The 57,671-nt window shown below is 36.2% G+C and carries 45 protein-coding genes (1 of these 45 only partly in view); 28 read left to right on the top strand and 17 right to left on the bottom strand.

Annotated features, from left to right (window positions below):
* Nucleotides 1-1,226, top strand: partial view of a GAF domain-containing protein gene (locus tag ACFQO1_RS06970; protein WP_380217269.1) — the 3' portion only. The gene continues 1,144 nt to the left of window position 1, outside the view; only the last 1,226 of its 2,370 coding nucleotides appear in the window; the start codon falls outside the window, past its left edge; the stop codon is at nt 1,224-1,226.
* Here ACFQO1_RS06970 and ACFQO1_RS06965 read toward each other — a convergent pair.
* Entirely contained in the window at nt 1,216-2,454 is a 1,239-nt protein-coding gene (locus ACFQO1_RS06965) for a Pycsar system effector family protein (RefSeq protein ID WP_380217268.1), read from the bottom strand. The two genes, ACFQO1_RS06970 and ACFQO1_RS06965, sit on opposite strands and share 11 nt — an antisense overlap.
* A 152-nt stretch (nt 2,455-2,606) precedes the next feature.
* On the opposite strand from ACFQO1_RS06965, the gene ACFQO1_RS06960 reads away from it, so the two are divergent.
* Both ACFQO1_RS06960 and ACFQO1_RS06955 read left to right on the top strand, forming a co-directional pair.
* Nucleotides 2,607-6,317 (top strand): metallophosphoesterase, encoded by a 3,711-nt coding sequence (locus ACFQO1_RS06960; RefSeq protein WP_380217267.1) that lies wholly within the window; start codon nt 2,607-2,609, stop codon nt 6,315-6,317.
* Between the two features lie 28 nt (nt 6,318-6,345).
* Nucleotides 6,346-10,008 (top strand): ShlB/FhaC/HecB family hemolysin secretion/activation protein, encoded by a 3,663-nt coding sequence (locus tag ACFQO1_RS06955; RefSeq protein WP_380217266.1) that lies wholly within the window; start codon nt 6,346-6,348, stop codon nt 10,006-10,008.
* 63 nt (nt 10,009-10,071) lie between these two features.
* Here ACFQO1_RS06955 and ACFQO1_RS06950 read toward each other — a convergent pair whose 3' ends face one another.
* The 3 genes from ACFQO1_RS06950 to ACFQO1_RS06940 form a co-directional block, all read right to left on the bottom strand.
* Entirely contained in the window at nt 10,072-13,722 is a 3,651-nt protein-coding gene (locus ACFQO1_RS06950) for a hypothetical protein (RefSeq protein WP_380217265.1), read from the bottom strand.
* Nucleotides 13,723-13,820: 98 nt separating this feature from the next.
* Nucleotides 13,821-14,669 carry a hypothetical protein gene (locus ACFQO1_RS06945; RefSeq protein ID WP_380217264.1) on the bottom strand — a complete coding sequence of 283 codons (849 nt, stop codon included), beginning with the start codon at nt 14,667-14,669 and terminating at the stop codon, nt 13,821-13,823.
* A 9-nt stretch (nt 14,670-14,678) separates the two neighbouring features.
* On the bottom strand, nt 14,679-15,170 hold the full coding sequence (locus ACFQO1_RS06940; protein ID WP_380217584.1) for a Dps family protein: 492 nt from the start codon (nt 15,168-15,170) through the stop codon (nt 14,679-14,681).
* A 164-nt stretch (nt 15,171-15,334) separates the two neighbouring features.
* Here ACFQO1_RS06940 and cysQ point away from each other — a divergent pair, with 164 nt between their 5' ends.
* The 6 genes from cysQ (at nt 15,335) to ACFQO1_RS06910 (ending at nt 20,710) form a co-directional block, all read left to right on the top strand.
* The gene (gene cysQ, locus ACFQO1_RS06935; RefSeq protein WP_380217263.1) at nt 15,335-16,129 is read left to right on the top strand and encodes a 3'(2'),5'-bisphosphate nucleotidase CysQ; all 795 of its coding nucleotides are present in this window, start codon (nt 15,335-15,337) and stop codon (nt 16,127-16,129) included.
* On the top strand, nt 16,129-16,560 hold the full coding sequence (locus ACFQO1_RS06930; protein WP_380217262.1) for a DUF2061 domain-containing protein: 432 nt from the start codon (nt 16,129-16,131) through the stop codon (nt 16,558-16,560). The genes cysQ and ACFQO1_RS06930 overlap by 1 nt, the downstream gene beginning before the upstream one ends.
* Nucleotides 16,557-17,156, top strand: coding sequence for an adenylyl-sulfate kinase (gene cysC / locus ACFQO1_RS06925; RefSeq protein ID WP_380217261.1), 600 nt, complete (start codon nt 16,557-16,559; stop codon nt 17,154-17,156). Before ACFQO1_RS06930 ends, cysC begins: the two co-directional genes overlap by 4 nt.
* Nucleotides 17,149-18,054, top strand: coding sequence for a sulfate adenylyltransferase subunit CysD (gene cysD / locus ACFQO1_RS06920; RefSeq protein ID WP_380217260.1), 906 nt, complete (start codon nt 17,149-17,151; stop codon nt 18,052-18,054). Before cysC ends, cysD begins: the two co-directional genes overlap by 8 nt.
* A 90-nt stretch (nt 18,055-18,144) precedes the next feature.
* Nucleotides 18,145-19,401 (top strand): sulfate adenylyltransferase subunit 1, encoded by a 1,257-nt coding sequence (locus ACFQO1_RS06915; RefSeq protein WP_380217259.1) that lies wholly within the window; start codon nt 18,145-18,147, stop codon nt 19,399-19,401.
* Nucleotides 19,402-19,411: 10 nt separating this feature from the next.
* Nucleotides 19,412-20,710, top strand: coding sequence for an oligosaccharide flippase family protein (locus tag ACFQO1_RS06910; protein WP_380217258.1), 1,299 nt, complete (start codon nt 19,412-19,414; stop codon nt 20,708-20,710).
* Here the strand turns inward: ACFQO1_RS06910 and ACFQO1_RS06905 are convergent.
* A complete protein-coding gene (locus ACFQO1_RS06905; protein ID WP_380217257.1) occupies nt 20,707-21,555 on the bottom strand; it encodes an FkbM family methyltransferase in 849 nt (282 codons plus the stop codon). The two genes, ACFQO1_RS06910 and ACFQO1_RS06905, sit on opposite strands and share 4 nt — an antisense overlap.
* Nucleotides 21,556-21,623: 68 nt before the next feature.
* On the opposite strand from ACFQO1_RS06905, the gene ACFQO1_RS06900 reads away from it, so the two are divergent.
* From ACFQO1_RS06900 to ACFQO1_RS06845, 12 genes are all read left to right on the top strand, one after another.
* The gene (locus ACFQO1_RS06900; protein ID WP_380217256.1) at nt 21,624-22,559 is read left to right on the top strand and encodes a glycosyltransferase family 2 protein; all 936 of its coding nucleotides are present in this window, start codon (nt 21,624-21,626) and stop codon (nt 22,557-22,559) included.
* Entirely contained in the window at nt 22,541-23,422 is an 882-nt protein-coding gene (locus ACFQO1_RS06895; RefSeq protein WP_380217255.1) for a sulfotransferase family protein, read from the top strand. Before ACFQO1_RS06900 ends, ACFQO1_RS06895 begins: the two co-directional genes overlap by 19 nt.
* Before the next feature lie 203 nt (nt 23,423-23,625).
* Nucleotides 23,626-24,618, top strand: coding sequence for a hypothetical protein (locus ACFQO1_RS06890; RefSeq protein WP_380217254.1), 993 nt, complete (start codon nt 23,626-23,628; stop codon nt 24,616-24,618).
* Complete coding sequence (locus ACFQO1_RS06885; protein ID WP_380217253.1) at nt 24,593-25,669, top strand: glycosyltransferase; 1,077 nt, start codon at nt 24,593-24,595, stop codon at nt 25,667-25,669. Before ACFQO1_RS06890 ends, ACFQO1_RS06885 begins: the two co-directional genes overlap by 26 nt.
* Entirely contained in the window at nt 25,666-26,829 is a 1,164-nt protein-coding gene (locus tag ACFQO1_RS06880; RefSeq protein WP_380217252.1) for a glycosyltransferase family 4 protein, read from the top strand. Before ACFQO1_RS06885 ends, ACFQO1_RS06880 begins: the two co-directional genes overlap by 4 nt.
* A gap of 9 nt (nt 26,830-26,838) precedes the next feature.
* The gene (locus ACFQO1_RS06875) at nt 26,839-27,450 is read left to right on the top strand and encodes a sugar transferase (protein ID WP_380217251.1); all 612 of its coding nucleotides are present in this window, start codon (nt 26,839-26,841) and stop codon (nt 27,448-27,450) included.
* Nucleotides 27,447-28,052 (top strand): NeuD/PglB/VioB family sugar acetyltransferase, encoded by a 606-nt coding sequence (locus ACFQO1_RS06870; RefSeq protein WP_380217250.1) that lies wholly within the window; start codon nt 27,447-27,449, stop codon nt 28,050-28,052. Before ACFQO1_RS06875 ends, ACFQO1_RS06870 begins: the two co-directional genes overlap by 4 nt.
* Nucleotides 28,049-29,179 (top strand): DegT/DnrJ/EryC1/StrS family aminotransferase, encoded by a 1,131-nt coding sequence (locus ACFQO1_RS06865; protein ID WP_380217249.1) that lies wholly within the window; start codon nt 28,049-28,051, stop codon nt 29,177-29,179. The genes ACFQO1_RS06870 and ACFQO1_RS06865 overlap by 4 nt, the downstream gene beginning before the upstream one ends.
* A gap of 93 nt (nt 29,180-29,272) precedes the next feature.
* Complete coding sequence (locus ACFQO1_RS06860; RefSeq protein ID WP_380217248.1) at nt 29,273-31,174, top strand: polysaccharide biosynthesis protein; 1,902 nt, start codon at nt 29,273-29,275, stop codon at nt 31,172-31,174.
* Nucleotides 31,175-31,255: 81 nt separating this feature from the next.
* A complete protein-coding gene (locus ACFQO1_RS06855) occupies nt 31,256-32,008 on the top strand; it encodes a polysaccharide biosynthesis/export family protein (protein ID WP_380217247.1) in 753 nt (250 codons plus the stop codon).
* 9 nt (nt 32,009-32,017) lie between these two features.
* Entirely contained in the window at nt 32,018-34,384 is a 2,367-nt protein-coding gene (locus tag ACFQO1_RS06850) for a GumC family protein (protein WP_380217246.1), read from the top strand.
* A 26-nt stretch (nt 34,385-34,410) separates the two neighbouring features.
* Complete coding sequence (locus tag ACFQO1_RS06845; protein ID WP_380217245.1) at nt 34,411-35,763, top strand: capsule assembly Wzi family protein; 1,353 nt, start codon at nt 34,411-34,413, stop codon at nt 35,761-35,763.
* A 71-nt stretch (nt 35,764-35,834) separates the two neighbouring features.
* On the opposite strand, the gene ACFQO1_RS06840 is transcribed toward ACFQO1_RS06845, so the two are convergent.
* Both ACFQO1_RS06840 and ACFQO1_RS06835 read right to left on the bottom strand, forming a co-directional pair.
* The gene (locus ACFQO1_RS06840) at nt 35,835-36,263 is read right to left on the bottom strand and encodes an FKBP-type peptidyl-prolyl cis-trans isomerase (RefSeq protein ID WP_380217244.1); all 429 of its coding nucleotides are present in this window, start codon (nt 36,261-36,263) and stop codon (nt 35,835-35,837) included.
* A gap of 140 nt (nt 36,264-36,403) precedes the next feature.
* Nucleotides 36,404-36,925, bottom strand: a complete 522-nt coding sequence (locus ACFQO1_RS06835) for a DUF421 domain-containing protein (RefSeq protein WP_380217243.1) — start codon at nt 36,923-36,925, stop codon at nt 36,404-36,406.
* 89 nt (nt 36,926-37,014) lie between these two features.
* On the opposite strand from ACFQO1_RS06835, the gene ACFQO1_RS06830 reads away from it, so the two are divergent.
* Both ACFQO1_RS06830 and ACFQO1_RS06825 read left to right on the top strand, forming a co-directional pair.
* Nucleotides 37,015-38,577 (top strand): NAD(P)/FAD-dependent oxidoreductase, encoded by a 1,563-nt coding sequence (locus tag ACFQO1_RS06830; RefSeq protein ID WP_380217242.1) that lies wholly within the window; start codon nt 37,015-37,017, stop codon nt 38,575-38,577.
* Nucleotides 38,578-38,649: 72 nt separating this feature from the next.
* Nucleotides 38,650-39,849: a GAF domain-containing sensor histidine kinase gene (locus ACFQO1_RS06825; protein WP_380217241.1), complete on the top strand. Its 1,200-nt coding sequence runs from the start codon at nt 38,650-38,652 to the stop codon at nt 39,847-39,849.
* A 245-nt stretch (nt 39,850-40,094) separates the two neighbouring features.
* Here the strand turns inward: ACFQO1_RS06825 and ACFQO1_RS06820 are convergent, their stop codons facing one another.
* The 3 genes from ACFQO1_RS06820 to mnmE all read right to left on the bottom strand — a co-directional run bounded on the left by ACFQO1_RS06820 (nt 40,095) and on the right by mnmE (nt 42,168).
* Nucleotides 40,095-40,319 carry a hypothetical protein gene (locus ACFQO1_RS06820; protein ID WP_380217240.1) on the bottom strand — a complete coding sequence of 75 codons (225 nt, stop codon included), beginning with the start codon at nt 40,317-40,319 and terminating at the stop codon, nt 40,095-40,097.
* A gap of 184 nt (nt 40,320-40,503) precedes the next feature.
* Complete coding sequence (locus ACFQO1_RS06815) at nt 40,504-40,662, bottom strand: hypothetical protein (protein ID WP_380217239.1); 159 nt, start codon at nt 40,660-40,662, stop codon at nt 40,504-40,506.
* A gap of 108 nt (nt 40,663-40,770) precedes the next feature.
* A complete protein-coding gene (mnmE, locus tag ACFQO1_RS06810; RefSeq protein ID WP_380217583.1) occupies nt 40,771-42,168 on the bottom strand; it encodes a tRNA uridine-5-carboxymethylaminomethyl(34) synthesis GTPase MnmE in 1,398 nt (465 codons plus the stop codon).
* Between the two features lie 118 nt (nt 42,169-42,286).
* Here mnmE and ACFQO1_RS06805 point away from each other — a divergent pair, with 118 nt between their 5' ends.
* Both ACFQO1_RS06805 and ACFQO1_RS06800 read left to right on the top strand, forming a co-directional pair.
* Nucleotides 42,287-42,412 carry a hypothetical protein gene (locus ACFQO1_RS06805; protein ID WP_380217238.1) on the top strand — a complete coding sequence of 42 codons (126 nt, stop codon included), beginning with the start codon at nt 42,287-42,289 and terminating at the stop codon, nt 42,410-42,412.
* A 22-nt stretch (nt 42,413-42,434) separates the two neighbouring features.
* Entirely contained in the window at nt 42,435-42,797 is a 363-nt protein-coding gene (locus ACFQO1_RS06800) for a DUF4870 domain-containing protein (RefSeq protein WP_380217237.1), read from the top strand.
* 45 nt (nt 42,798-42,842) lie between these two features.
* On the opposite strand, the gene ACFQO1_RS06795 is transcribed toward ACFQO1_RS06800, so the two are convergent.
* From ACFQO1_RS06795 to ACFQO1_RS06765, 7 genes are all read right to left on the bottom strand, one after another.
* Nucleotides 42,843-45,128, bottom strand: coding sequence for a TonB-dependent receptor family protein (locus ACFQO1_RS06795; protein WP_380217236.1), 2,286 nt, complete (start codon nt 45,126-45,128; stop codon nt 42,843-42,845).
* Between the two features lie 6 nt (nt 45,129-45,134).
* Nucleotides 45,135-45,833 carry a class I SAM-dependent methyltransferase gene (locus ACFQO1_RS06790; RefSeq protein WP_380217235.1) on the bottom strand — a complete coding sequence of 233 codons (699 nt, stop codon included), beginning with the start codon at nt 45,831-45,833 and terminating at the stop codon, nt 45,135-45,137.
* 190 nt (nt 45,834-46,023) lie between these two features.
* Nucleotides 46,024-47,142: a DNA polymerase III subunit beta gene (gene dnaN, locus ACFQO1_RS06785; protein WP_380217234.1), complete on the bottom strand. Its 1,119-nt coding sequence runs from the start codon at nt 47,140-47,142 to the stop codon at nt 46,024-46,026.
* A 147-nt stretch (nt 47,143-47,289) separates the two neighbouring features.
* Nucleotides 47,290-49,092, bottom strand: coding sequence for a gliding motility-associated ABC transporter substrate-binding protein GldG (gene gldG, locus ACFQO1_RS06780; RefSeq protein WP_380217233.1), 1,803 nt, complete (start codon nt 49,090-49,092; stop codon nt 47,290-47,292).
* 2 nt (nt 49,093-49,094) lie between these two features.
* Nucleotides 49,095-49,808 (bottom strand): gliding motility-associated ABC transporter permease subunit GldF, encoded by a 714-nt coding sequence (gene gldF, locus ACFQO1_RS06775; protein ID WP_380217232.1) that lies wholly within the window; start codon nt 49,806-49,808, stop codon nt 49,095-49,097.
* A 23-nt stretch (nt 49,809-49,831) separates the two neighbouring features.
* Nucleotides 49,832-50,128 (bottom strand): putative quinol monooxygenase, encoded by a 297-nt coding sequence (locus ACFQO1_RS06770; protein WP_380217231.1) that lies wholly within the window; start codon nt 50,126-50,128, stop codon nt 49,832-49,834.
* A 1-nt stretch (nt 50,129) separates the two neighbouring features.
* Nucleotides 50,130-50,960 (bottom strand): SAM hydrolase/SAM-dependent halogenase family protein, encoded by an 831-nt coding sequence (locus ACFQO1_RS06765; protein WP_380217230.1) that lies wholly within the window; start codon nt 50,958-50,960, stop codon nt 50,130-50,132.
* 108 nt (nt 50,961-51,068) lie between these two features.
* Here ACFQO1_RS06765 and ACFQO1_RS06760 point away from each other — a divergent pair, with 108 nt between their 5' ends.
* The 3 genes from ACFQO1_RS06760 to ACFQO1_RS06750 all read left to right on the top strand — a co-directional run.
* A complete protein-coding gene (locus ACFQO1_RS06760; RefSeq protein ID WP_380217229.1) occupies nt 51,069-52,025 on the top strand; it encodes a PhoH family protein in 957 nt (318 codons plus the stop codon).
* A 29-nt stretch (nt 52,026-52,054) separates the two neighbouring features.
* Nucleotides 52,055-53,002 carry a phosphoribosylaminoimidazolesuccinocarboxamide synthase gene (locus tag ACFQO1_RS06755; RefSeq protein WP_380217228.1) on the top strand — a complete coding sequence of 316 codons (948 nt, stop codon included), beginning with the start codon at nt 52,055-52,057 and terminating at the stop codon, nt 53,000-53,002.
* A gap of 463 nt (nt 53,003-53,465) precedes the next feature.
* On the top strand, nt 53,466-57,671 hold a 4,206-nt coding region (locus tag ACFQO1_RS06750), incomplete at its 3' end, for a beta strand repeat-containing protein (RefSeq protein WP_380217227.1).

Genomic DNA, 57,671 nt, shown 5'->3' with positions numbered 1-57,671 from the left:
TCATGCCCTACTTAGCTGATTCGGTTCGAAGATCAAAGGACAATACAGAAAATGAACTAGAGCTTATTATTCAAGAAGAATGTACCTCGATTCATAAAAGTGTTCACTGGAAATTTAGGAAAGAGGCAAAGCGTGTTATGTTTGGGATTTCTAATCAGACTCCAACCTATTTCAGAGAAGTTGTTTTTGAAGATGTATATCCCCTGTATGGTCAAATCGATATTAAGGGATCTTCAGACGCAAGAAATGAAGCTACCCAGAAAGATCTTGAATTGCAAATGGAGATCATTCAGAAAATAATTAAAAGAATTCATGCCCTAGAAGATTTGCCTATCTACGAGCAAATGGAGTATCGAATTCAAGAGTTTCTGGATGACCTCAAGGGAGAATTGCAAGTTGATAGCGAGCGTCAAATATTAAATTTTCTTCGGAAAGAAATACTGCCTTTGTTTAATCACTTGAGTAAGAAAAGTCCGTCTTTAAAAGAGTTAATTGACGAATATAATAGTCAGGTTGAAGAAACCACAGGTTTGGTGTACAAGCATCGAAAAGACTATGATACTACTGTCATGGAAATTAATAAACGAATGGCGGCAATCATTGATCGGAAACAAAGAGATGCTCAGGCAATGTATCCTCATTACTATGAGCGTTTTAAAACAGATGGTGTAGAACACAATCTTTATATTGGCGAGTCTATAACCAAAGAAAACTCTTTCCATAAAGTTTACTTATACAACCTAAGGCTATGGCAGTTACAAGTGATGTGTGAAATGGAAAATCAATATTATAAAATTAAAAAATCGCTCCCAATACCTTTAGATGTTGCTTCAATGATTCTTTCTTTCAATTCTCCATTAGCATTGCGTTTTCGAATGGATGAAAAACGATTTGATGTAGATGGCACGTATAATGCTCGGTATGAGGTAGTAAAAAAGCGAGTTGATAAAGCAAATGTAAAAGGTACTGAAGAAAGAGTTACACAGCCTGGTAAAATAACTATTATATATTCTCAAAAAGAAGATGAAAAGGAATATACGAAGTACATATCTTTTTTACAGCGTAAAAAATATCTGGACAATGATATGGAAGTAGTTGATTTGGAGGATCTTCAAGGGGTAACTGGATTAAAGGCCCTGCGTGTAAGTGTATTATATTCTACCCATAAAGATAATTCTAAAGAGTATTACACGTACGAAGATTTAATGGAGCATATTACTTCTTGAAAAGCATTGCTGTTGGATCTGCAATTTGTTTAACTTCTTCAATGGTTATATCGGCCATTCCGAAGGAAACACCAAAGGCAATAATGGAAACGATAGTTCCAATAACAAATATTGTATAAGTAAGTCTTAAAATTCGGTACTTCCTGTCCAAAACCTTTCCTAAGAAATACAAATCTTTTGTCATAGAAGAATAGATATAATCTCGATCCTTTAACAGTTCATCTATTGCCCATTGGTATTGAGATAACTCCATTTTATGAAAATTTCCAAAGAAAGTTAGATTGACGCTTTTATTCATCACATCTTCTTTTGTAAACTCACCTCTAGTAACATTAGGTCGCGTAGCAATTACCGCTAAAATCATGGTAGTGGCACTAGACAAAACAAATACTGAAGTTGGTACAATTAGATAGGGGTTCGTATCAAACTTAGAAAATAGATTTGCCAAAGTAAGTGATATAATTATTGCGTTTACAGAAAGTAAAATGTTTGCTTTAGTGTCTGCAATATCACTTAGTTTGATATGATTTTTTAATGCCGTTCTATAAAATGTTTGGATTCCTCTATCTGGGCTCGCATCTTTATACTTCATCTTAAGCTGAGCTTTCATCTCCTCTTTTTTCAGCTTTTTCTTATCTTTTTTCCGTTTTTTTATAAGACTGGCCAGATTACTTTCCTTCTCTTTTTGCCAGTTCTTAAGGGCATAATCACTATAAAACTGATGTTTCTCAATAAGAACTTTAATATTTTCGTTGCGCCATTCTTTAGGAGAATAATCTTTTATTCCCTGCGACTTATATTCTTGTCTTAAAAACTCTGAAGCTTCGGTAAAATACTCTTTTCCAAAATGCGATGAGTCTGCATCTCTAATCATTTCTTCTAGAGGACCTTCTGGAGTACCCTTAAATTTGGTCGCCAAAATGCATCTTTCAACTCCAGCGATAATATCTTTTTCGACCCCTTGGGAAGTAAGAAACTCCGTAGCAATTTTTGCACTTACTTCTTCGTGACCTTCTCTAGTTTCTATGTAGCCTGTATCATGTAATAGTGCAGCTAATTTTAATATTGTTGCATCTTTAACACTAATTTCAGAATTTTCAATTATTTCATTGATACTTTTATACACCCGTTTTGAGTGCGTGTAATTATGATAGGTAAAAGTATTAGGAAGTTTTTCTTTGAAAAGGTTTAAAACAAAATCATCTGTTGCTTTAATAATGTCGCTCATAGAATTTATTTAGACATCTAAATTACTAAAAATATTACATTCGTAATTTGAGATTGTTAAAATTAACATCAAAATAACTAAACTTAAAGTACTGTTGTAATTTACATTCTATTATTTTAAAGATTAATACAAGCTGCTGCGTTTTATATTCTATGCTAAAAAAAATAATCTCCCTTTTATTACTTTCTATATTAGTTTTTTCATGTGCAAGTTATGAGGCTCAATATCGGGAACCTCGAACAACATCTCTTTATCCTTCTGAAAAAGAAATTGAAAAAACATTTTATCTAGTTGGAGATGCAGGCAAGTCCAAAATGGGAGGGATGAGTGACGGCTTAAAAGTTTTTAATAATCTATTAAAACAACAAGAAAGAAAAGGTGATTATACCATATTTCTGGGAGATAATATTTATCCCGTTGGCATGTATCCTGAAGGTCATCCTTTAAGGCCTTTGGCTCAGCATGCATTGGATGCTCAATATAATGCTGCCAAAGGAAATGGAGGTAAAATTTATTTTATTCCAGGGAATCATGATTGGTATAACGATGGTTTAGAAGGTCTCAAGCGAGAAGAGAACTATTTGTTAGAAACAACAAAAGATCCAGATATTTTTCAGCCAAAAAATGGATGCCCTTTAAGTAGTGTTACAGTTTCAGACCAAATTCAATTGATCATGATCGATTCGCAGTGGTATCTTGAAGACTGGAACTTTAGACCCAGTATTAACGAAAATTGTGAAATTAAATCTCGTGAAAAGTTTTTTATTGAAATTGAAAATGAACTAAAGAAACATCAAAATAAAACTATTGTTTTTGCAATGCACCATCCTATGTTTACTAATGGCACGCATGGTGGTTTTTTTGGTTCGAAAAAGCATTTGTACCCTACTCAAAAGAATATCCCCTTACCCATACTTTCATCGTTAGTGGTGCAAATTAGATCGCAAGGCGGCGTTTCAGTTCAAGATAGGTACAATGAATTGTATAATAATCTAATGAACAGGTTAGGTGCGATTGCTAAAAATAGCGATCGTATCGTATTTGCTTCAGGACACGAACACAACCTTCAGTATATAGAACAAAATGGCTTAAAACAGATTGTTACAGGTTCTGGTGCCAAGGATGGAGGGGTTGCATTAGGAAAGGATGGTCTTTTTGCTATTGGTAAACAAGGTTTTGCTGTCATGGATGTTTTTAAAGACGGCTCTTCTTGGGTTCGTTATTATGTTGGTGATGCGAATCATCAACCTAAACTTATGTACGAGAAGGAGTTGTTCCCGCCAAAAGACACCTATGATGTTTCAAAATTACCAGTTTCTTTTCAGCCTAAAAGACTGGCCCCAATCTATAAGAGCGACAGCCTTCGAGAATCTTTATTTCTGAAGTCGGTTTGGGGTGCAAAATACAAGGAGGCTTTTTCAACACCAGTAACAGCAGATATTGCAATTTTAGATACTCTATATGGCGGACTTTCGGTCATACGTGAAGGAGGAGAAAAGGAATACAGGTCGCTTCGGCTTAAAGATGAAAATGGGAATGTTTACAGAATGCGTGCCTTAGGTAAAAATTCATTAGATTTTTCTCAAAAAGTTCAACTTGAAAACCCTGTAATAGAAGAAGGAACTGAAGAAACTACAGAAGTCTTATCACCTACACTTTTTGATGAAGAATTCTACACAGCTTCTCATCCCTATGCTGTGTTGGCAGTACCCACGTTGGCAAAGGCAGTCAATATATTTTATACCAACGCACAACTCTACTACGTTCCAAAACAATTAGCATTAGGTAATTACAATGAAAATTTTGGAGATGAATTATATTTAATATCCAATGAACCTACAGAAGAAAGTGAAGGAGCGCGCACCTTTAAATATCCAGATGATGTTGAAACTACAGATGATATCTTAACAAAGATTAGAAAAAATGGAGACATTCAAGTGGATGAAGAAAATTACATTCGATCTCGCTTGTTCGATATGCTGATTGGCGACTGGGACCGTGAGAGTGATCATTGGCGATGGGCAGAGTACAATAACAGTAGTGGAAAAAATGTATATGTTCCCATCCCCAAAAATAGAGATGACGCTTTTGCCAGTTTTGATGGAGATGTCTTTGATATTGCACGTTCCATTTTTGCAGGGTCCAGAATAACACATGTTTATGATAATGATTTAAGAGATTTGGAATGGTTTAATAAAGAAGGAATCATTCTGGATAGAGCTCTAATAGAAAGATCTGGAAGATCGCAATGGAAGTATGTTGCAGAAAGCATTCAAAATGCGATTACTCCCGAAATTATAGAAGAAGCTTTTAATAAAATTCCTGAAGAAGTTCGTGATGAAGAACTTGCAATTATTAAAGAAAAACTAATTGCCAGAAAAGATAATCTAGTCGACATTGCAGATCGCTATTATAATTATTTTTCAAACCTACAAACTATTGCAGGGACAGATACTGATGATTATTTTGAGATCACACGGCTTCCAGATGGCGGAACAAAAGTTAAAACCTACTCATTTTCCGAAGGTAAAAAATCTGAAATCATTACAGATAGAACCTATTACCATAAAGACACCCGAGAATTGTGGATCTATGGTTTGGACGGTAAAGATGTCTTTGTCGTAGATGGGGAAGACTCAGATCTAATATATGTTCGTCTAATAGGGGGTAAGGGAGAAGATGTCTACAACATAAAAACAGGGCGCAGGGTTAAAGTCTATGACTACAGGACCTATCCAAGTAAAGTTGTGGAAAATGAGGATGCTCAATTGATTTTTACAGATTTATATAACTTAAATGTATACGACTATAGAAAACAGTTAGAAACCAATAAAAGGGTGGGACCTGCTTTTGGATATAATCCTGATGATGGATTTAGGGTGGGATTACAATTTGTATATACCAGAAACAGCTTTAAAAGAAATCCATTTTCTAAAAGACATACCATTACAGGTGGATATTATGTAGATACTTCAAGTTTTGATGTTGCTTATGAAGGTGAATTTGCAAACTCGATAGGCGACTCAAATCTAAATATAGGATTGCGTATTACAAGTCCTAATTATACCGAAAATTACTTTGGCTACGGAAATGAAACAAATAATCTTGAAGATTCCGAAAATTTAGAATTTAACCGATTAGAATTACAGACCATTACTGCAAAAGCGGGCTTGGTACGAAATTCCAGCTTTGGTATTATTTATAGATTTCAGACACGTTTTGACGCGGTTCGCTTAAATGAAGCGAATACAAATTTGTATCTAGATAAAGGGGATGTTGAGTTAAATGACACTAATTATTTTGCAACAGCCGAAGGTATATTTACATATCGAAGTTTTGATAATCCATTGAATCCAGCACGTGCCATGCTTTTTGATCTGTCTTTAGGTATTACTGAAAATGTAGAGGATCTAGACAACATTTTTGGATATCTCAAATCTAAAGTTACCTTTTATAATGCTTTAACGAGTAATGAAAAACTAGTACTTAAAACAAACATACAATCGGCATTCAATTTTGGAAATCGATTTGAATTTTATCAAGGAGTACATGCGGGAGCAGATACTGGATTGAGAGGCTACAGAAGAAATAGATTTACAGGGAAATCGGCACTTGTAGGAAGTGCAGATGTAAGATATAGTTTTGATGATTTTAGAATTGAACTATTTCCTTTACAAGTAGGTATTTACGTGGGTGCAGATTTAGGAAGGGTCTGGACACCAAACGATACCTCTCAAAAATGGCATAATTCGCGTGGCGGCGGACTCTGGATTAATAGTCAAGGAGGATTAGGAGCTACATTTAGTGCTTTTAATTCTGAAGAAGGAACCCGACTCAACCTCGGTGTGGGCTTTACCTTTTAAAATATAACAACCTAACCTAACCCCTTAAATGAATACAAAACAATTATTTTATATAATATGCTGTACATTACTCCTAGCGTCTTGTGCTACCACTCGAGTACAACTTAAAAATGACGCAGCTAATACGATTAGCTCGAAAACCGATTCAGAAATGGAGCGCTTTTATATTATTGGAAATGCTTCAAAAAGTAAAAGTACTACTATCCTTTCAGGATTAGAGAACGTTGTATCGAAGTTTCCTTCCGAAGCTAACCATCTTATCTTTATAGGTGACAACACTAATGAAAAAGATAAATCTGGTGTAAAAGCAGATCTGGACAGACAAATCAAAACCGTAAAAAATCTTAGTATTGACCCTTTTTTCGTACCCGGAAACTATGATTGGGAATATAACTCGGTTGAAGGACTTGAAACAATTGAAGATCACTTAAAAGATAATTTAGAAAAGGAAGATCCATTGACACCAAACAATGGGTGTCCGTTGGAAAGTATTGAAATAGGAGACGATATTCAACTTATAATTTTTGACAGTCAGTGGTATCTTGAAGATTGGGATCGCAATCCAAAAATGAATGATAAATGTGATATCAAATCCCGAGAAAAACTCTTGTACGAGCTTGAAAATGAAATTAAGAAAAGTGCCAATAGAACTATTCTTTTTGCAATGCACCATCCTCTTTATACCAATGGATTTCACGGCGGAAGATTTGCACTAAGAGATCATCTTTTTCCTTTACGAGGAAATATTCCTGTACCGGTCGTAGCTTCAGTGATTGCCGAAGTACGGTCTCAAGGAGCGGTATCTGTTCAGGATAGATATAATAAGGTGTACGACGAAATGGCGTATAAGGTTACTAACATACTTAATCAAAAAGACAAACGAATTGTAGTGATATCGGGCCATGAAGAAAATCTTCAGTACATAGAACATGATCTCATAAAGCAAGTTATATCTGGTGCAGGTTCAGATACCAAGCCAGCTTCAATTAGTGATAATGGTTTATTTTCTTACGGCGGAAACGGATTTGCAGCAGTTGATGTAGCAAAAGACGGGGCAGTATGGGTTCGTTTTTATAGTGCCCAAAATGAAAACACTCAATTGCTATTTGAAAAAGAAATCTACCCGCCAACTCCCATCCCTTCATTTGAAGGACTCCCCTTACGATATCCTGAAACCTATGATGCTTCAGTATATGAAATTGAAAAAGTAGAAAAATCGCAGTTTTTTAAATCGTTTTGGGGAAATCACTACCGAGAAGTATACGGAACAAAAGTTACTGCCAGAACCGCCTTGCTCGACACTTTGTATGGCGGACTTACCGTTATAAGACCCGGAGGAGGGCATCAAACCAAATCACTCCGGCTCGAAACCAAAGATGGGAAAGAGTACAATATGAGAGCTTTAAAGAAGAGTGCTGTTCAATTTTTGGAAACAACTGTTTTTAAAGGAATCAATGGTGAGAAATACTTGGGAAATACGGTGCCCGAGGATATCATTCAAGATTTTTATACGGCTGCGCACCCGTATGGGGCCTTCGCTGTTCCTACACTTGCAAAAGCAGCAGAAGTGTATCATACAACTCCAGAATTGTATTATGTGCCAAAGCAAAAAGCGTTAGGAAAGTATAATGATGAATATGGAGATCAATTATTTATGATCGTCGAAAAACCTTCCGAAGAATATACAGGAAGGAAGAGTTTTGGTTATCCAGACGATATTGAAAGTACAGACGATCTTTTAGCAACATTACGCCAAGATGAAGAATATACCTTAGACGAAAATGCTTACATAAGAGCAAGGATTTTTGATATGCTTTTAGGCGACTGGGACAGACACCAAGATCAGTGGCGCTGGGCAGTATTTGAAGACGGTGATAAAAAGGTTTTTGTTCCTATTCCAAGAGATCGCGATCAAGTATTTGCAAATTTTGATGGATCTTTTTTAAATGTCATGCGAAGTCTAATGGGAAGTGTCAATCAATTTGGAGTGTATGGCGAAGATATCATAGATGTAGAGTGGTTTAATAAGGCTGGGTCTAAGCTAGACAGGGCATTACTGAAACGAACTGGAAAAGAGGACTGGATTGAGGAAGCTCAGTTCATTCAGCTGGCTATCGATGAAAAATTAGTAAACGAGGCATTTAGTCGTCTTCCTATAGAAGTTCAGGGGGCTACCACCCAAGAAATTAAAAATAACTTCCTACAACGAAAAGCAAATCTCGTACACATTGTGGAACGGTATTGGGAAATTTTTATCAGATTTCAAATGCTCACCGGAACCGATAAAGATGATTATTTTGAAATCACACGTATTCCAGATGGCTCAACAAACATCAAAGCTTTCAGAATTAAAGATGGGGAAAAGGGCGATCTTCTTTTTGACAGAACATTCCATAGTAAAGAAACCAACGAGGTATGGTTATATGGTTTAGATGATACCGATACCTTTGAGGTGAATGGTGACGCAAAAGACGCAATGATTATACGTATTATTGGGGGTCAAGATGAGGATACCTATAAGATTTCTGAAGGAAAGAAAATAAAAGTCTATGACCGTAATTTTAGTGAGAGTATTGTTGAAGAAAAAGGAGGAGCTTATTTTAGATTTACAGATTTCTATGAAGCGAATTTATACGATTATAAAAAAGCACCTAAAAAAGGAGGTAAAATTAACTTTGATGTTGGCTTTAACCCAGATCAAGGAATAATTCTAGAAGCGGGATATAAAAAAACAGTAAATGATTTTATTGAAAATCCCTACGGAAGGCTTACTGCAATCAATGCACAATATCATTTCTTAACACAGGGAATTGATGTACGTCTTAAAAAAGGCTATGCGGCTGTCATTAAAGATTATAATTTAATTTTTGAAGGTAGATTTACTTCGAAGAATTATACCGAAAATTATTTTGGCTTCGGAAACGATACTTCTTATGATCAAGATGAGATTAATTTTGACTTTAATCGAGTCAATCTTGCAATGTATGACGGTGGCCTAGGACTCGAGCGTCAATCTGACTACGGAAGTTTTTTTCAAATAAAATATGAGTTGCAGTCTACTGAAGTAGTTTCTAACGGAACTAATTTTATTGCAAATTCAAATTTTGAAGGAATAGGAAACCGCTTCTATTTTGGTGTTCCTAGTGCCTGGTACCAATATAAAAATTTTGACGATGAAGTATTTCCTACCAAAGGAATGCTCTTTGAGGTAAAGGGGAGTGCAATTGATGATTTAGGAGATTCAAATTTGACAGGGGTTATCAATAGTAAAGTTAATTTTTACAATGCGTTACTCACTAGCAGAAAATTAGTTCTTAAAACTGCCGCTCAAACTCAGATTAATATAGGGGATAGGCCTCAGTTTTATCAATTGGCAAGTCTTGGTGGCGATAATGGATTACGAGGCTATCGCAATCAGCGGTTTTCTGGTGATCAAAGTTTTAGTGCTTCAGGTGATCTCGCTTATAATTTTTCAAAAATAAAAACCGCTTTTTTTCCAATTGATTTAAGTGCTTTTGTTGGTGTGGATCTAGGACGTGTCTGGACCGAAGGAAACTCATCAAAAGACTGGCACAGTTCTTACGGTGGCGGTTTTATGTTGCAATGGACACAAGCAATACATGCAGGTTTTAGTGCATTTAGAAGTGACGAAGGCACACGAATTTCATTTAGAACTGGAATTAGCTTATAAAAGAAAAAACTTTCAGAAATACATCTGAAAGTTTTTTTAATACGGTATATGATTTTTTAGGCATTAAAACCCGAACCCAAAACCAACTTGAATAATTTCGTCTTCTTCAGAAAGGAAGAATCCAGCATTTAAAGCAAATGAGTTCAATCCGCTAAACCAAATTCCTCCTCCGTAAGAGGTATGCCATTGGTTTGATGTATCATTATCTACCCAAACCCTTCCGTAGTCAAAGCCTCCATAAGTTCCAAAAGTAATAGGAACTACACCGGTCACGATGCGGGCGAGTCTTAGTTTTAAATCGGTTGACTGATAGAAATAGGATTTACCTGTAAATCGTTCATCTCTAAAACCTCTTAACCCATTGTTCCCTCCTAAGGTGGGGGCATGATAGAAAAAGAAATCTTCACCAGGTTCTCCAGTATTGATTTTCCCTTCTGCAGTGGTTGCAAGCACTAAATTCCCTGAGGAGATTAATTTTTGTTGCACACCAATTCGAGCAGATGCATACCCAAAGCTATTGTTTTCTAAGTCTAAGTTGCTTTTATATCCTACAGTTGCTCCCAAGTATAACGCTTTGGTGGGGAAATCTGCAGCATCCTGGTTCTTATATTCAGCGACCGCTTCACCCCCTACATAATTTTGTCTTTCAAAAGTTTGAGCATTTACATTTGCTGGAGTAAAAAAGCGGTTGGTATCCAATGCTACTTTAAAGCTTTCAAAAGTTCCTCTTACTTTTAAAAATTTACCTGCAATCCCAGCATTTCCAGAAAGTTGTTGTGTTCTAGCGCGGTTAAAGTCTCTTTCGGTTGCATCGTCATCATAAAACGTTTCGTTTCCGTATCCGAAGAAATTTTTTGCATACCCATTTGTAGTACCATATCCATTAATTTCAAGGTTAAGACCTGGAAAGATATTAGCAAATGTTCCACTATAGGCAACTTCAACTGCTTGAAAATTAAAAAAGTATTTTGCTGAAAGTTTGTATTGAAACCTGAAAGGGTTGCCGTTAAATCCGTTATTGGTGTACGTATCGTCTGCTCCTATATAAAGTCCGTCGTCTGTTCTGAAGCCAATATTAGGAATTAAAATATTGCTGTTTTCTTGAAAGTATCTCCAGTGCCACGTATTAGTTTCGTATTGGTTTGTAAACTGAGTGGCAGGTTTTTTTGCATCAAAGTCGGTGTCTTCATATTTCCAATCATATACTTTTAGATTTTTTGCATTGGTGATAGTAAAATCATCATCACCATACCCACCAATCAATCGAATCTTAATTTCGTTGTTACTATTGTCACCCTCTACTGTAAAATTGTCATTATCATCTAGTCCGTAGATCCAGATTTCATCAGTTTGGTCTGCTTGGAAGGTACGTTCAAAAAATACTTTATTTGCTTTATCCTTCAGTTTGCGTTCCAAAACAACTTTGGTCATTCCGTTCTCCATTCGGGTTATGATAATGTTATCGTCTTTAATCGTTCCGTGGATTGCGACAGTTTCATCCATTCGTTCGCCGTAACGGCGAGCGATGCTAACTATATTTTTGAGACGTTCCTTTAGATGGTTTTTTATTTGATCACTAGTCTCGTCTTGAACTTCTTTAGGTAATCTTGTAAATGCCTGATCAATAACTGCGTCTGTCATCCCTAACTGAATAGCTTTAGCTTCTTCCTCCCATACTGAAGCATCATATTTGTTAAGGAGAGATCTGTCAATATTATTGGCTTCGCCGTTGAACCACTTTATATTTTTAATTTCCGGGCCGTAGGATTGCCAGAATCGAACATCTGGTAAAATAAGTTTGATAAGCGGAATGGCAATTCCGTCAAATTTTGAGAAAGCAGCATCTCTATCTCGAGGAACGGGAATAAATCGAACATCATCATCAGATATCTTATACTGAGCCCATCTCCATTGGTCTTCATGACGATCCCAATCGCCAATGAGCATATCAAAAATACGAGCACGGATAAACGCTCTTTGATCTACCGAAAATTTTTCATCTTCTATTAACTTTTCAAAAACATCTGTAGAGCTTTCAAATTCTGTAATTTCTCCTGCCATTTCTGGATTGGCTCTGTTATAGCCTTCATAATCTGCCTGAGCATCATTAGGACGTTCTTCTATATAGTATAACTGGTCTCCATAAGCCTCTCCAAGAATTTCAAATCCTGGTTGCTTAGGGACATAGTACAATTGTGTATTCGCATGGTTAATGTTTACAGATTCTGCCAACGGATTTATAACCAATTGCATATAAGGATGAGTGGTGCTAAAAAAGTCATATACAGCTTCTTCGGCAAAAGTTCCCTTATATTCTTCTTCGTTGTAAGCAATTCCTTTGATCTTAAAGCGTAAAAATTTGAGTGCGTTTTTTTCGAGTCCACGCATGGCATATTCTCTATCATCGCTATCATTCAGTCTAGCTGAATACGATTGATGTCCACCACCTTTTTTCTGAACTACTAATCCGTTGTACATATTTTCAAGGATACCAACTTCTGCTGTTACTGGCTTTCCAAAATAAGAGCGGTATCTTTTTCCCCAGAAAAACTTATAAAATCCAGACTTATTTAATTTATCTTCATTGGTGGTAATAGCTAACGTTTTTGTTGAACTTTCAAAGTTTGGTGTGGTAAATTCTTTTTCTTCTTCAGGAAATTGTTCTGTGACATCAAAGCTATTTTTTTCAGCTTCCGAAGTAATAAAATCTACCGTAGAACTTCCATCTTTATAATATTTTAAAATGGCAAATCCTTCTTTTCCGTAGGTAAATTGACCTTCATATCTTAAGATACCTCCCATAGCTGTAATGTCGTCTTTGCTACGGTTTGTAACTTTAGCTCCTCCCATAGAACCGCTAATGATTTGACGCACATTACCCCCTTTTAGATACTGTAAACTTTCTTCATGTCCCGATATGATAGTGACTCTATCAAGTTCTGCTACCAAGGAGCTTACTAGAACTCTTAATTTATTATATCGTTCAAAATTGGCTTGTTTTGGAGAGAAACCTCCTATACTTTTTGCATACGTTCCATTTGTATAAATAGGATGGTGCATCACAATGACGAGGTTCTTATTTCTGGAATCTTTAATCATTCCTTCTAATTCTTCAGCAAAACGCCTTCGCGTAACAATATCTGTACACTTTTGGTTGATTTGTTCAACGCGATCCCAATTGGCGATATACCATTGAGAGTCTACAAGAATCATATCCAGATCGTCTGCGACTTCTCTGTATTCAAGGGGACAAACATTGTTGGGTTCCACCTCAGTTCTTTTAATATCGTTGTCTTTAATGTAATCTTCTACCCATTCTATCTTACCAGCGTCAAAACTACTCCATTCGTTATCTCCGGGTACAAAATATGTTTTTCCTTTAAAGTTTTTTGTTGCTGAAAGTTGGGCTGCCAACCTTGTTTCTTTTGTATCTTTATTGTCTTCATTGGCAACCGTATAGTCGCCAGTATAAAGCAATGTACTTTCTTTTGGAGCATTTTCAAGATACGACTCAAGTAACGATTGTAGATTAGAATTTACAACTCCGTTTCCTTGTCCGCCAGCAATATAAAAAGTATGAATAGGTTGTTCACCTTTTAAAGAAGCTTGAGAAATGTTTGACTGAGGTTGGTAGGATGCACAAGCACTTACCAACAAAGTGGTAAGTGACAATGCAAAAAATTTAAAGGGGTTTTTGAAGGTAGATTGTATCATATATGAATTTCGTTAGTGTACTTTTTTACGAGTGTTAAAAGTACAGAAGCTACCGAAAACTCTATATATGTTTAGGAATACTTTAGTATTTAAGGGGGTTAATCTATTGTTAATTTGTAGAGATTTCCACCTTCGGTTCCGTTTCGTTCATCCACGATATAAAGAGTTTTAGAATCCCCAAAAGCAATACTTTCTTTTTGAGAAGAATGTTCTAACTGAATTTTCTTTACAGCTCCTTCCAATAAGTTTCCTTCTGGATAATCACTAATAATCCAGACCTTATCATGACTTAACAATGCAATTTTTCCTGTTGCGTGGTCTATGGCTGCAGAAGTTATCTGGCAATTACTTTTGTCATCACAGGTTTTTAATTTTCCGAGGAAAACAGCATCATTTTGACCAGGTCCATTAATTATACGGTAAACGCTTGTTGTTCCATCAAAACCATCGGTTCTGTTTCTAGTAAAAATATAGAAGCTGTTTTTTGTTGCAATAAATGCCTCTACATCAAATGATTGTGAATTATCTTTTGGGGGGTATTCGGTTTGGTCTTCAAATTTAAAGATTGATCGATATACTTTTAAGGTATCTTGCCAGTTTAAAAGTTTATAGATAGCAAGATCTTTTCTTTTGCTTTTATTATTTCCAAAATCACCTATATATAGGTTTCCTTCTTCATCACTTGCTAGATCTTCCCAATCTATTTTTTTAAGTCCTCTAACAGGAATTTCTTTTTCCACTTTTTTATCTGAAACATTATACCCATAAAGATTTGGCTTGTTACCATGATCGTCGATCATCCATAATAGAGGTGATTTAGGTGTTATTTCAATACCGCTTATTTCGTCAAGGTCATTTGGTAGCGAAGAGAGAATTTCTATGTTGCCAAAATCTGTAGTACAGCTTGCAAAAAATGTAGCTAAAAAAAGAATAGATAGTTTTTTCATGTTTATTTATTATGCTTCTGGGTGTGTATCTGTTGCGCTCATTGTCCATGCATCGAGCATCCAGCTTGTTTTTTCTAAATCTGCAATGTATCCACCCATAAGATCGATAGTACCTTCATCTCCTGCATCATCTGCTTTTTCAATAACAGTACGCATTTGTTTTAAAATACTTCCATGATCTTTTAAAAGTAATTTTACCATTTCAAGATCTTTAATTTCTGAAGGACTTTCAGAAAGATTTGAATTTTTTAAATATTCAGAAAAATTACTAACTGGTTGAAATCGCAGTGTTAATATTCGCTCCGCAATTTCGTCAATTTTTAGTTTAGCATCATCATACATTTCTTCAAATTTTACATGTAAATCAAAAAAATGCCTTCCTACAATATTCCAGTGGAAATTTCGTAACTTCTGATAGTAAATATGATAGTCTGCAAGAAGTACGTTCAGTTCTTTTGCAGTATTAGTTACCTTTTTCTTATCTAGATTTAAATAATTCATCATTTTGCTTTTAGTTATACCAAAGGTACAAGAGGGAAATGTAATGCGCAATTATAATTGCTTTTTGACAAATTTTTAACGGTATGATTCGGTTGAGATTTAAAATTACTTGAAGACAACACAATTCATCTAAAAATGTACCTTTGCAATCTAACAAATCCTATATGAAAAATAACCTGCACACTGCAATTCAGGCAGCCATAGAAGCTGGAAAAGCAATCCTAAAAATTTACACGACAGATTTTGAGATTGAATATAAAGGAGATGACTCACCGCTAACTATTGCAGATAAAAGTGCTAATGAGGTTATAAATAGATTTCTTAAGAAAACGAATATTCCAATTATTTCAGAAGAAAACAAGCAAACAGACTACTCTGAACGTCGTAGATGGGATCTTTGCTGGATTGTGGATCCTCTGGATGGAACGAAAGAATTTATAAAAAGAAATGGTGAGTTTACGGTCAATATAGCTCTTGTATCTTGTGGAAATCCAATACTGGGCGTCATCTACGTTCCAGTTTCAAAGACCTTATATTTTACTGCTGAAGACGCTAAACGTGCCTATAAATACGTACTTCTTTCTGAAGAAGAAACTTCTATTGATACAATACTTACAAATGCTAAAGAAATAGTTCCTGATACTGAAAAATCTTCCGTTGTGAAAGTAGTAGGAAGTAGGTCACATCTTAATGAGGATACAAAAAACTTTATTGCTAAGATCGAAGCAGAGAAAAATGTTGAAATCGTTTCAAAAGGAAGTTCATTAAAGTTCTGCCTTGTAGCCGAAGGTGCTGCTCATCTTTATCCTCGATACGCTCCAACCATGGAGTGGGATACTGCAGCAGGGCAGGCAATTTGTCAAGCTGCTGGAGTAGCAGTAATCAATAATGAAACAAATAAACCGCTTGAGTATAATAAAGAAAACTTACTTAATCCGTACTTTTTAGTTAAAGCGTAATGACCCAGGTATCTTATAAACGGCATATTGCAAAAACGATTACCTGGCGAATTGTTGGAACTGTAGATACCATTCTGTTATCTTGGTTCATTACAGGAGATGGGTTTTTGGGTTTAAAAATTGGGCTGGTCGAAGTAATCACCAAAATGCTCCTTTATTTCTTTCATGAAAGAGTATGGTATAAAATAAATCTTTCAAAAAATGGTGTAATTTTGGAAAGCCGGAAACGCCATTTGGCAAAAACGTTCACTTGGCGTACTGTTGGAACCATTGATACTATGTTAATTTCTTGGATCCTTTCAGGTAACCCATTTACTGGATTAAAAATTGGTTTTGCAGAGTTGATTACCAAAATGGTTTTATATTATCTGCATGAACGTGCCTGGTATCGAATTGATTTTGGTGTAAAAAATAGAACAGAAGAAACATGAAAAATATTGTCGTACATCATTTTTCAGTGACAAAAGAACAGCGAAGTATGTTGAAAAATCAACGCCCGCTGTTATTATGGTTTACTGGACTTTCAGGTTCTGGTAAATCTACCATTGCGAATGCTTTGGAAGAAGCACTTTCAGAAAAAAAACACCACACATATATTCTGGATGGAGATACTATTCGGAACGGTTTAAATAATAATCTTACCTTTTCTGCGGAAGATAGATCCGAAAATATCCGTCGTATTGCCGAAGTTTCCAAGTTGATGTTGGACGCAGGCCTAATTGTTTTGGCTGCTTTTGTATCTCCATACCGAACCGATAGAGAAAAAGTAAAGACCACTGTTGAAAGTGAAAATTATATTGAGATATTTGTGAACACTCCTTTAGTAGAATGTGAAAATAGAGATGTTAAGGGATTGTATAAAAAAGCCAGAAAAGGAGAAATTAAAGATTTTACAGGAATTAATGCTCCTTATGAAGCTCCTGTAAGCCCTCATATTACTATCGACACTACAAAACTTTCAGTAAAAGAAGCGGTGCAAGAGATTTTGCACTATATAGAACCGAAATTGAAATTAGAAAATGAGTAAATATTATTTAAACTATTTAGATGAATTAGAGTCGGAAGCTATCTATATTTTACGAGAAGTCTGGGCGCAGTTTGAAAATCCTGTCATCTTATTTTCTGGCGGAAAGGATTCAATATTAGTAACGCATCTAGCTCAGAAAGCATTTTATCCTTCAAAGATTCCCTTTCCTCTAATGCATGTCGATACAGGACATAATTTTCCCGAAACCATACAATTTCGAGATGATTTGATACAAAAACTGGACGCACGACTTATCGTAGGTTCGGTTCAAGAATCTATAGACCAAGGAAGAGTTGCAGAAGAACGAGGAAAGAATGCCACTCGTAATGCGCTACAAATCACCACTTTATTGGATGCTATTGAAGAAAACAATATTGATTGCGCCATAGGAGGTGGTAGACGTGATGAAGAAAAGGCTCGTGCTAAGGAACGCTTTTTTAGTCACCGGGATGATTTTGGGCAATGGGATCCTAAAAATCAGCGGCCCGAACTTTGGAATTTATTAAACGGAAAGCATTTTGAAGGCGAGCATTTTAGGGCTTTCCCAATAAGCAACTGGACAGAGATGGATGTTTGGAATTATATTCAGAGGGAAAACATTAGCATTCCATCATTGTACTTTGCTCATCAGCGGGATGTGGTTTGGAGACAAAATTCGTGGATTCCGGTTTCAGAGCATTTAAGATTAACGGAAGGTGAAAAAGTGCATTCTAAAAAAATTCGCTTCAGAACACTGGGAGATATTACAATAACTGGTGGTATGGAATCTGAAGCAGATACATTGGAAAAAATAGTTGCGGAAGTTTCAGCTATGAAGCAAACAGAAAGAGGAAACCGAAGTGATGATAAGCGAAGTGAAACTGCTATGGAAGACAGAAAGCGCCAAGGGTATTTTTAAACAGTGAACAGTGAACAGTGAACAGTGAATAGTTAATACTCTTCAGTGGCCTTGAATAGAAAAATAAGGATTTAAAATAGTTCAGAAAAAATGCAAATAGATAAGAATCAATTATTACGTTTTACAACAGCAGGAAGTGTCGATGACGGTAAGAGTACCTTGATAGGGAGGCTTTTGTACGATAGTAAAGCTATTTTTGAAGATCAATTGGAAGCAGTTTCAGTCACCAGTCAGCGTAAGGGTCATGACGGGGTCGATCTTGCTTTGTTTACAGATGGGTTACGTGATGAACGAGAACAGGGAATTACCATTGACGTTGCCTATCGTTACTTTACGACCCCTAAGCGTAAATTTATTATTGCTGATACACCGGGGCATATCCAATATACTCGAAATATGGTAACGGGTGCTTCGACTGCCAATGCAGCGCTTATCTTGATCGATGCTCGTAATGGAGTGATTGAGCAAACCAAGCGACATGCTTTTATTGCTTCGTTGTTGCAAATTCCGCATGTGATTGTATGTGTAAACAAAATGGATCTGGTGGATTATTCCGAAGAAGTATATACTAAAATCGTTCATCAATTTGAAGAGTTTTCATCTAAGTTATATGTTAAAGATGTACGGTTTTTGCCTATTAGCGCATTAGATGGTGATAATGTTGTAAATCGAAGCACTAACATGGACTGGTACAAAGGAGCTCCTCTATTGCATACGTTAGAAGAGCTTCATATAGGAAGCGATCTTAATAAAATTGATGCACGTTTTCCAATCCAAACCGTATTGCGCCCGCAAAGTGAAGCACATATAGACTACAGGGGGTATGCTGGACGAATAGCCAGTGGAATATTTAGACCTGGTGATGAAATTACCGTGATGCCTTCGGGGTTTACGTCAACAATTGCAAGTATTGATACCATGAGAGGTGCTTTGGAAGAAGCCTTTGCACCCATGTCTGTTGCTATTTCTTTAAATGATGATATTGATATTAGCAGAGGCGATATGATTGTAAAAACAAACAACCAGCCTCAAGCCTTGCAGGAATTTGACGCCATGTTGTGTTGGTTGCATAATGATACCGCAAAACCACGTGTTAAGTATACGATTGTTCATACATCCAACGAACAAAAGGCGATGATAAAAAGTGTTTTATATAAAATTGATATTAATACCTACGACAGAGAAGAAAATCAAAAAGATTTATTCATGAATGACATTGCACGTATTAAAATACGTACGACGAGACCATTAATGATCGATGAATATCGTGACAATCGAATTACTGGAAGCTTTATTTTAATTGATGATGCAACACATGAGACTGTAGCAGCAGGGATGATAATTTAATTCGAACTCTTTGAACCTAAGTTCAATCTTTAACAGCAAACAAATTAGAGGAGCTGCTATAGGAAGTATTCTTATAAAGTTTCTATCTGCATTTTTTGCACTGATTAACGGAATTTTACTAGCACAGATGTTATCTGTGGAGGATTTTGGAATATACATTCTTGCATTTACGACCATATTAGTAATTACGATTCCAGTATCTCTAGGCCTTCCTGAACTTCTTACACGGTATGTTTCAAAATACGATACTGAAAAGAATTTCGAAGCTATGAAAGGTTTATTAATTAGATCGAATCAAATTGTTCTAGTTACAAGTTTTATAGCAATCTTGATTGCTTTTATATTATATCTTTTATGGTGGAAAAATTATTCAGAAACAATTGTTATTACCTTTTGGTATTCCTTGGTACTATTACCTGTTCTAGTTTTTGGAGCATTACGGGCAGCCACATTACGCGGTTTAAAATATGTTGTGTTAGGGCAAATGCCTGATACTTTTCTTCGGAATTTATTTTTAACACTTGCACTTGTAATAGTATATTTTTTCAACCTAGAAATAACTCCTCAAAAAGCAATGTTTTTTCATTGTATTGCAGCTGTTGTTGCTTTTTTTATTGGATATCTTTTCTTAGAATTTAAAATTTTAAAAACCCTAAGATCTAAAATAGCAATATTCGAAACTAAATTTTGGTTAAAAGAGGCTACTCCTTTTGCAATTACTGGCGGAGTACAAATTTTGAAAACCAGATCTCTCACTTATTTACTGGCCATTTTTGGAAGCCTTGAGGCCGTTGCCATATTTGATGTTGCTATGCGAGGTGCATCTTTGGTTTCGTTTACAGTTGATGCTTTAAACAAGGCTATTTCTCCATATATATCTTCTGCTTTCGAATTACAGCAAAAAAAAACGCTGCAGCGTATCATTAAAAAAACAGCGCGTCTCATATTTATATTATCGATTCCAATAGCACTTATTTTTATAATAGGAGGAGAGGCGATTGTTAGTTGGCTGTTCGGTAATGAATATATTGCTTCATACATTCCATTAATAATATTATGCATAGGTCATATTGTTAACGCTCTTTCTGGTCCGTTAGCAGCCGTGCTGAATATGACTGGTAATCAGACCGTATTATCCAAAAATCAAATATTGATGATGATTACGAGTATCCTTTTAAGTATCCCTCTAATTTACTATTATAATGTTCTTGGAGCTGCAGTTGTTTTTTCGGTAGTTCTGTTAATTCAAAACTCTTTATTGTACGTATTTACAAAACGAAAGTTAAAATTAGATACAACAGTTTTTTAAGAATTGATAATCTTTTTTTTATTTATTCTATTTGCAGAAGAAGGATTTTCTGCAATTATAAGATTGTAGAATTTTTTATCAATTTTTTTTAAAGGTATTAGTTCATTAGTTTTCCTTGAAAATAATTGTGCCAGTAATTGAAAGGTAAAAGAGTTCACTGAAAAACCTAATAATTTTGGCTGATTGGTCATATAAAAATTCGAATACCCTAGATTTTTTAATTTTTCAATTAGTTTAAGTGCTTTATTTGAATTATTAATAAATTCAAAGCAAATAATAGGTTTTTGTTTTTTTATTGCATTCTCAAATCCTATGATTGCCTCAAGTTCATGACCTTCGATATCAATTTTCATTATTGAAAAATCTTCAAAAATAACATCATCTCCCCTTTTAACCTTTATTTTTTGAGTGCTATCATCTTCTTTTGTAGTAATTCCTCCACCTCCTATATTATCTTCTGGAACTTGAAGATTTAATATTTGAGAAGTGTTTGAAAGCCCGAAAGGATGTAAAATAACATTCGATAAATTTCTAGTATTAAGTTTTAAAACTTCAAAAACCAAAGGATTTGGCTCAAAGCTAAAAACCTTTTTAAAGTGTTTCGAAAATTGAAGTGTGTGATTGCCAATATTTGCTCCAATATCAAGTATCACATGTTTTCTTGTATCAAAATCTAAAGAATTTATAATAGTGGCTATATCATGCTTTTCATACACTCCATAAGCAAATACTTCTTCTCCGATAAAATCGCGAGAAAAAACTAATAATTGTGGCTCTCCTTTGTGGTATTTTCTTAATTTGCCTAACAGAATTCGAGTCACAGTACTCAGAAAATAATACTTCACTTGTTCAATTTTTGTACGGTGAATTTACTATTATTTGTGTAGTTTATAATTAAATAACCAATTATATATTGATTTCTGTCATTGTCCCACTATATAACAAAGAACTGTTTGTTGCTCAAACGATACATTCTGTATTGAATCAGACGTTTGATCATTTCGAAATTCTGGTGATCAATGATGGAAGTACAGATTCTTCATTAGAAGTGGTTTCTACTATTAAAGATGAAAGATTACGAATCATATCCATAGAGAACTCTGGAGTTTCTGTGGCGAGAAACACAGGAATAGAACATGCAAAATACGATTGGATAGCCTTTTTGGATGCAGACGATTGGTGGGCGCCTACATTTATTTCTGACATAAAAAAAGCGATGAACAACTTTACCAATCAATTTATTTTTGCCACAGGAAGAAGTCGCGTTTTTAACAAGGAAACCGAACGATATTCACATACATTTTTACCTGAAAACGGAGCCACAGAGGCTCTAAATTATTTTCAGATTATTAGCAAGTATTTGCCGCCTATTAATTCGTCTAATGTTGTTATTCATAAAAATCTCTTTCATGAAAACGGATATTTTAAAGAAGGTCAATTAAAACACGAAGACCATGACCTCTGGCTTCGATTATGTATTGAAAATGAAGTGATTTTTATAAACAAACCACTCTCATTTTATCGTAAAACTGAAGCAGATTCGGCGTCAAACAGTCATTACAACGCTTCAGATTTTTTACTGTATTTGAACACTATCAAAGGGGTCTATGATCAACTTTCTGAAACAAATAAACATTATCTTAAAATGTATGCCAACCGATTTACGGCACTAACCTACCTTAAGAATTATAAAAATTATACAAGTGTCGAAAGGGATACTCTAAACCCTTTTTTAAACTTTTTTTGTGAAGGGAATTACAGGAGCGCTATTCGTATATCTAGAACACTCCCTTTTTCAATCTACCCTTTTCTTAAACTCTTGCAACTAAAATGGAAGAAGGAAAGGTAAATTTATTTATCGTAGGTGCCATGAAGGCAGGAACAACTAGTTTTGTGGAGATGCTTTCTCAACATCCAGATATTTATGTTCCACCCATTAAAGAGCCTCATTATTTTATTGAAAAATTACCTAAAAGTCTTTATGAGCCTTCCCGTTTTTTTAATTTGGATAGCTATTTTGATAAAGATTTCCCTAAATCTTTGCATATCACTAAGGTTGAGAAGAAAGCACATTATAAAAAATTGTATTCTCTTGCTAAGAATGAGAAATACTGTGTTGACGCAAGTACCGCATATTTACATGCACCTGGAGTTTCAGAAGCGATCTATAATTATAATCCATCTGCAAAAATTATCATACTTTTGAGAGACCCTTTTAAACGAGCGTATTCCCATTATAAAATGGATTTGGGGTTAGGGAGGACTAGTGAGAAATTTGAGACATTGATTGAGAAAGAGGTAAAGCAATATGAAGCAAATAGTCTTCCTTGGAATTCGTATCTAGGAATGAGTTTTTATGATCGCCAAGTGAAATCTTTTATAGAAAAATTTGAACATGTTTTGGTAATTCAACTGGAAGATTTATTGAATAATTCCAAAAATGAGTTAAAGACTCTAAGTGATTTTTTAGAGATTTCAACATTTAGAGTTACTGAAGGTAGTACTAAAAATATCTCACGTACTTTGCGGTTTCAGAAAGTATTTTTCTTTCTGAAAAGAGTAGGTTTGAAAGATTATTTTTCAAAAATAATTGGGACTAAAACGAGGCAATATTTATTTCGAATTTCATCTAAAAAAGCTTCAGAAACAATAGAATTAGATGAGAAATTAAAGCTGAAAGTACTAGAAATTTTTAAATCTGAAACCATGTAATGATATTAGATACGTGTATATGTATTATTGTTTTTTTAATCGGGTTTAATCTGAAAAATTGGTATTTAGATTTTTCAAGAAGGGATAAGAAAAATCTCACTTATTTATTTTTCTTTCATTTTGCCGTTGCAATAGCTTTTCATTTTTATATTTCAAGATTTGGGGGAGATGCCCAATACTATTGGTCTGAACCTAAAAATAGGATGCTTGAAGAGATTTTTAAACTTATAAAAAGAGGTTCTGCTACTGGGAGCATTTACTTGCTAAATTACATCCCGAGCAACTTATTGCAACTGTCATTTTTTACAGGTAATATGGTATATGCCCTGTTTGGCTATTTGGGATTTATCTATTTATACCGAATCCTTAAAACAATATTTGTAGAAAAAGAAGTGCTCTCTAAAGTCAAATTTTTGTCTCTTCCGATAGTTCCATGGATATTATTTCTACCAAACTTACATTTCTGGTCTTCTGGGATTGGAAAGGATAGTATCCTTTTTACCTGTATTATTTCTTTTGTATATGGGTTACAGAAAATTAGAAAACGATGGTTTTTACTTTTGCTGGCGCTCCTACTGTCCTTAGCCATTAGACCCCACATTACATTATTTTTATTGATAGCTTTTGGGATAGGATTTATGTTGGACGGTAATTTAAAAGCCTACCAAAAGGGGTTTATATTTGTCGTATTTGTGGCAGGGTTTATAGCCATCTTTGATTATGTGCTTACGTTTGTACAATTAGAAAGTCTGGAGAGCAATGCCATAGAACAATATGCATCCACTAAGGCAGCAAAATTAAATCAGGTTACATCTGGGTCTGGTATCGATATTAGCGGATATCCATTTCCATTGAAAGTAGTTACCTTTTTATACAGACCTTTCTTTTTTGATGTTAATGGAATTCTTGCTGTGGTAGCATCTTTTGAAAATTTAATACTGCTTATTTTTTCTATAAAGCTTCTATTCAAAAAACCCTGGCAGGCTTTCAAAAATGCAAGTTCGTTACTTAAAGGGATGCTCATATTTTTTCTTTTAGGAACAGTTTCATTTTCACTTATTTTGGGGAATTTAGGAATCATGTTGCGTCAAAAAAATATGTTTATTCCTTTTTTCATTGTTTTTGGTATCTGGGTACTATATCAGTTTAATCTAAGTAAAAACTCCACCATTGAAAGTTCTACAAGTCATAAATAGTCTTCATACGGGAGGAGCCGAAAAATTACTTCTCGAAACCATTCCAAGATATAGAGATGCTGGAGTGGAAATGGATATTTTATTACTTGACGGTACCGTGACTCCATTTCTTTCGGCATTAAAAGAGAACTCGAAATGTACTGTTTATTTTTCTTCAAAAGCAAGTGTATATCACCCACTACATATTTTTAGACTTAGAAAGTATCTTAAGAACTATGATATTGTCCATGTGCATTTATTTCCTTCACTGTACTGGGTTGCGCTATCAATTTTTTTTTTCAGAATAAAAACAAAAACAATTTTTACTGAACATTCATCGCATAATAGAAGAAGACACTCTTTCTATAGAGTATTTGAGCGGTGGATTTATAGTAAATACGATACTATTATCACTATTTCTGAAAATAGTAAGCAAAATTTGAAGCAACATATAAGAGGTGTTAAGAACAATTTGGTAACCATTAACAATGGTGTTGCTATTTCTAAATTTATAAATGCTTCTGAAAGTGCCGAAATTTTATCTAAAAAAGTTGGAAATAAGAAATTTCTAATTCAAGTGTCAAGGTTCTATTATCCTAAAGACCAAAATACGGTCATTCGTTGTTTACAGCATCTTCCTCAGGAAGTTGCATTGCTCCTTGTAGGAAATGGAAAGGAAATACATACATCAAAAAAGTTGGTAACTAAACTAGGCTTAGAAAACAGAGTTCACTTTTTAGGCCTTCGAAGTGATGTTCCTGCATTATTAAAAGCTTCAGATATTGTAATACTTTCATCACAATACGAGGGACTTTCACTTTCCAGTATAGAAGGTATGGCTTCCGGGAAGCCTTTTATTGCTTCAGAGGTGCCTGGCCTCACCGAAATTGTAAAAAACGCCGGGATTTTATTTTCAGTAGGAAATGAAAAAGAACTTGCATTACGTATTTCAGAATTGCTTGAAAACAAAGAGTTGTATGCTAATGTTGCGCTAAAATGTCAACAAAGAGCTGCCCAATACTCAATAGAGCATATGGTAGAAAGTCATCTTAAATTATATAAAAGCTTGTGACAAAACCTAAACTCATCCGTATAACGACTGTCCCTATTTCCCTTGAAAAACTGCTTGAGGGTCAGTTACAATATATGCAACAGTTTTATAATGTTAGCGCGATTTCTTCAGATAAGAAACGATTAGAGGAGTTTGGTAAAAAAAATCATGTTGCCACTTATTCACTTACTCTTACCAGAAAAATAACTCCTTTAAAAGATATAAGAGCAGTATTTAAGCTATTTCATTTTCTTCGGAAAGAAAGGCCATTAATTGTTCATACACATACCCCAAAAGCTGGCATCGTTGGTATGATGGCTGCTTATCTAGCAGGAGTTCCAATACGATTGCATACGGTGGCTGGATTGCCTTTAATGGAAGCTCGAGGATTTAAACGAATGGTTTTAAACCTAATTGAAAAAGGAACCTATCGATTCGCAACCAACGTATATCCGAATTCTCAGGGATTGTACGATTTTATTCTCTCGGAAAGATTTACTTCAAAAAAGAAGCTTTCTATACTAGCTAACGGAAGTAGCAACGGAATTGATATATCGCATTTTTCACCCGCTCATTTTTCTGAAACAGCACTCTTTAATTTAAGAACGAAAGTATCTATTTCTCCCTCAGACTTTGTTTTTCTATTTGTAGGGAGATTGGTAAAAGATAAAGGTATCGTGGAGGTAGTCGATGCGTTTGTAGCTTTTCAAAAAAAATACTCCGACTCTATTTTACTACTCGTAGGTCCAATGGAAGCTGCGCTCGATCCATTGCCTAAAGCAACACTCGACTTGATAGCACAACATCCAAACATACGGACTACAGGCTATATTGAAGATGTTCGTCCCTATTTCGCAATAAGTACTGCTTTCGTTTTTCCTAGTTATCGTGAAGGTTTCCCCAATGTAGTGTTACAAGCTGCTTCCATGAAGGTACCGTGTATTGTATCAGATATCATTGGCAACAACGATATTATAACTCATAATGTCAACGGAGTGATGGTTCCTCCTAAAGATACAGATGCATTAGTAAAAGCTATGGAAGTGCTTTATAACAATCCAGAATTGAGACTTCAATTTGCTGAAAAATCTTACGAAAATGTTACCCAGAAATATGAGCGCCAACAGGTATGGAATGCTTTACTGAAAGAATACAAGCGTTTAGAGCATAATCTTTTGTAATTTTAGAACGTGTATAGATTTTTTTTGAAACCTTTTTTAGATTTTATAACTGCGCTGGCGGGTTTTATACTGCTACTTCCTATATTTTTACTGCTTACTTTTTTATTGTCGTTTCGTTTTCAGGGAGCTCCCTTTTTTATTCAGAAACGCCCAGGTAAACACGGGAAGATCTTCAGCATTATTAAATTTAAAACCATGACCGAAGCTCGAGACGGCTGGGGTGAACTCCTGCCAGATGATCAGAGAAGTACTGCTATTGGCAAATTTATACGAGCGACTTCACTGGATGAAATTCCGCAGCTACTCAATGTGATTATAGGCAATATGAGTATGGTAGGACCACGTCCTTTGCTACCAGAATATCTGCCTTTATATACAAGCTTTCAGAAAAGAAGACATCGTGTTAAGCCTGGAATTACCGGTTATGCTCAAGTAAATGGTCGCAATGCAATATCCTGGGAACAAAAATTTGAACTCGATGTGTATTATGTTGAACATCAGAGTTTTTTATTAGACCTAAGCATCTTGCTTAAAACGGTAAAAAAAGTATTTTTACGCAGTGACGTGAATACAAATCCTAACATGACGATGTCACGATTTAAAGGAACTAAAACCGAATGAAACATATCACACTTTATGGGGCTGGCGGGCATTGTTATGCGGTCATTGAATTGATTCGTAGCCTGGGAGAGTACATTCCTACGCTTGTAATTGACCATGACCCAAGGGAAGGTTCTATTCTTACTATTCCTGTTTCTAAAAATGAAGATCATGCTCCAGAAACTGCCTGTATTACAATTGGGGATAATGCCATTAGGAAACGAATTTCAAGAAGTATAGAAGCAGATTTTCCAACATTCATACACGAATCTGTTGTACAATATCCGTCGGTTTCAATAGGAAAAGGTACTGTTGTTTTGCCTTTGGCATTATTGGATGCAGCAGTGTCTATAGGTGATTTTTGTATTATTAATAATAGTGCGACAATATCTCACAATGTTGCTTTAGAAAATTATGTGCATATCGCTATTAATGCAGCGATTGCCGGAGGAGTAAAAATAGGCGAGGGAACTTTAGTAGGTGCTGGCGCCGTAATTAACCCTGAAATAAATATTGGAAAATGGGCTATCATTGGATCAGGAGCAATAGTCACCAAAGATGTCCCCGATCATGCTGTGGTTTACGGAAACCCTGCAGTTGTTAAAAGATACACAAACGAATGAAAGATAGAATTTACCTGTCATCTCCTCATATGGGTGGAACCGAACAGCACTTCGTAAAAGAAGCGTTCGATACGAACTGGATATCGCCTTTGGGAAAGAATGTGGACGGATTTGAAGCTGACTTACAATCGTATTTGGGAGAAAATAAAGAAGTGGCAGCGCTGAGTTCTGGTACTGCAGCCTTGCATTTAGCGTTACTAGTAACTGGTGTTACAAAAGGCGATGAAGTGATCTGCCAGAGTATGACGTTTGCAGCATCTGCGAATCCTATTGTATATCTGGGAGCAAATCCAGTTTTTGTAGATAGTGAAACCAATACCTGGAATATATGTTCAGAAACTTTAGAACAAGCAATAAAAGATAGAATTGCAAAAGGGAAAAAACCTAAAGCTATTATTGCTGTTCATCTCTACGGAATGCCATTCAATGCTTCTGAAATTTTAAAAATAGCCTCAAAGTATTCTATTCCAGTAATCGAAGATAGCGCTGAAGCGTTGGGAAGTAGCTACAAAAAACAAAAGTGTGGCACATTTGGCGATATCTCAATCTTATCTTTTAATGGAAACAAGATCATTACAACTTCTGGCGGTGGAGCTTTGGTAACGGCTTCGGCGGCATTAAAAAAGAAAGCGGTATTTCTTGCAACGCAGGCAAGGGATGACGCTCCTCATTATCAGCATAGCGAAATAGGATATAATTATAGATTGAGTAATATCTGTGCAGGAATAGGTAGAGGGCAGATGGAGGTACTTGACAAACACGTTACTTTGAAAAGGAAAATGAATGCTTTTTATAAGGAATTGTTTTCTAAAACCGAAGGTGTTTCAGTCTTTACGGAACCATCTGAGAAGTATTTTTCAAATCATTGGTTGTCCTGTATTTTAATTGATCAAGCAGTAACAGGGTATTCACCTTCTGAAGTCAGAGAAGCGTTGGAGAAACAACACATTGAATCGCGGCCTTTATGGAAACCTATGCATCTTCAGCCTATTTTTAAAGAAGCTCCATTTTACAAAACGGGTGTTTCTGAAAGATTATTTACTACCGGATTGTGTTTGCCTTCAGGATCGAACCTTTCCGAAGAGGATAAAAAACGAATTGCAGCTGCTTTGCAACCATTTCTATAGGCAATGTGTATCTTTAGTTCATAAATCAGCATCGTGAAGCCCTCAAAAAATAAATTAAGTTTTCTTTATAAAGGCGATAATCGCCTCAAAATTTTGGATCAAAGGTATTTGCCTCGATGGATTGTGGTACTTATCGACTTGTTCCTGATAAATGTTGCGTGGATAGCTACCTATTTTATTTTAGCGGAAACGCCCATTGTTTTTTATAAGACACTAACAGTTACTGAGCAGGGATTTCTAGTTGTTATGCTAACCGCCATGTTATTTTTTGTCTTTAAAACCTATTCAGGTATTATACGGCATTCTTCTTTTACCGATATCGTAAAATTAGCACTTGCATTGTTTTTTACCATGACGATTGCCGTGCTATTTAACATAGTTTTTGAAGCGATTGAAGGAACAAAAATACTACTTACAACCTCTATATTTTTATATTGTTTACTGTCGTTTACGTTGTTATTTTCATTTAGAGTAGCCGTGAAAGAAAGTTATTATTTTCTTCGGAAAAATGCATCGCTCTCCTCAAAAAAACGCACTGCGATCTTAGGAACCAATGACGATGCTATTTCTTTGGCTAATGCATTGCTTCAGGATTCAAAATTGTCGTATACTTTAGTAGGATTTATTTCTGAAAACCAAACCTCTAGGCGCTTTAAGATTTTAGGGAAACCTATTGTTTCTTTGGGCGAAAATTATACAGAAACCCTCTCTAAACTTTCCGTAGAAAGTGTGCTTATGATCCATGATGCTTCAGTAAATTCGAATCGGCAAAAAATTTCTGAAGCTTTAGTCAATGCTGGTATTGAAGTGTTAAGCGTTCCTTCGTTGATAGATTGGACCCAGACTAAACAATTAGAAAGAAAGATTAAACCTATTCAAATTGAAGATTTGTTAGACCGTGATCCAATTTCAATCAATACCGATCTCATTAAAAAAGATTTAGAAGGAAAAACCATACTGGTAACCGGAGGAGCAGGATCTATAGGAAGCGAAATTGTTAGGCAAGTGGCAGGTTTTACTCCTAAAACTTTGGTCATCTTAGACCAATCTGAACTATCCCTATATCAATTAGAGTTAGCGTTACAACAAGAGTTTCCAAAGCTACATTTTGTAACAGAACTGGCCGATATAAGCAATATGTATCGACTGGAATTGCTTTTTGAAAAATATGATTTTGACATCGTATATCATGCTGCTGCTTACAAGCATGTGCCGCTTATTGAGCGGAATCCGCATGAAGCAATCTATGTTAATATTCTAGGAACAGTAAATTTATCTATTCTTTCGACCAAACATGAGGTAAAAAAGTTTGTGATGGTTTCTACAGACAAAGCCGTGAATCCAACCAATGTGATGGGAGCTTCAAAGCGTGCTGCAGAAATGTACGTTCAGGCGCTTCAGCAGGAGAAAGGTGTTTATACGCGTTTTATAACGACTCGTTTTGGAAATGTATTGGGAAGCAGTGGCTCTGTAATTCCGCTGTTCAGAAAACAAATCGCCGAAGGAGGCCCCGTTACGGTAACTCACAAAGATATTATTCGTTATTTTATGACGATACCAGAGGCTTGTCAGTTAGTACTCCAGGCGGGAACTATGGGTAATGGTGGTGAAATTTATGTGTTTGATATGGGGAAGCCAGTTAAAATTTATGAACTAGCAAAACGTATGATTCGTTTGTCTGGATTTGAACCTGATGTGGATATTAAAATTAACATTTCTGGGTTGCGCCCCGGAGAAAAGCTATATGAAGAGTTGTTAAATGATAGCTCAACCACTCAGCCTACACACCATCCAAAAATCATGATTTCGAAAGTTCCGGTAACTCATTTTGAAACTACTAAAGAAAAAATTAAAGCTATAATTACATCAGCGACGACAGATACCGATCTAAAGTTTGTCAAACTACTTAAAGAGCTTGTACCCGAATTTAAAAGCGAAAATTCTCAGTTTGAAAAGCTGGATATGCGCATTCGTCATAAAAATGTTGATAAATAGGCTAAAATCCTTTAATAACTATTGATTTTGGTCTTATTTCACAAGTTTCATAAATGATATATTTACGTTAATTAATACGTGATGAGAAAACTTTTACTGCTAATCTTCCCTTTTCTACTGCTTTCGTGTGCCACAAAAAAGGAAATTGTTTACTTTCAGGATTCTGAAACGCTTCATTTAAAAGAAACAGGTTTGTCTTTTGAGCCTATTATTGAAAATAATGATATTCTCCATATTTCATTGTCCTCACAGAGTGAAGTTGGGTTGAGTCCGTTTCAGAAAAAAACAGCGATAGGTTCAAATATGTCAACTAACAATCCAGGGCTGGAAGGCTATCTGGTAGATAGTGGGGGATCGATTCAATTTCAAATCCTAGGGGACATTACTGTAGCTGGCAAAACTCGCGCAGAAGTAGAAGATGTTTTACAAAGCAAACTGTCCGAATTTGTTACAGATGTGGTTGTTGATGTTCGCATTTTAAATTTTAAAATTACTGTTTTGGGCGAGGTCAACAATCCTGGAGTGTTTGCCATCGAAGATGAGCGTGTCACTTTGCCACAAGCTATTGGGCTTGCAGGTGATTTTAGTGAAGACGGTCGTAGGGAAAATGTAACGGTATTAAGGGAAGTGAATGGTGTCCAAAAAGTAACTAGAATAGATTTTACAAAAACAGATTTATTTTCAAGCCCTTTTTATTATTTAAAACAAAATGATGTGGTCTATGTAGAACCTACCCTCAAAGGTGTTAAAAAATCTGGGTTTATTCCTGATGTTCCAGCATTATTATCATTATTTACTATTGTTTTAAGCACCGTTATTATTTTAACACGATAAGAAATCATCATGCAAGGACAGTTAGAAACAAAAGAAACACCATTGCGAGATAGTATCAGTCAGTACACACGATACTGGTTTTGGTTTCTATTGTCTTTGGTATTAGCTGCAATGATTGCAGGCATTTATTTGCATTACACAACTCCTGTATATCAAAGTCAGGCGACTGTTATCATTAAAGAAGATAAAAATGGTGGTTTGGGAGAGCTTTCAGCTTTTGCCAATCTAAGTTTCTTTTCAAAATTCAATAATAAGATTGAAAATGAACTTTCGATATTTCGTTCTAATAGGATTATCTCACAGGTTATAGAGAAATTAAATCTCAATATTACGTATCAAACAGAAGGATTAATTGGCACAACTGAGCTCTACACCTATAAACCGTTTGTGGTTCAATACCAATCCTTTGTAGATAGTACTAAAAACCAACCTATCCCGAAATTAATCCTTAATGTCGCGTCTCAACTTGAATACCATGTTGAAAATGAGTCTAAAACAATAAATGCCACTTATAAATTTGGTGAGCGCGTTTCCCTCCCTTTTGGCGAAATTACTGTGTTACCAGTTCTTGACAATATTGATAAATTTGAAAGTTTTTATCAACGACCTATTTCGGTTAGTTATAGACCCATTCATACACTAACTTTAAACTATCAGAATAAGTTGGTAGTGGTAAACGAGATTTCTAATAGTAATGTGGTAAAAATTTCACTTTCTACAAGTGTTCCAGAAAAAGCCGAGGATTTTATAAATGAACTGGTCTTTCAGTATAATAAAGATGCGATTAGCGACCAAAATCAGGTAGCCCAAAAAACAGCAAATTTTATTGATTCCCGACTTGAGATTATTACCAGAGAGCTTGATAGTGTAGAGAAAGGAAAAGAAGATTTTAAAAGTGAAAATAGACTTACCAGTATTGAAGCAGAGGCACAGCTAATTCTTAATAACGCAAGCGATTTTAATAAACGCCAGCTTGATATTGCCACCCAATTGGAATTAGCAAATACGATGATAGATTATATGGAAACATCATCCAGTAATGATCTGTTACCTGCTAATATCGGTTTAAATGCCGAGGGCGTAAATCAATCTGTGAGTAATTATAACCAACTTATCTTAGAAAGAAATAACTTGCTTAAGACCTCTACAGCTATCAATCCTGTTGTAGTAAACGTGACCAATCAAATCGCTCAGGTAAGAGAAAGTATTTTAGAAAGCTTAAAAAATAGCAGCAACGCACTAAAAGTTGCCATGCGTGGTCTTAATTTTCAAGAGTCAACACTTAATTCAAAGATCTCACAAGTACCAACCAAAGAAAAAATTTTCAGGGGAATTGAGCGTCAGCAGGGCATTAAAGAACAATTATATGTATTTCTTTTACAACAAAGAGAAGAAGCTTCTATTTCTCTTGCAGTAACCGCTCCAAAAGCAAAAGTGGTAGACCGGGCCTATAGCAGCCGAACGCCTATTGCTCCTAATAGACCTCTTATATATCTAACGGCACTGGTCGCAGGACTACTGGCTCCCTTCCTTTTTATCTACGGAAAAAGCTTGCTAGACACTAAAATTAAGAACCGAAACTATATTGATAAAAAGCTGAGTAATACTGCTCTCATAGGAGAAATACCAAAACTTAAAAAAGGAACCGAACAACTTATTCAGCAAAACGACCGAAGCGTTCTCGCCGAATCATTTCGAATATTACGTACCAACCTTCAGTATTTATTTTTAAATAAATTAAACAATCCCGAAGACTCTAAAACCATTTTTGTTACTTCTAGCATCAAAGGAGAAGGAAAGACATTTGTGGCCTTTAATCTGGCACTAACCATAGCCCTTACTGGAAAAAAAGTGGTATTGGTTGGTGGAGACATTCGTAACCCACAGTTGCAACGTTACCTGCCGTCATCCAAACAAAATAGCAAAGGACTTACAGAGTACATTGTCGATGCTACATTGAGTGTGAATGAAATCGCTTCAGAAAGTGAAAATAATTCACATCTGGATATCATCCTTTCAGGGGCTATTCCGCCTAATCCTGCAGAGCTACTCATGGAGAAAAGAGTGGCAGACTTTTTCAACGAGGTGAAAAAAAGCTATGATTATGTGATCGTCGACACCGCACCTTCGATGTTAGTCGCAGATACTTTACTCATTAATACACATGCAGATGTGACCTTATATGTAATCCGTGCAGGATATACAGACAAACAACTGTTAGAGTTTACCAACGAAGCCATACAGGATGAACGATTAACTAATGTTGCAGCAGTGATCAATAACGTTTCTCTTAATAATTTTGGCTACGGAAACAAATACGGGTATGCGTACAGTGTTGAAAAACCAAGTCTGAAGCAACGATTGTTTGGGTTGTAATTTCTGAAGCTTTTGAGTTCCATGATATGAAAAAGATATTTCTAGCTCTCTGTTTGTGTACATTTTTTTTAACGTTCTCGCAAAACGTTTCAGTGGAAGGTAGTGTTGAAGCTACTGGTATTTTTTCTTCGGAAGCAACCGATTCACCTTTCTGGTTGTATACCAATACGAACGCTGCCATAACACCCCAAACTGTTTTTTCTGGTACCGCACAAGCTTCAGCAACATATACAATCACCGAAAAATCATTTTTTGAAGGAGGCATTGCTGCATTTTATAGAGAGGGTGAAAACAATCTTGATAATTTTCAGCGTAGAGATTTGTACCTTCAGTTTCAGAATTCCTGGTTAAAAACAACTCTTGGTGCAAAAAAACAACAAGAAAACTTTAAAGGACTTTCTGCTACTAACAAAAATATTTTATGGTCAGGAAACGCTAGACCATTGCCTGGACTCTTACTGGAAGCGAATACTCCCTTAAAAATTTCTGAAACCTTTGGAGTGGATTGGGGAATTGGCCACTATCAGCTTAATGATGCGCGGTATGTAAATGATGTACGAGTACATTACAAACGGCTTGGCATTGTTGCCAAAATAAATGAAAGGAATACATTCACTGCTCGAGTTCAGCATTTTGCTCAATGGGCTGGAACGTCACCAGATTTTGGAGCGTTGCCATCCAATTTTAATGCTTTTGTAGATGTGTTTTTTGCTAAAAAATCATCTGACGATAATATCGCTGGAGAAGTGCAAAACGCATTAGGCAATCATTTAGGCTCATACTTCTTAGAATATAATTTTGGAACCAGCTTTGGAACTTTTACATTATATCACGAGCATCCTTTTGAGGACGGTTCTGGAACTCGGTTAGCTAATTTTCCAGATGGTGTCTGGGGAGTGCATCTTAAATTAGAAAAGGAGGGCATTCTCTCACATCTTTTATATGAGTATATTGATACCAGCGACCAAAGTGGGAATTCTTCTACCAGCGGATTTGATGGTTATTTTGGGAATAATATTTACCGTAGTGGCTGGAGTTATGAAGACAGAGTGATTGGAGTTCCGTTTATTCTTGTAGATCCATCCATCGAATTAGATATGGACAGTTCACGGTATGTAAGCAACCGTGCTAAAGTGCATCACTTTGGATTTACGGGAACCTTTAAAAAAGTTGAATGGTCATTAAAATCTACTGTTGCTACATTTCTGGGCACGTATCGCAATCCGTTTGACCCTAAATTAACAAGCTGGTCTAATTATGCTTCGGTAGCCTATACAACTACTACCTTCGGAAAGATCAAGGTATTTGCTGGAGCCGATATGATTAGTGAACGAAAGCGTATCCTTGGAGGAGGAGTCACCTATAACTACACTTTTTAGAATTTCTTTTTCTGAAGATTCGGCATAAAAAAACCCGGAATTTTCCGGGTTTTCTAAAACAACTAGTCGTTTTATTTTATCGCTACTACTTCAAGATCAAAAGTAAGATCTTTACCTGCAAGGGGATGATTTGCATCTACAATAATATGATCGTCATTTACTTCGGCAACACGTAGTTGTCTTTCACTTCCATCTGGATTTTTAGACATTAATCCCATTCCAACTTCTGGCTTTATTTCTTCGGGTAGGTTTTCTTTAGGCACCGAGTGAAATAATTCTTTCTGAACGTCACCATAGGCTTCAGATTTTGGTATTTTGACTGTCTTTTTTTCATTGACTTTCATAGAAACGATCCCTTTTTCAAATCCAGGAATTAACTTTCCTTGTCCTAAAGTTACTTCTAGTGGCTCTCTTTGTAGCGAGCTGTCAAATACTTGTCCGTTTTCTAGTTTACCTGTGTAATGTACTTTTACAGTATCATTTTCTTTTACTTGACTCATACGTCTGTTTTTATATTAAAAACGCAAAACTACAGGTAGTGAATGAAAACAAAAAACTATAGCAATTTAATTAAGCAGTTTGGCAAAAACTTAACACCTGACGCCTTCAATAGCGCTCTGTTTGTTAAAATTGGATGTATCTACTCTTTCACTCCTTCTAATAATTCTGTAGCTAGTGCTTCATTTCCTGACGTATGTAAAACTGAAATATCTCCCGTCACTTCAAATACAACCGCTCGTACTTCACTCATTTCAATAACGTTGGCTTCCCTAAGCTTTCCGTAGAGATCACCTTTACTAACATTGGCTTTTGATAGATTATGAGAAATAATTTCACCGTCTTTCATTAGAAGTAAAGGGGTATTGGTAAATGCTTTTTTAAATGTGTCAGATTTTCTAATAAAAAATGAATATAGTGTTTGAAGAATAATGATAATCAATAAAGCAATGCCCCCTTTTAAAATCGAATAGTCTGTACTGCCTATAACATCTGCAAAAATAGATCCCATCGCAATCGTTGCAGCAAAATCAACTGAAGTCATTTTTGCAAAAGTACGTAGACCAAAAACTCTGGTATACAGTAAAATAATAAGATAAATAGCAACTACCGAAAGTGCCGATTTATAGATGATAAGTTCGTTTGCGTAAAGCCAGTTTTCCATATTAGAAGATTTTAGTTACTAAGATTTTATTCTCTTCAAGATACTGGAAGTGATCACATCGACAAAATTTTTAACCTATCTTTGGCGTCATGAGTATACTTGTTCAGATTTCTATACTACCCAATCAGCAGGAAGATGTACCCTATATTCTTGAATTAGGTCTTGCGAAGGCAAAATTATATAAAAGTGACCTTAAAGATTGGCGCATTCGAAAGCGCTCTATCGATGCACGAAGAGCTCCTGTAAAATTAAATCTTCAGCTGGAATTTTGGACCAAAGAAGATACTATTTCAACAATTTCGCCCTTTATTCCGAAGCAAGTAACCGATAAAAAATCAATTGCCATTATTGGTGCCGGACCTGCAGGATTATATGCTGCTTTACGTGCTATTGAAGTGGGATTAAAGCCTGTAGTTTTTGAAAGAGGAAAAGATGTGCGTGAACGTAGAAGAGATCTTGCCAAAATAAATAAAGAGCATATTGTCAATCCCGATTCAAATTACTGTTTTGGTGAAGGTGGTGCAGGAACGTATAGCGACGGAAAGTTATATACCCGCTCCAAGAAGCGCGGAAATGTGTTAAAGGCCTTAGAATGGTTTGTGCATTTTGGCGCAGACGAAGATATTTTGGTAAATGCCCATCCGCATATTGGAACTAATAAATTGCCGAAGATTATTACGACCATGCGTGAAGCAATTATCGAGGCTGGGGGAGCAGTACATTTTAATTCGAAGCTCACCAATCTTAAAACCGAAGGTAAAAGTATTTCAGCAATAGAAATAAATAATTCAATCTGGCATTCTTTTGATACAGTAATTTTAGCGACGGGTCATTCTGCCCGCGATATTTTTTATTTGCTTCATAAAAAGCAAATTAAAATTGAAGCTAAACCTTTTGCCATTGGGGTAAGAGTGGAGCATCAACAGCAACTTATAGATCATATTCAATACCATGGCGATAGCGATAATCCGTATTTACCACCCTCATCCTACGCATTGGTAGAGCAAGTTGATGGACTAGGAGTGTACTCTTTTTGTATGTGTCCTGGCGGAATTATCGCACCTTGCGCTACCGCACAGGAAGAAGTTGTCACCAATGGTTGGAGCCCGAGTAAACGTAATAATCCGTATGCAAATTCAGGAATCGTAGTTAGTGTCGCGCCTGAAGATCTGCCAAATTATGTGGAAGGAGATCCGTTTGTATGTCTTGAGTTTCAGCAAAAAGTAGAAAAAGATTGTTGGGAAGCAGCCGGAAAAACTCAAGCTGTACCAGCACAGCGGATGATCGATTTTGTAGAAGGCCGAGTGTCTAAAGATTTTCCGAAGACCTCCTACCAACCCGGAATAGTTTCTGTCGACCTCCATAAAGTGTTACCGCCAATGATCGCAAAACGATTGCAAAAAGCTTTTAAAGTCTTTGGAAGAAAAATGAAGGGGTATTATACCAACGAAGCAGTATTGCATGCTCCAGAAAGCAGAACGTCATCGCCCATTTCAATTCCCAGAGATCCTGAAACACTGGAGCATGTTGAAATTTCAGGATTGTATCCGTGTGGAGAAGGAGCAGGATATGCCGGGGGAATTATTTCTGCTGCCATAGACGGAATTAACTGTATAGATGCAATTATTACCAAAAAAAATATACTTCAGTAGCATCTATTTTTATTATAGTACATTTATACATTCATACGTAAATAAAGAATTTACAGTAAGCCAAGTATTTTAATGAGCGAATTAGCAACCATTTCAGAAACTGAACGATTAGAATTTCTTCATTCATTAGAATTGTTAGATACCCTCCCAGAAGGTGAGTTTGATGCTATAACTGAGATGGCTTCTAAATATTTAAATGCTTCCGTTTCGCTATTTAGTTTGGTTGATAAAAACAGACAATGGTTTAAATCTACGGTTGGCTTTGAAGCCTGCGAAACACCCCGAGACGTTTCCTTTTGTGCACATGCCATTACACAACCAGATCTTTTTATAGTTGAAAATGCAGATAAAAATCCACTTTTTGCTAAAAATCCTTTAGTCACAGCAGATGAGAATCCTATAAAATTCTATTCGGGTGTCCCAATTATATTAGAAGGTAAATATGCAATAGGAACCCTTTGTATCATAGATCACGAGCCCCGAACTTTAAGTGATGATGAAAAAGTACTACTAAAGAATTTAGGGAAACAAATAGAAAAGTTAATGGAATTACGTCTGTTGCATCTCAAATCTGAAGAACAAAAAAAGCGATTGGTAATTCAGCATGAACGTCTCACAGAATTTGCGGGGGTGATCTCACATGACATGAAAATGCCACTTGCGAACCTCATCATTACAAGTGATATTTTACGAAAAAAATACAGCAGCATACTAGATAGTGAAGGGGTAAATTATCTCGAATACTTAAAAAGTAGTTCTCTTACTTTGAGTGACTATATTTCAAATATTTTACGATACTATGAGAGTGATGATGTTACTGGACAACCTAAAAGCACATTTGATATCTACGAATTATTGGAAGATATCGTAGAGTTATTACAGTTGAATGAAAATTTACATATTACGATTCCAGAGGATAATGTGATGATACATTCTAATAAATCTGCTTTAGAACAGGTGATTTTAAATCTTCTTACAAATGCCATTAAATATAATGATAAGGAAATAGCAGAGATTGAAATTACGTGTAGTAAAGATGAAAAATACTATAATTTTTCAGTTATTGATAATGGTCCAGGTATAGAGGCTCTTCAAATTCCCCTCATTTTTAATTTATATGAAACTCTAGGAAATATAGATAATAAAGGAAAGAAAGGACATGGGATAGGCTTATCTATGGTCAAAAAGATTTGCCAAGGTTTGGGAGGTGATATTAAAGTTTCAAGTGAGTTTGGCAAAGGTGCTCAATTTGATTTTTGGATAGCTAGCTGATCCTAATGCTGTGAGTGGTCATTATTCGTTTTCTTACTAATAGTTTTCAATCTCGCTTTTCTGAGTTTTTTACCCATTTTGTCATAATAAGCATACCGCAATTTTTTTTCTTTTAGAAATTTCGATGCTCATCAACATTTCTTTGGATACTTAGGTAGCGTCATCTCTGTAGCCATAGAAGGCAGACGAGTACAAATAAAAAGTCCCACCAGAAGGCAGGACTTGATACGATAACCAGAGGTTACTTATTTTATTTCTTTTACTGCAGTCGCGGTAGTATCTGCAACAACTTCAGTTGAAGCTTCAAGAGCTGTAGCAGCAGATACTTCTTCAGTAACAGGAGTTTCAATTTGAGACTCAACTGCAGAAGTTTCTTCTACTGTTTCTTCAGTATTTGTTGTGGTTTCCTTACAAGAAGAAAATGTTACTACTACCAATAATGCGAATGCACTAAAAATTACTTTCTTCATTTGTTTAAATTAAAGATTATGTGTTAAAAACGGCGCGAATGTAGTACAAATTTTGATTGAAAAAACAAAGTGATCAAAATTTTTAGATTTATTTTTTAAATTACTTAAGATAAGTGTGTTACGGGTATAGGTTTTTTGTTTTAGAAAAAATATGTGTATAGATGAGCTATGAAAAGAAAAAGAATTACTTGTTCCCGGTTTGCTCTTTCGATATTTTTAGAATCTCTTTTAACCGCTGTTTTCTGACTTCTTTTTCAGAAACTGCCTTCTTCTTTTTTCGAGCCATAAGCTTGGAGTGCTTGGCTTTATTCTTGGTGTTTTTTTCTTTTCCTTTTTTTGGCACTACTACTTTTTTTATTTATAAATCCAGAAATTCGCTAGCAAAAAATAGAGATAATTGATTTTTCTAAAGTCGAAAATTTTCTAAATCAATTACTTTCCGATGCACTAATTATTTCCCGATACAGAAATTGGCAAAAATGTTTCCAAGCAAATCATCATTTGTGATCTCCCCGGTGATTTCACCAAAATAATATAACGCCTGTCTAATGTCAATTGCCATAAGATCTCCCGATAAGCCCGCGTCTATCCCTTCCTGAACTTTATTTATTTCTTCCAGCGCTTTTAACAAGGCATCATAATGACGTGTATTGGTCACAATCGTATCATTATTTCGCAACGCTCCGGTATTTACAAATTCAAGCAGTATAGTTTTAAGTTCTTCTACACCTTGTCCAGACTTTGCTGAAAGTAAATGAAGATGATTGATATTAGAAGTTAGATCGTTGATTTCTGAAGGTTCCAATTGATCTACTTTGTTTGCAACTACTACTAGTTGTTTCTGCGGAAACCTATTTCTTATTTTTTCAATTTCCGTCCGAATGTTTTGAGATTTTTCACGTTTCTTACGAATCACAGTTGCATCAAATAAATAAATAGTCACCTGCGATTGTTTAATTTTTTCAAAAGTTCGCTGAATGCCCAGCCCTTCGATCGTATCTGTGGTTTCTCGAATTCCAGCAGTATCTATAAACCGAAAACTTATCCCGCCAATCGATATTTCGTCTTCAATCGTATCTCTTGTGGTTCCTGCGATGTCACTTACAATCGCACGCTCTTCATTTAACAGCGCATTGAGTAAAGTAGATTTTCCTACGTTGGGTTCGCCAACGATGGCGACCGGAATTCCATTTTTTAAAACATTTCCTGTGGCAAAACTATCGATAAGGCGTTTAAGAACATGGGTAATTTTTGAAATTAATTTCTGAAACTCTTCTCTGTTGGCAAATTCTACATCTTCTTCGGCGAAATCTAATTCGAGCTCGATAAGGGAAGCAAAATTGAGCAACTCCTCTCGAAGTTTCTTGATCTCATTTGAAAATCCGCCACGCATTTGCTGAATGGCAAGTTGATGAGATGCTTCCGAATCACTCGCGATGAGATCTGCAACAGCTTCTGCCTGACTCAAATCCATTTTTCCGTTCAAAAATGCTCTCAATGTAAACTCTCCAGCAGTTGCCATGCGACACCCTTTCCGAAGACATAATTGTATAATTTCTTGCTGAATAAAACTACTTCCGTGGCAGGAAAACTCAACAACATCTTCACCAGTATAACTATTTGGATTTTTAAAAACCGTTGCCAGTACTTCATCTATGACCCGGCTACCATCCATGATATGTCCCAGATGAACGGTATGTGTTTTTTGGTGCGATAGGTTCTTATTTGAAACAGAGGTGAAAATTCCTGAAGCTATTTTAATCGCTTCATTTCCAGAAAGTCGTATTACTGCAATAGCCCCTGCACCAGAAGGTGTTGCCAGTGCTACTATGGTATCATTGTAAATCATCATTGCAAAAGTACAAAGAATCAAAATGCTATCGTACCGATGTAGACTTCAGATTTAATGAGATTTTTTGTAACATTTCTCTTATTTTTACTACCTATTTATTAAATGCGTATCAATTATGAGTGAAGAGAAAAAACCTTCAGAAAACAGTAACAAGAATTTAATTATTCCGCTGGTACTATTTATTGGAGTTTCGATTGCAGCCTTTCTTATTACAACCTTTATAATTAATATGTTTAAATAGTAATCACCTAACATCAATCAAAATGGAAGTCATCAATTACTCAGCAAAAAGAACCGATACCCAATTATTGGTTATCACACATTTATCACAATTATTGACGTATGTCACAGGATTTGGAGGGCTTATTGTTCCGTTAGTTCTCTGGTTAACTCAAAAAGAACTAGTGACTGGAATGAACGAACACGGAAAGTCCATCGTCAACTTTCAATTAACTGTTTTGTTACTTAGTATCCTAAGTATTCCTGCTATTTTGTTATTTGGACTCGGAATTCTAAGTCTTATATTTATTGGTATTGTCGCCTTTGTGCTGCCAATTGTGAATGCTGTAAAAGCGAGCAAAGGAGAAGCGCCAAGTCATTTTTGTACGATACGGTTTATAAAGTAATTCGTTTATACATGAAGTACTAATCCACTCTCTGAGTGGATTTTTTTATAAAGAATAGTGAATTCCTAGACTAGCAAAATAATTTCTGGGCAATCCCGGATAAAAGTACCTAGGTTCATTACCGCCAAAGCCTGAAGCATTGATAAGAATGGAGGAAGCATAGGTTTTATCCAATACATTATTGATTCCTGCGGAAAATGACACTTTGATTTGGTTTCCCACCTCAAAGTCGTAACCGCCTTTGATATTTAAGAGTTCATAACTTGAGGCATACAAATCATTTTCATCCGTAATAGGCTGACTGCCAATATACTGAAAATTGGAAAGGATATAAAAACCTTTCGAATGTTTTAATCGAATGCCAGTGGTGACTTTTTTATCAGGTACTCCAGGCAGTTCATTACCTGAAAAATCCTCCTCTTCATCTACAAAATCAATAAATTTATGAAAGTTAAATTCGGTATTGATAAATGCTGAAAGCAATAGCTTTTCTGAAAAAGTAAGATCATAAGTAAGACTTGCTTCTAATCCTCTATGATGTGTTTTACCTGCATTTCTCCCTATAAATTGATCATTACCAATACGCTCTGCTACTACCAAATCATCTATAGATAGCAGATATGCTGCAGCTTTGATACGTAGGCTATTACGAAATAAGGAAAGGGAACTACCCACTTCATAATTCCAGCCTGTTTCGGGTCCTATATCTGGATTTATAACACCCTCTGGGGTTAATGTTTCTTCTAATCCAGGATAATTAAACCCTCGACTAATATTCAAAAAAATGGTAGTATTTTCTGAAAACTGATATAGTGCGTTGAGTGTGGGAGCTATAATGATATCAAAATCTCTTTCAGCCGAAGTATCAGCAGTTCCTTTATTAAAATGATCATCGTAGGTATACTGTGTTTTATTAGTATTTACACCTACTTGCAATTCAATTTTTTCAGAAATAGAGGTTCTTAGTGATGCAAAAACATTAATCTGACTGCGTTTTTCTTTGTTATTACTCAATAATTCGCCTTCCAGACTTCCTTCTCCATCGTTTTGCTCATATAAATTGTCAATGGTTTGCCAGCGGTAGTGATCCTGATACACTTCAGTTCCAACATCAATACTGGTTTTTCTCTCATTAAGGAGTAGCTCTTTTGAAAAAACGGTTCGTGCTCCATAGCCATGGGTAATCTCATCCAGAATATTAAAGGGTCGTGGCTCATAATGATCTAGATAGGTGTAATAGACACTTGTTTTATTGGTGAACGTTTCAGATAATAGTGAAGTTAGACTCAGCCCCACAAGCGTCTCTCTATTGTTTTCAAAACCTTTCGCTTGATCCCATGTAAAAGCCGCCTGAGTCGGGTCTTCGTTAAATGCTGTTTCCCCTAGACTGCTGGCAATTTGTGCAAAATTATTAGTGTGATTCAATAAAATATCTAATTTATTTTTTTCTGAAAGTGCATACGAAGCATTAAATAAATACGTGTTTCGGTTATACTGATTGTTGTCACGATATCCATCCAGCTGTAAATGATCATAATTAAAATGAAGAGTTAGATTTTCTTCTCTAAAACCTAATCGTGTCGAATTTTTTAATAATCCATACGAACCTACAGTTGTGTTATTTGATATTTTGGCGCTATTATTTCTTAGTTCTTTAGAAGTTAGTAAAAGTGTGCCGCCAAGGTTTGTTCCATAAAGTGTGGCCTTGGGTCCTTTTACTATTTCTAGTGATTCTAAATCTTCCGGATTATACCTATCGATACTTGTTTCTCCCACACCATTTGTAATTGGAATTCCGTTGAAGTAGCCTCTTATTTTGTTGGTTCCAAAAAGCGTTCGGGAGCCTACTCCTCGAATGGTGATACGATTGGTATTGATCGCGCCACTTTGAATATAGACTCCGGGAGTCGTATTTACAGCCGCCACAAGATCCACGGGACTATACGTTTTAATAATCTCTTCGGAAACTTCAGTCGTAGGAATGAGCACATCACTCTGTTTAAATTTTTCTGAAGTAAGGAAAACCTCCTCTAAAGGTTCCAGATTTTGGGATTGCTTTAAAATATAAAAATCTTCTTCTTTTGTTATGATAAACGTTTCAGAAGAAAACTTAGGATGTTTTAATAGTACAGTAATTGGTAATTTTGAATTGAGGTGAAATGAAAAGAAACCATCAGAATTAGTTGTAGAAACTAGCTTTTCAGCATAAAATAATTCAGCATTCACTATGGGAATATTGATTTCTGAATAAATAGTTCCCGAAATATTTTGACTAAATCCAATACTACTAAATACTAGTAAAAATACTGTAAGTTTTAGTCTTAGTTTCACAGGAATTTATTTAGCAAGAACTAATAGAGAATATCCGCCCATCAATTTAACGGTAAAATCCTTATTAATTTTAAACATTAATTTTCTAGGAATCGCCGCTATTCTTGTCTTTAATTTTTTATTTGGCAAGTCTAACATGCCAGCAGTATAAAACGAATCAATAATTTCGTACCCACAATCTTCTAAAGTGGCTAAAGCAGTTTGTTTAGTAAAATAATGAAGATGCCCTACAGCTTCACGGGTTTTCATTGGAACATTTCTAAGTACTCCAAGGACATCAATATCTAATGGAATATGGAATATAGTATAGTTAGCTTTTTTTCTACACGATCTTATAAATCCTAAATAATCATCTACATGCTCAAAGACATCCATCATGAGTAATAAATCATACCTGTTTTCTGTTTCCAAAAAGTTAGTATGCTTAAACTGTAAACGTTCTTTCTCTCTCTTCTTTGCCTGAGAAATTGCATCTATAGAAACATCATAGCCTGTATAATTGATGTCATTTTTTAATTTATGGTGCAACTGATTTAAAATTTCACCAACACCGCATCCAACTTCTGCAATAGATTTGATTTCTAAAGGATTACGATCAAGCATTTTTATGATTTGCTTCGCCTTCCAGGGAGAATCTTCTACATGCCAAGTCGGATTATTCTTTAAATAGTCGCTATTTTCTTGCGTATATATTTTTTCTGTCATTTTTTAGGTATTCCAGATAGCAAACTTAATTTTTTATAACGGAATCAGATTAGTTATAAGTAGATTTTTGTCATATCCAAGGCTCTTTCCAGCTCTTTTAGAGTACTTATCTTAAAAACTCGAAACAAAATAAAAAAGTCTGCACTCTTTTTGGGGAATGCAGACTTTTAATATCGTTTAAATTCAACTATTAATTATTCAACATCACAGGCATTACCAGCATCGTCACTTTTTCGCCTTCATCCAGACCGTCTACAGGAGTTAAAATACCTGCACGGTTAGGTAATGACATTTCCAAAGAAACATCGTCACTGGTCAGATTATTTAGCATTTCTGTAAGGAAACGGGAATTGAAACCTATTTGCATATCATCACCTTGATAATCACAGGTTAAACGTTCCTCTGCTTTGTTACTATAGTCAATATCTTCGGCAGAAATGTTTAATTCAGCTCCTGCTATTTTTAAACGTATCTGATGCGTCGTCTTATTACTAAAGATGCTTACACGTCGTACACTATTTAAAAACTGAGTACGGTCTATTGCTAGTTTATTAGGATTTTCTTTAGGTATTACCGCTTCATAGTTAGGGTATTTTCCATCGATCAATCGGCAGATCATTTCGGTATTATCAAAAAGAAATTTTGCGTTACTGTCGTTATACTCAATGGTCACATCATCTTCGCTACCGGCCAGAATACTCTTTAAAAGATTTAAAGGTTTTTTCGGCATAATAAATTCTGCAGTTTCAGAAGCCGTGACATCTTCTCTGGTATATTTCACCAGTTTGTGAGCATCTGTTGCAACAAAGGTTAAATTTTCAGAAGAAAACTGAAAGAAAACTCCACTCATTACTGGACGTAGGTCATCGTTTCCGCTGGCGAAGATTGTTTTGCTAATGGCTGTTGCGAGAATATCTCCTTGGATGACGGTTGCTGTAGGATCCTTTAATTCGACTGCGTTTGGGAATTCCTCTCCATTAGCATATGCCAAAGCATATTTCCCGTGATTACTACTTATTTCAACAGTATTGTTATCTTCGACAGTAAATGTTAAAGGCTGTTCTGGAAAGGTTTTTAACGTGTCGAGCAAAAGTCTTGCAGGAATACATACGCTCCCTTTTTCGTTGCTCTCTACATCCAGTTTTGACGAAATAGTCGTTTCCAAATCTGAGGCCGAAACTGTAAGGGAGTTTCCGTCGAGATTAAACAAAAAATTATCTAAAATTGGCAGGGTATTGTTGGAATTAATAATGCCGCCTAACACTTGTAGTTGCTTCAGTAAATACGTACTTGATACAATAAATTTCATTAAAATAAAGTCTAAAAGATTCGTTTTTTTCAGTCGGCCTTATAGCCAAAAACACTAACTATAAAGATACAGTATTAGCCACAAATATATTTTAAAACTCAGCTTTGTGAAAGGGAACTTATTAACATTTTTTCCTCAAAAGTATTCCTAAACTCCTCTGTATTTTTTCCTTCTGAAATAACTAAAAATAATTCCAAAAAGAGCCAAAATCACTAACGGAAGCCCAATGCTAAGCAGTTGCCATTGTGTTCGTTTTTCTGAAGATTTTTCGGGGTCAAGAAACGGTACCGCAATTTCTTTGGTTCTAATGTTTATAAGTCCGGTGTCGTCCAGTAAATAATTTACCGTATTTAATAAAAATTCTTTGTTGCCATATAGCACATTGACAGATTTGTCAAAGCCTAATTCTAAAGGTCTATTTTTATCAAATTGGTTAGCGATCACATCGCCATCGCTTATCACAACCATTTTAGTTGGGATGCTTTCTTTTTTGGCTTCGGAAAGTTGAAAGGGTGTCACTCTATTTGCAAAAAAGGAGGGGAATTTTCCTTCTAACAATACTGCCATAGGTACTTCTCCTGCTGCATATTCTTCCGGATTTGGACCTTCGTTGACAATTTTTAGGTTCTTCGGAATTTCCTTTTCAAAATCTACTTCATAGGGTAATCCTACTAATTTTGTAATAGGAGAGGAGCTTAGCAACACTGTTTTTTTAACTTGGTTAGGAAGGGTGTCTATTCCGCTTACATTTTCAAACTTTACCCCTTCAAGATTCGTCACAATAGGATGGTTATTTGCACTAGAACTTAAGGGGCTTAAAAACCATGGATACTGATTGTATTGGGATTCATTTTCACTGCCTGTTGCTAATACAATGGGTGCAGAATAAAGGTCCTTAATAAGGTTCGGATTGATACGTACTCCGTATTTGAAGAACTGATCTCCAAGGTTTATATCCTTCGGAAAGATATAAGTTCTGCCAGAAACTGAATCCCGTTGCTGTTGTGTCGCATCCATAAGCCAGAGGGATGCTCCGCCATTCATAATGTATTGATCTAGCACATATTTTTCGGCATCGGTAAAAGCTTCCGTAGGCTTTGCAGCAATGACAAGATCAAAGGTGTTGAGTTGCTCCAGTGTTCTTTTTGGATTTGCTGCAACCGAATCCAAAGTAAAAGGTGCCAGATTGTAATAATCTCGTAGGGTTTTTAAGAAATCTGCCAGATAGCGGTCTTCCAGTTCACCATTTCCTTTCAAGATAGCAACACGCTTGCTTTTTGGATTTACCAGCTTGTTGAAACCATCTGTAAACGCATACTCTAAATTTTGTAACGAACTGTTGACGCGTTCCTGAGTAGTGGCACCCAACTGATTTTTAAGCAAAGGAATAACCACAGAGCGATCGTTATAGTATGCCACTGCCCACGGATAAATAACTGCGGTACTTACTTTGCCGTTTTCCCGAACCTGAACCTGTGCGCCCTTAACACCCTCATTTAAAAAGCTAAAGTTCCTGCCTTCTCGATTATAAATTTCTACAATATTCTGCCACTCTTTTTCGGTTATTTGTTGCGATTGGAATAGTTTTTTTCCTTCATTATATCGTTGCGCTGCGGCATTAAAGGTAGCTTCAGCTTCTTGCATGTATTGATTCCCATTGATAAACTCGTACTGTAATTCCTCGTATTCATCATTAAACTCATCCAGTAATTGACGGGTTTCTTCCTGCAGCCTTTTAAATTCAGGTGGAAAATCACCTTCCAGAAACACATCCACATAGATTGGCGCCTTTGCAGCGGCCAAGGTATTAATGGAAGCTTCAGAAATTGTATAGCGTTTATCCTGTGTGAGATCGAACCGTTCGTATACATATGCACTAATCACATTCAAAAGTATAAGTCCAATGACAACAAAAAATAGTGTTTTGATATGTGACAAATTCTCTTTCACTATTATTTTTTCCGAAGTTTAAAAACTGTAAATGCTAAAAACATCGCAGCTATGCTTAAAAAATATACAATGTCTCGAGTGTCTAAAACACCTCGGGCTACGCTATTAAAATGAGCTTTCATTCCGAATTGAGCAATATTGAATTGAGACACTAGATTTCCAATTCCCTCAAACCCGTAATACACAAAAAAGCATAGAAAAACAGCAATGATAAATGCTACTATCTGATTTTGAGAAATGGTAGAAGCAAAAATTCCTATTGCTGTATAGGCGAGGACTAAGAACAATAACCCGATATAGGAACCAAGAATGCTTCCTACATCAAAATTACCTTGTGTTGCTCCTAAATTTGAAATAGCAATAATGTAAGTTGCGGTAGGAATGATCGCCAAAATAATTAAAAGTACAGCTCCAAAATACTTACCTAAAACGATGTTTTGTAGAGTGATGGGTTTTGTTAATAATAATTCTAATGTTCCAGTTTTTTGCTCTTCACTAAAAGCCTTCATGGTCACTGCCGGAATTAAGAACAATAATATCCATGGTGCAAAATCAAAAAAGGAGGAAAGGTCTGCAAAACCTGCATCTAAAATATTAAACTCCCCAGGAAAAACCCATAGGAACAAACCATTAACAACTAGAAATAAGCCAATGACCAAATACCCTATGGTACTGGAAAAAAAGCTATTAATTTCTTTTCGTATGATTGCAGTCATTTCCTTTCGATCAGCTTACTTCATTAAGATAATTGCTCTAGAGTATCCACACTCCAAGCTTCGGGTTTTGCGGTAAACATTGCTTTGGTCGTTTTCCAGATCCCACGAAATAGATCGCTATTTCGATACTTTTCCAAAGACGATACTTCATTCCAACGGCTATAGGTAAAAAAGATTGTATCATCATTTTGATCACGATACAATTCAAGAAATTCGCAACCTTCAAAATTTCTAATTTTTTGCTTTACTTCTTCAAAATTATATAAGAACTGCGGAATGTGTTTCGGTTCAAATTTCATTTTTACAATGCGTGTAAACATATTATTCAAAATTTACAGTGATAGTATCTCTAAAATTCAACCCGAATAGCGTCGAGGCACTTCCCACTGTCGATGGATTACTTTTATAAATAGCAATTTCGAGATAATTGGATGAGTTCCAAAGTGCCAGTTTTTTTCCGTCTTCCTCTCTTTTTTCTACAGGAGTTTCAAAATTGATTGCTTCGCTATAATGTGTATACACCTTCGTAAAACTTGTAGTGCGAACAGCAATTTTAAAATCTCTCCCTTTTCCTATATCTTCAAATAATGATTTGGTGATATTACTAATTACATTTCCGTAGTTGTCAATATAAATTACATTTCCAATAATCTGATTTCCTTTTTGATTTACTACTGGTTTGATACCAGTAAGTTCTTTGATTTCATTGATTTCTTTTCCTATTACTTCAAGTGTACCGCCCCTTGCGATATGACAGGCAACTTGAACAAAAACATCCAATACAGGGAAGTTAGTAATGATTCTATCATGGATATTTATTTCAACGATTTTTTCAGGTTTAATCTCGCTGGCAAGCATAGAGATGATGCCATTATTTGCACAGACAAAATAATGACCGTCCAGATAGACTGCAATGTGTTTATTCTCAGGATTTAGTTCACTGTCGATTCCAATTATATGAATTGTTCCTGGTGGAAAACTTTTGTATGCATTCTGAATGATATAGGCTGCCTCAGGAATATGAAATGGTGACACGCTGTGAGAGATATCAACAATTCTAATTGTATCTAACTCGCTATAGATAGCCCCCTTTACCGCACCAGCAAAGTGATCTTTCTCTCCAAAATCGGTCGTCAACGTAATAATGGGCATAGCGAATTGTTGATATTTTGTTGAAATAACTCCTACAAAAATAAGCTAGTTTTGTAATAGTAAAAACTATATTTACACATAGTATAAAATCTTATAAACAACTCGCTTTTGAACGAACTCATCATCGAACTTACCGAAATAAGCCCAAGAGATTTTTTTGGTCTTCAAAATTCAAATATTGATTTATTAAAAAAATACTTTCCAAAACTTAAGATTGTTGCTCGGGGTAGTAAAGTAAAAGCCTACGGTGATGAAGAAGTCTTAGAAGAGTTTGACCGGCGTATTACGATGTTGCTGGAACATTTTGCCAAATACAATAAAATAGACGAAAACGCAATTGAACGCATATTGTTGAGCAGAAGTAAGGATGAGTATCAAACTTCAGAAAAAAGCGGCGAAGTTCTGGTTCATGGAGTCAATGGAAAATTAATTAAAGCTCAGACTGCCAATCAGCGAAAGCTTGTGGAAATTATGGAGAAGAATGATATGGTTTTTGCTGTAGGACCTGCAGGAACTGGTAAGACCTATACGGGAGTTGCGCTTGCAGTAAAAGCATTAAAAGAAAAACAAGTCAAAAGAATTATTTTAACACGTCCAGCCGTAGAAGCAGGAGAAAATCTTGGATTTTTACCTGGAGATTTAAAAGAAAAATTAGACCCTTATATGCAGCCATTGTATGATGCATTACGGGATATGATTCCACATGAGAAACTAGAAAGTCATATGGAAAAAGGGGTCATACAGATTGCACCTATGGCATTTATGAGAGGAAGAACATTGGACAATGCCTTTGTTATTTTAGATGAAGCTCAAAATACCACTCATGCGCAAATGAAGATGTTTTTAACACGTATGGGAAAACATGCGAAGTTTATGATCACTGGAGATCCTGGACAAATTGACTTACCACGTCGCGTGATTTCAGGCTTAAAAGAAGCATTACTTGTTTTAAAAGATGTCAAAGGAGTTGGAATGATCTATCTTGATGATAAGGATGTAATCCGTCACCGCCTAGTAAAAGAGGTGATTTCTGCCTATAAAAGTATTGAGAATCTGGACTCTTAAGTCCTTTGAAATAAAACGACTCAATCGCTATGAGTACTACGATTATAAAGACCAATTTTAATTTTCCTGGACAACTAGGTGTATACCACGGAAAGGTTCGCGAAGTTTATACCTTAGAAAATGATAGGCTCTTAATGGTGGCGACCGATCGGCTAAGTGCTTTTGATGTTGTCATGCCAAAAGGGATTCCTTACAAAGGGCAAATACTGAATCAGATTGCTACAAAAATGATGAAGGCTACTGAAGACTTGGTCCCTAACTGGTTGATAGCAACTCCAGATCCTAATGTTGCTATTGGTGTTGCTTGTGAGCCCTTTAAAGTTGAAATGGTGATTCGAGGCTATATGAGTGGTCATGCTGCTAGAGAATACAAAGCTGGGAAGCGTAAGTTATCTGGCGTTGAAATGCCAAAAGGGATGAAAGAAAATGATAAATTTTCTCAACCTATAATTACGCCTGCAACCAAGGCAGAGATGGGTGATCATGACGAAGATATATCCAGAGAAGATATTATAAAGAGGGGTATTGTTTCTGAAAGTGAGTACCTTCAGTTGGAAGATTATACCAGAAAATTATTTCAGCGGGGTTCTGAAATTGCCGAAAAGCGAGGATTAATCTTAGTGGATACCAAATATGAATTCGGAAAGACAAAAGACGGAAGAATCCTTTTGATAGATGAAATTCATACGCCCGACTCGTCTCGGTATTTCTATGCCGAAGGGTACGAGGAGCGACAAAGGAAGGGCGAGCCACAAAAGCAATTGTCTAAAGAATTTGTACGGCAATGGCTTATTTCTGAAGGTTTCCAAGGACTGGAAGGCCAAAAAGTTCCATTTATGAGTGATGCTTATATCGAAACTGTTTCAGAAAGATATATAGAACTCTACGAAAATATCACGGGGGAAACATTTGTTAAGGCAGATGTTTCCGCCATACACCAGCGTATCGAAAAAAATGTGCTTACCTATTTAAAATAGTTTCTATGCACGAATCAAATTTCAGAAACAGACTGAAAATTTAGTTTTCTTTTACTTTTAATTTCTCAAAGTTGGCGAAGCTTTAAGTTTTTATTAAAGCAAATTGAAAAACTGTATAAAATTTGAACAGTTTTCAGTTTTTTCTCACTTGCCTTGCAGGTATTTAGATTGTTTTTTTCATAGTTTTTTGGAAATCTAAACAAAATGTTAAATAATTGAATTTCAGATTATTTAACATAATTTCGGAAACCGAACCCCTATTTCTCTACGTAAATTATTTGAAATCTACCTGTCCATTAGTATAGGCGGTTCAATCTAACGAACTAAAGAGAATGAAAACAACATTACATTGCAATTTTATTTTTGCCGAAGTATTACGTGCTCAACAAAGCTTGTAATACTTTTTTTATGCGTTGTTTTCTCCTTAGTAAGTATTTAATATATAGTAACCTAAAAAAAAATTATGAAAAACGAAACTACTCGAAATTGGCTGTTGCTGGTTTCAATTTTACTAACGACCTTAACTTCGGTTGGGCAAACCACGTACACGGTTTCCAGTGGGAATGATTCTGGACCTAATACGCTTCGTCAAGCAGTACTTGACGCAAATGCGAACCCTGGAGCAGATATTATTCGTATTAACCTGTTTGTTAATCCAGTACTAACAACTGGAACAATTACCATTACAGAATCAGTTAGTATTACTGCTACTGGTGCAAATATTAACGCTGCAGGTAATAATGATAATATTTTTACCATTACAAATGCAGGTACTGTAAATATTTCGACAGTTAACTTTAGGAATGGAACAGCTACTAATGGTGGTGCTATTTTTACTGACAATACAAATCTTAATATTTCTAGCAGTACGTTTCAAAATAATACTGCAAATGGTCCTGCTGGAAGTGGAGGAGCCATTTTTACACAAGGAACAGGTACTCTAAGTATAAATGCTGGATCATTTATTGGAAATACAGCAAATAGAGCAGGTGGCGCTATCGAAGTTCAATCTAGCGATAATTTAACTATCACTGGTTTCACAGTTTTACGTGATAATAGTGTTGTTGGACCTCCTGGAAACGGTGGAGCAATACATATAACAGGTGCTGCTAATTCATCTATTAATGCAAGATTTCTAAGGAATACAGCCGCAAGTGAAGGTGGTGCATTATGGAATGGTACAGGAACGATGACACTAACGGGTTGTGACATTGATGGCAACATTGCCAGTGGAGCTGCATCTGCCAATGGAGGTGGTGGTATCTTTAACAACGGTGGTGATGTAGTGATAAATAATTTAACAGTAGGAATTGTACCCAGAATTACACGAATTATAAACAACATCGCTAACGGAGCCGCTGGTTCTGGAGGTGGTATACATAGTAATGGAGGATCGGTTACAGTAACTAGTAATGGAACATTACCTGCAAGTCGTATTGTACTAAGAGGAAATCAATCAGTCCGCGCAGGTGGTGGTATTGAAATCTCTGGTGGTACATTAACATTGACAGATGTTACTTTAAACTTAAATGACACAGGGGTTGCATTAGGAGCTGCACCAGGAAATGGTGGTGGACTTCATGTTACAGGAGCTTCAAACACAACTATTATTCGCGGAATAGTAACAAATAATGTTGCTGCTTCAGAAGGTGGAGGACTTTGGAATAACACTGGCGAAATGACCGTTTCAGATACTGAAGTTTCTGGAAACTCAGCTAATGGAGCCATGAGCGACAATGGTGGTGGTGGTATTTACAATGAAGGAGGAGACCTAACAGTTGGTGGTACTTCACTTATAAATAATAATACTGCAACGGGAACAGCAGGTTCTGGTGGAGGTATCTTTTCTAACGAAGGAAACTTGACAGTTGACGGAATTACAATTTCAAACAACACAGCCAATAGAGCTGGTGGAGGTATTGAAGTTGTTTCTGCATCTGGAAATTTTACATTTAATGGACTTACGCTTTTAAGAAATACTGCAAATGGTGGAGTTGCTCCTGGTAATGGCGGTGGATTTCACATTAGTGGGGCAGGAACTACTACATTTACAAGCTGTACCGTTGATCAAAATACAGCAGTAGAAGGTGGTGGTCTTTGGAATGGAACAGGTATAATGACTATCAATAGTGATTTCTTAGGTGGAAACACAACAATAACTAATAACATCGCTACGGGAGATGCTCCCGAACAAGGTGGTGGAGGTATATATAATGATGGGGGAACTCTTATAGTCGAAAGTGGAGTAGGAGGTTTTCCGTTTGTGGAAATGTTTAGTAATGCTGCAACTGGAACTTCTGGTTCTGGTGGGGCAATTTTAAGCACAGCAGGTACTTTAAATGTTACTGGTGCTTTTATTACTGGTAATGGAGCTAATAGAGCGGGTGGTGCAATTGAAATTATTGACGGTACGGCTAATTTATTAGATCTTTTGATAGCTGCTAATGATGTGAATGGAACCGTGACGGGCGGGACACCTAACCCAGGAAATGGTGGAGGAGTTCACGTTACAGCCAATACCGCGATCGTTACTATAAGTGGTTCTGTAGTGGTAAATGTTGCTGCTAATGAAGGTGGAGGGCTTTGGAATAATGGAGGAACTATGAATGTTATTTCAGCTGGCGGCATTTTTGCCGGCGACTCATTTGTAGAAGACAATACAGCCTCTGGTGATGGCGCTGCCAATGGTGGTGGTGGTATATTTAATAATGGAGGTATACTAAACTTAGATCCAGGTACTGTTGTAAGACAAAATATAGCAGATGGTACTGCCGGTTCAGGTGGAGGTATTTTTAATAACTTAGGTGGTCAATTAAATATTGACGGTGTTTTAATTGACGAAAACCAAGCTACTAGAGCTGGTGGAGGTATCGAAATAGTATCTGTTGCTGGTGAAACGTTCACTTTCGATGACGTTACTTTGGATGCAAACATTGCAAACGGCATAACAGCATCAGGTAACGGTGGCGGATACCACATTACTGGAGCAGGAAATACTGTTTTTACCAATAGTACAATAACAGATAATATAGCTGTAGAAGGTGGTGGTCTTTGGAACAACGCTGGAGCAATGACTGTAACTGATACCGAAGTTTCTGGAAATGAAGCGACGGGTAACGATGCAACCAACGGTGGTGGTGGAATTTACAATGAAGGCGGAGCCTTAATAGTTGATGGTTCTTCATTAATTGATAGTAATGATGCAACAGGAACTGCTGGTTCTGGTGGAGGAATTCTTACAAATGAAGGTAGCTTAGTAGTTGATGGAATTATAATTTCCAACAATACTGCCAATAGAGCAGGTGGTGGTATTGAAGTAGTTTCAGCTACAGGTACATTTACTTTTGACGGCCTTACGCTGTCAGGAAATACTGCTAATGGAGGAACAGCGCCGGGTAACGGTGGTGGATACCATATTACAGGAGCGGGCGCAACCACCTTTTTAAATAGTACAATTACCGGTAACACAGCAGTTGAAGGTGGTGGTCTTTGGAATAATACAGGTGTGATGAATGTTGAGACATCTACAATAGATGCCAACATAGCCACTGGAGACGACGCAACCAATGGTGGTGGTGGAATTTTCAATAATGGAGGTACATTAAATGTTGACGTAACCCCAGTAACTAATAATATCGCAAATGGTGTAGCTGGTTCTGGTGGAGGACTTCACAGTACCGACGGAACAGTTACCTTAACAGGAACTGTGCTTACAGGCAACCAAGCGGTAAGAGCTGGTGGTGGTATAGAAATTGCCGGAGGTGATTTAATCATGGACGGAGTTACTTTAGATACAAATGACACAGGAGTAGCACTTGCAGGTACAAATCCAGCGAACCCTGGTAATGGCGGTGGTCTTCACGTAGGTGGAACGGCCAATGCTACTATTACAGGTGGAACAGTAGATACCAACGTAGCCGCTTCCGAAGGTGGTGGACTATGGAATGGTGGTGGAACGATGGAATTGATCGGCGTTCCCGTAACCAATAATACAGCAAGCGGTGACGCTGCCGATAACGGTGGTGGAGGTATCTACAATGATGGAGGAACCTTAAACGCGGATGCTGATACTCAAGTTGATTCAAATATAGCTAACGGAACTGCTGGTTCTGGTGGTGGTATCTTGAATGCTGCGGGCACAGTTACCTTAATTGGAACAACCGTAACCAACAACACGGCGAATAGAGCCGGTGGAGGTATTGAAGTAAACGGAGCAGCAACTACAAACCTTACAGATGTTATCTTAAGCAACAATGAAACAGGAGCTGCACCAGGAAATGGTGGTGGACTTCATGTTACAGGTCCTGGAAACACGAACGTTACAGGAGGAACTGTAGACAGTAATATCGCTGCCAATGAAGGTGGTGGACTGTGGAACGGTTCAGGAACAATGACTTTGATAGATGCAACAATCACAAACAACGCTGCAAACGGAGATGATGCTGGTGCTGCAGGAGGTGGTGGAATCTATAATGAAGGCGGAATTGTTGAGGCAAGTGGTGCAACCTTGATAGACAGTAATACAGCAACAGCTGGAGCTTCTGGTTCTGGTGGTGGTATCTTGAATGCTGCGGGCACAGTTACCTTAATTGGAACAACCGTAACCAACAACACGGCGAATAGAGCCGGTGGAGGTATTGAAGTAAACGGAGCAGCAACTACAAACCTT

The sequence above is a fragment of the Jejudonia soesokkakensis genome (assembly GCF_042664795.1).
In the GTDB taxonomy this organism is placed as follows: domain Bacteria; phylum Bacteroidota; class Bacteroidia; order Flavobacteriales; family Flavobacteriaceae; genus Jejudonia; species Jejudonia soesokkakensis.
Note: the sequence above shows the minus strand (reverse complement) of the source record. Positions and strands in the feature narration are given on the sequence as shown.

Coding starts and splice junctions, on each gene's coding strand:
- ACFQO1_RS06965 (WP_380217268.1), bottom strand. CDS start 2,454: ATGAGCGACATTATTAAAGCAACAGATGATTTTGTTTTAAACCTTTTC.
- ACFQO1_RS06960 (WP_380217267.1), top strand. CDS start 2,607: ATGCTAAAAAAAATAATCTCCCTTTTATTACTTTCTATATTAGTTTTT.
- ACFQO1_RS06955 (WP_380217266.1), top strand. CDS start 6,346: ATGAATACAAAACAATTATTTTATATAATATGCTGTACATTACTCCTA.
- ACFQO1_RS06950 (WP_380217265.1), bottom strand. CDS start 13,722: ATGATACAATCTACCTTCAAAAACCCCTTTAAATTTTTTGCATTGTCA.
- ACFQO1_RS06945 (WP_380217264.1), bottom strand. CDS start 14,669: ATGAAAAAACTATCTATTCTTTTTTTAGCTACATTTTTTGCAAGCTGT.
- ACFQO1_RS06940 (WP_380217584.1), bottom strand. CDS start 15,170: ATGAATTATTTAAATCTAGATAAGAAAAAGGTAACTAATACTGCAAAA.
- cysQ (WP_380217263.1), top strand. CDS start 15,335: ATGAAAAATAACCTGCACACTGCAATTCAGGCAGCCATAGAAGCTGGA.
- ACFQO1_RS06930 (WP_380217262.1), top strand. CDS start 16,129: ATGACCCAGGTATCTTATAAACGGCATATTGCAAAAACGATTACCTGG.
- cysC (WP_380217261.1), top strand. CDS start 16,557: ATGAAAAATATTGTCGTACATCATTTTTCAGTGACAAAAGAACAGCGA.
- cysD (WP_380217260.1), top strand. CDS start 17,149: ATGAGTAAATATTATTTAAACTATTTAGATGAATTAGAGTCGGAAGCT.
- ACFQO1_RS06915 (WP_380217259.1), top strand. CDS start 18,145: ATGCAAATAGATAAGAATCAATTATTACGTTTTACAACAGCAGGAAGT.
- ACFQO1_RS06895 (WP_380217255.1), top strand. CDS start 22,541: ATGGAAGAAGGAAAGGTAAATTTATTTATCGTAGGTGCCATGAAGGCA.
- ACFQO1_RS06890 (WP_380217254.1), top strand. CDS start 23,626: ATGCTTGAAGAGATTTTTAAACTTATAAAAAGAGGTTCTGCTACTGGG.
- ACFQO1_RS06870 (WP_380217250.1), top strand. CDS start 27,447: ATGAAACATATCACACTTTATGGGGCTGGCGGGCATTGTTATGCGGTC.
- ACFQO1_RS06865 (WP_380217249.1), top strand. CDS start 28,049: ATGAAAGATAGAATTTACCTGTCATCTCCTCATATGGGTGGAACCGAA.
- ACFQO1_RS06855 (WP_380217247.1), top strand. CDS start 31,256: ATGAGAAAACTTTTACTGCTAATCTTCCCTTTTCTACTGCTTTCGTGT.
- ACFQO1_RS06850 (WP_380217246.1), top strand. CDS start 32,018: ATGCAAGGACAGTTAGAAACAAAAGAAACACCATTGCGAGATAGTATC.
- ACFQO1_RS06845 (WP_380217245.1), top strand. CDS start 34,411: ATGAAAAAGATATTTCTAGCTCTCTGTTTGTGTACATTTTTTTTAACG.
- ACFQO1_RS06840 (WP_380217244.1), bottom strand. CDS start 36,263: ATGAGTCAAGTAAAAGAAAATGATACTGTAAAAGTACATTACACAGGT.
- ACFQO1_RS06835 (WP_380217243.1), bottom strand. CDS start 36,925: ATGGAAAACTGGCTTTACGCAAACGAACTTATCATCTATAAATCGGCA.
- ACFQO1_RS06830 (WP_380217242.1), top strand. CDS start 37,015: ATGAGTATACTTGTTCAGATTTCTATACTACCCAATCAGCAGGAAGAT.
- ACFQO1_RS06825 (WP_380217241.1), top strand. CDS start 38,650: ATGAGCGAATTAGCAACCATTTCAGAAACTGAACGATTAGAATTTCTT.
- ACFQO1_RS06820 (WP_380217240.1), bottom strand. CDS start 40,319: ATGAAGAAAGTAATTTTTAGTGCATTCGCATTATTGGTAGTAGTAACA.
- mnmE (WP_380217583.1), bottom strand. CDS start 42,168: ATGATTTACAATGATACCATAGTAGCACTGGCAACACCTTCTGGTGCA.
- ACFQO1_RS06805 (WP_380217238.1), top strand. CDS start 42,287: ATGAGTGAAGAGAAAAAACCTTCAGAAAACAGTAACAAGAATTTAATT.
- ACFQO1_RS06800 (WP_380217237.1), top strand. CDS start 42,435: ATGGAAGTCATCAATTACTCAGCAAAAAGAACCGATACCCAATTATTG.
- ACFQO1_RS06790 (WP_380217235.1), bottom strand. CDS start 45,833: ATGACAGAAAAAATATATACGCAAGAAAATAGCGACTATTTAAAGAAT.
- dnaN (WP_380217234.1), bottom strand. CDS start 47,142: ATGAAATTTATTGTATCAAGTACGTATTTACTGAAGCAACTACAAGTG.
- gldF (WP_380217232.1), bottom strand. CDS start 49,808: ATGACTGCAATCATACGAAAAGAAATTAATAGCTTTTTTTCCAGTACC.
- ACFQO1_RS06770 (WP_380217231.1), bottom strand. CDS start 50,128: ATGTTTACACGCATTGTAAAAATGAAATTTGAACCGAAACACATTCCG.
- ACFQO1_RS06765 (WP_380217230.1), bottom strand. CDS start 50,960: ATGCCCATTATTACGTTGACGACCGATTTTGGAGAGAAAGATCACTTT.
- ACFQO1_RS06755 (WP_380217228.1), top strand. CDS start 52,055: ATGAGTACTACGATTATAAAGACCAATTTTAATTTTCCTGGACAACTA.